The 57,671-nt window shown below is 34.1% G+C and carries 54 protein-coding genes, 3 tRNA genes, 1 rRNA gene and 4 pseudogenes (1 of these 62 running past the window's edge); 32 read left to right on the plus strand and 30 right to left on the minus strand.

The genetic code is table 11. The features are described from left to right. Positions 1-81: ribosomal RNA gene (rrf, locus tag IV513_RS03705) — 5S ribosomal RNA — on the plus strand; the annotation flags it as partial. A 484-nt stretch (positions 82-565) separates the two neighbouring features. Then, a complete protein-coding gene (gene dusB, locus IV513_RS03710; protein ID WP_209389175.1) occupies positions 566-1,558 on the plus strand; it encodes a tRNA dihydrouridine synthase DusB in 993 nt (330 codons plus the stop codon). 51 nt (positions 1,559-1,609) lie between these two features. Here the strand turns inward: dusB and deoC are convergent, their stop codons facing one another. The 5 genes from deoC to IV513_RS03735 all read right to left on the minus strand — a co-directional run bounded on the left by deoC (position 1,610) and on the right by IV513_RS03735 (position 5,905). Then, positions 1,610-2,353 carry a deoxyribose-phosphate aldolase gene (deoC, locus tag IV513_RS03715; RefSeq protein WP_209389237.1) on the minus strand — a complete coding sequence of 248 codons (744 nt, stop codon included), beginning with the start codon at positions 2,351-2,353 and terminating at the stop codon, positions 1,610-1,612. 2 nt (positions 2,354-2,355) lie between these two features. Then, positions 2,356-2,826: an Lrp/AsnC family transcriptional regulator gene (locus IV513_RS03720; protein WP_209389176.1), complete on the minus strand. Its 471-nt coding sequence runs from the start codon at positions 2,824-2,826 to the stop codon at positions 2,356-2,358. Positions 2,827-2,835: 9 nt separating this feature from the next. Continuing rightward, positions 2,836-3,780: an endonuclease gene (locus tag IV513_RS03725; protein WP_245168847.1), complete on the minus strand. Its 945-nt coding sequence runs from the start codon at positions 3,778-3,780 to the stop codon at positions 2,836-2,838. A gap of 194 nt (positions 3,781-3,974) precedes the next feature. Then, the gene (gene trmD / locus IV513_RS03730) at positions 3,975-4,646 is read right to left on the minus strand and encodes a tRNA (guanosine(37)-N1)-methyltransferase TrmD (protein ID WP_209389177.1); all 672 of its coding nucleotides are present in this window, start codon (positions 4,644-4,646) and stop codon (positions 3,975-3,977) included. Further along, entirely contained in the window at positions 4,643-5,905 is a 1,263-nt protein-coding gene (locus IV513_RS03735) for an NAD(P)/FAD-dependent oxidoreductase (protein WP_209389178.1), read from the minus strand. Before IV513_RS03735 ends, trmD begins: the two co-directional genes overlap by 4 nt. Positions 5,906-5,970: 65 nt before the next feature. On the opposite strand from IV513_RS03735, the gene IV513_RS03740 reads away from it, so the two are divergent. Next, the gene (locus IV513_RS03740; protein ID WP_209389179.1) at positions 5,971-6,834 is read left to right on the plus strand and encodes a glycoside hydrolase family 25 protein; all 864 of its coding nucleotides are present in this window, start codon (positions 5,971-5,973) and stop codon (positions 6,832-6,834) included. A 31-nt stretch (positions 6,835-6,865) separates the two neighbouring features. Here IV513_RS03740 and IV513_RS15775 read toward each other — a convergent pair whose 3' ends face one another. Both IV513_RS15775 and IV513_RS15780 read right to left on the minus strand, forming a co-directional pair. After that, entirely contained in the window at positions 6,866-7,243 is a 378-nt protein-coding gene (locus IV513_RS15775) for a helix-turn-helix transcriptional regulator (RefSeq protein ID WP_245168848.1), read from the minus strand. Between the two features lie 81 nt (positions 7,244-7,324). Beyond that, complete coding sequence (locus IV513_RS15780; RefSeq protein ID WP_245168849.1) at positions 7,325-7,627, minus strand: hypothetical protein; 303 nt, start codon at positions 7,625-7,627, stop codon at positions 7,325-7,327. A 232-nt stretch (positions 7,628-7,859) separates the two neighbouring features. On the opposite strand from IV513_RS15780, the gene IV513_RS03750 reads away from it, so the two are divergent. The 10 genes and pseudogenes from IV513_RS03750 to IV513_RS03790 all read left to right on the plus strand — a co-directional run bounded on the left by IV513_RS03750 (position 7,860) and on the right by IV513_RS03790 (position 14,141). Continuing rightward, on the plus strand, positions 7,860-8,360 hold the full coding sequence (locus IV513_RS03750; protein ID WP_209389180.1) for a hypothetical protein: 501 nt from the start codon (positions 7,860-7,862) through the stop codon (positions 8,358-8,360). 28 nt (positions 8,361-8,388) lie between these two features. Further along, the gene (locus IV513_RS03755) at positions 8,389-8,799 is read left to right on the plus strand and encodes a hypothetical protein (protein WP_209389181.1); all 411 of its coding nucleotides are present in this window, start codon (positions 8,389-8,391) and stop codon (positions 8,797-8,799) included. A gap of 78 nt (positions 8,800-8,877) precedes the next feature. Next, the gene (locus tag IV513_RS03760) at positions 8,878-10,110 is read left to right on the plus strand and encodes a tetratricopeptide repeat protein (protein WP_209389182.1); all 1,233 of its coding nucleotides are present in this window, start codon (positions 8,878-8,880) and stop codon (positions 10,108-10,110) included. A gap of 264 nt (positions 10,111-10,374) precedes the next feature. Continuing rightward, positions 10,375-10,428, plus strand: a pseudogene (locus IV513_RS16040) (hypothetical protein); the annotation flags it as partial. Next, positions 10,420-10,530 (plus strand): hypothetical protein, encoded by a 111-nt coding sequence (locus IV513_RS16045; protein ID WP_369074863.1) that lies wholly within the window; start codon positions 10,420-10,422, stop codon positions 10,528-10,530. The pseudogene IV513_RS16040 and the gene IV513_RS16045, both read left to right, overlap by 9 nt. A gap of 23 nt (positions 10,531-10,553) precedes the next feature. Then, positions 10,554-10,658: a hypothetical protein gene (locus IV513_RS16050; protein ID WP_369074864.1), complete on the plus strand. Its 105-nt coding sequence runs from the start codon at positions 10,554-10,556 to the stop codon at positions 10,656-10,658. Between the two features lie 77 nt (positions 10,659-10,735). Next, positions 10,736-10,789: pseudogene (locus IV513_RS16055) on the plus strand (hypothetical protein); the annotation flags it as partial. Further along, positions 10,790-11,209 carry a toxin-antitoxin system YwqK family antitoxin gene (locus IV513_RS03780; protein ID WP_369074865.1) on the plus strand — a complete coding sequence of 140 codons (420 nt, stop codon included), beginning with the start codon at positions 10,790-10,792 and terminating at the stop codon, positions 11,207-11,209. Between the two features lie 163 nt (positions 11,210-11,372). Further along, positions 11,373-12,597: pseudogene (locus IV513_RS03785) on the plus strand (IS256 family transposase). A gap of 95 nt (positions 12,598-12,692) precedes the next feature. Then, positions 12,693-14,141 (plus strand): annotated as a pseudogene (locus IV513_RS03790) (IS1182 family transposase). Positions 14,142-14,294: 153 nt separating this feature from the next. Here the strand turns inward: IV513_RS03790 and gap are convergent. The 6 genes from gap to IV513_RS03820 all read right to left on the minus strand — a co-directional run bounded on the left by gap (position 14,295) and on the right by IV513_RS03820 (position 19,615). Beyond that, the gene (gap, locus tag IV513_RS03795) at positions 14,295-15,299 is read right to left on the minus strand and encodes a type I glyceraldehyde-3-phosphate dehydrogenase (protein WP_209389183.1); all 1,005 of its coding nucleotides are present in this window, start codon (positions 15,297-15,299) and stop codon (positions 14,295-14,297) included. A 32-nt stretch (positions 15,300-15,331) separates the two neighbouring features. Beyond that, positions 15,332-16,318 carry a 6-phosphofructokinase gene (gene pfkA, locus IV513_RS03800; RefSeq protein ID WP_209389184.1) on the minus strand — a complete coding sequence of 329 codons (987 nt, stop codon included), beginning with the start codon at positions 16,316-16,318 and terminating at the stop codon, positions 15,332-15,334. A 276-nt stretch (positions 16,319-16,594) separates the two neighbouring features. After that, positions 16,595-17,422: a 4,5-DOPA dioxygenase extradiol gene (ygiD, locus tag IV513_RS03805; protein WP_209389185.1), complete on the minus strand. Its 828-nt coding sequence runs from the start codon at positions 17,420-17,422 to the stop codon at positions 16,595-16,597. A gap of 108 nt (positions 17,423-17,530) precedes the next feature. Then, positions 17,531-18,040 (minus strand): YceI family protein, encoded by a 510-nt coding sequence (locus IV513_RS03810; protein ID WP_209389186.1) that lies wholly within the window; start codon positions 18,038-18,040, stop codon positions 17,531-17,533. A 155-nt stretch (positions 18,041-18,195) separates the two neighbouring features. Further along, a tRNA-Glu gene (locus tag IV513_RS03815) sits at positions 18,196-18,267 on the minus strand. A gap of 55 nt (positions 18,268-18,322) precedes the next feature. Continuing rightward, a complete protein-coding gene (locus tag IV513_RS03820; RefSeq protein WP_209389187.1) occupies positions 18,323-19,615 on the minus strand; it encodes an N-acetylmuramoyl-L-alanine amidase in 1,293 nt (430 codons plus the stop codon). A gap of 53 nt (positions 19,616-19,668) precedes the next feature. Between IV513_RS03820 and IV513_RS03825 the strand changes: the two genes are divergently transcribed. The 3 genes from IV513_RS03825 to IV513_RS03835 all read left to right on the plus strand — a co-directional run bounded on the left by IV513_RS03825 (position 19,669) and on the right by IV513_RS03835 (position 23,300). Then, positions 19,669-22,257 carry a putative LPS assembly protein LptD gene (locus IV513_RS03825; protein WP_209389188.1) on the plus strand — a complete coding sequence of 863 codons (2,589 nt, stop codon included), beginning with the start codon at positions 19,669-19,671 and terminating at the stop codon, positions 22,255-22,257. Positions 22,258-22,466: 209 nt separating this feature from the next. Continuing rightward, entirely contained in the window at positions 22,467-22,847 is a 381-nt protein-coding gene (locus IV513_RS03830; RefSeq protein ID WP_209389189.1) for a RidA family protein, read from the plus strand. A 3-nt stretch (positions 22,848-22,850) separates the two neighbouring features. After that, positions 22,851-23,300 (plus strand): hypothetical protein, encoded by a 450-nt coding sequence (locus IV513_RS03835; protein ID WP_209389190.1) that lies wholly within the window; start codon positions 22,851-22,853, stop codon positions 23,298-23,300. A gap of 87 nt (positions 23,301-23,387) precedes the next feature. Here IV513_RS03835 and IV513_RS03840 read toward each other — a convergent pair whose 3' ends face one another. After that, a complete protein-coding gene (locus IV513_RS03840) occupies positions 23,388-23,798 on the minus strand; it encodes a type II 3-dehydroquinate dehydratase (RefSeq protein WP_209389191.1) in 411 nt (136 codons plus the stop codon). 124 nt (positions 23,799-23,922) lie between these two features. Between IV513_RS03840 and IV513_RS03845 the strand changes: the two genes are divergently transcribed. The 5 genes from IV513_RS03845 to IV513_RS03865 all read left to right on the plus strand — a co-directional run bounded on the left by IV513_RS03845 (position 23,923) and on the right by IV513_RS03865 (position 27,579). Beyond that, positions 23,923-24,285, plus strand: coding sequence for a hypothetical protein (locus IV513_RS03845; protein ID WP_209389192.1), 363 nt, complete (start codon positions 23,923-23,925; stop codon positions 24,283-24,285). A gap of 154 nt (positions 24,286-24,439) precedes the next feature. Then, a complete protein-coding gene (locus IV513_RS03850) occupies positions 24,440-24,715 on the plus strand; it encodes a YHS domain-containing protein (protein WP_209389193.1) in 276 nt (91 codons plus the stop codon). Continuing rightward, positions 24,702-25,382: an SCO family protein gene (locus tag IV513_RS03855; protein WP_209389194.1), complete on the plus strand. Its 681-nt coding sequence runs from the start codon at positions 24,702-24,704 to the stop codon at positions 25,380-25,382. The genes IV513_RS03850 and IV513_RS03855 overlap by 14 nt, the downstream gene beginning before the upstream one ends. Positions 25,383-25,464: 82 nt before the next feature. Beyond that, complete coding sequence (locus IV513_RS03860) at positions 25,465-26,139, plus strand: superoxide dismutase (RefSeq protein WP_209389195.1); 675 nt, start codon at positions 25,465-25,467, stop codon at positions 26,137-26,139. Positions 26,140-26,268: 129 nt separating this feature from the next. Then, positions 26,269-27,579 (plus strand): hypothetical protein, encoded by a 1,311-nt coding sequence (locus IV513_RS03865; RefSeq protein ID WP_209389196.1) that lies wholly within the window; start codon positions 26,269-26,271, stop codon positions 27,577-27,579. A 162-nt stretch (positions 27,580-27,741) separates the two neighbouring features. On the opposite strand, the gene IV513_RS03870 is transcribed toward IV513_RS03865, so the two are convergent. From IV513_RS03870 to ruvC, 5 genes are all read right to left on the minus strand, one after another. Continuing rightward, positions 27,742-27,813, minus strand: a tRNA-Glu gene (locus tag IV513_RS03870). Positions 27,814-27,880: 67 nt separating this feature from the next. Continuing rightward, positions 27,881-27,952: transfer RNA gene (locus tag IV513_RS03875), tRNA-Glu, on the minus strand. Positions 27,953-27,962: 10 nt separating this feature from the next. Beyond that, entirely contained in the window at positions 27,963-28,217 is a 255-nt protein-coding gene (rpsT, locus tag IV513_RS03880) for a 30S ribosomal protein S20 (RefSeq protein WP_209389197.1), read from the minus strand. Between the two features lie 77 nt (positions 28,218-28,294). After that, on the minus strand, positions 28,295-28,615 hold the full coding sequence (locus IV513_RS03885) for a hypothetical protein (protein ID WP_209389198.1): 321 nt from the start codon (positions 28,613-28,615) through the stop codon (positions 28,295-28,297). 189 nt (positions 28,616-28,804) lie between these two features. Then, positions 28,805-29,362 (minus strand): crossover junction endodeoxyribonuclease RuvC, encoded by a 558-nt coding sequence (gene ruvC / locus IV513_RS03890; RefSeq protein ID WP_209389199.1) that lies wholly within the window; start codon positions 29,360-29,362, stop codon positions 28,805-28,807. Positions 29,363-29,452: 90 nt separating this feature from the next. Between ruvC and IV513_RS03895 the strand changes: the two genes are divergently transcribed. Genes IV513_RS03895 through IV513_RS03910 form a run of 4 tightly spaced genes read left to right on the plus strand, consistent with a single transcriptional unit; the run spans position 29,453 to position 31,791 of the window. Then, positions 29,453-29,776, plus strand: a complete 324-nt coding sequence (locus IV513_RS03895) for a PadR family transcriptional regulator (RefSeq protein ID WP_209389200.1) — start codon at positions 29,453-29,455, stop codon at positions 29,774-29,776. After that, positions 29,773-30,486 (plus strand): hypothetical protein, encoded by a 714-nt coding sequence (locus IV513_RS03900; RefSeq protein WP_209389201.1) that lies wholly within the window; start codon positions 29,773-29,775, stop codon positions 30,484-30,486. The genes IV513_RS03895 and IV513_RS03900 overlap by 4 nt, the downstream gene beginning before the upstream one ends. A gap of 7 nt (positions 30,487-30,493) precedes the next feature. Then, positions 30,494-31,105: a hypothetical protein gene (locus IV513_RS03905; RefSeq protein ID WP_209389202.1), complete on the plus strand. Its 612-nt coding sequence runs from the start codon at positions 30,494-30,496 to the stop codon at positions 31,103-31,105. Next, on the plus strand, positions 31,102-31,791 hold the full coding sequence (locus IV513_RS03910) for a hypothetical protein (RefSeq protein WP_209389203.1): 690 nt from the start codon (positions 31,102-31,104) through the stop codon (positions 31,789-31,791). Before IV513_RS03905 ends, IV513_RS03910 begins: the two co-directional genes overlap by 4 nt. A 158-nt stretch (positions 31,792-31,949) precedes the next feature. On the opposite strand, the gene IV513_RS03915 is transcribed toward IV513_RS03910, so the two are convergent. The 3 genes from IV513_RS03915 to IV513_RS03925 all read right to left on the minus strand — a co-directional run bounded on the left by IV513_RS03915 (position 31,950) and on the right by IV513_RS03925 (position 36,786). Next, positions 31,950-33,035 carry a serine hydrolase gene (locus IV513_RS03915; protein WP_209389204.1) on the minus strand — a complete coding sequence of 362 codons (1,086 nt, stop codon included), beginning with the start codon at positions 33,033-33,035 and terminating at the stop codon, positions 31,950-31,952. A 105-nt stretch (positions 33,036-33,140) separates the two neighbouring features. Beyond that, entirely contained in the window at positions 33,141-33,326 is a 186-nt protein-coding gene (locus IV513_RS03920) for a hypothetical protein (RefSeq protein WP_209389205.1), read from the minus strand. A 112-nt stretch (positions 33,327-33,438) separates the two neighbouring features. Continuing rightward, positions 33,439-36,786: a methylmalonyl-CoA mutase family protein gene (locus IV513_RS03925; RefSeq protein WP_209389206.1), complete on the minus strand. Its 3,348-nt coding sequence runs from the start codon at positions 36,784-36,786 to the stop codon at positions 33,439-33,441. A gap of 202 nt (positions 36,787-36,988) precedes the next feature. On the opposite strand from IV513_RS03925, the gene IV513_RS03930 reads away from it, so the two are divergent. From IV513_RS03930 to rpsB, 7 genes are all read left to right on the plus strand, one after another. Continuing rightward, positions 36,989-37,684, plus strand: a complete 696-nt coding sequence (locus tag IV513_RS03930; protein WP_209389207.1) for a hypothetical protein — start codon at positions 36,989-36,991, stop codon at positions 37,682-37,684. Positions 37,685-37,693: 9 nt separating this feature from the next. Beyond that, positions 37,694-38,311 (plus strand): hypothetical protein, encoded by a 618-nt coding sequence (locus IV513_RS03935; protein ID WP_209389208.1) that lies wholly within the window; start codon positions 37,694-37,696, stop codon positions 38,309-38,311. Then, positions 38,311-38,970, plus strand: a complete 660-nt coding sequence (locus IV513_RS03940; RefSeq protein ID WP_209389209.1) for a YiiX/YebB-like N1pC/P60 family cysteine hydrolase — start codon at positions 38,311-38,313, stop codon at positions 38,968-38,970. The genes IV513_RS03935 and IV513_RS03940 overlap by 1 nt, the downstream gene beginning before the upstream one ends. Positions 38,971-39,220: 250 nt before the next feature. Next, the gene (locus tag IV513_RS03945) at positions 39,221-39,553 is read left to right on the plus strand and encodes a hypothetical protein (protein ID WP_209389210.1); all 333 of its coding nucleotides are present in this window, start codon (positions 39,221-39,223) and stop codon (positions 39,551-39,553) included. A 201-nt stretch (positions 39,554-39,754) separates the two neighbouring features. Continuing rightward, a complete protein-coding gene (gene rplM, locus IV513_RS03950) occupies positions 39,755-40,210 on the plus strand; it encodes a 50S ribosomal protein L13 (RefSeq protein ID WP_089744155.1) in 456 nt (151 codons plus the stop codon). 6 nt (positions 40,211-40,216) lie between these two features. After that, positions 40,217-40,603 (plus strand): 30S ribosomal protein S9, encoded by a 387-nt coding sequence (gene rpsI, locus IV513_RS03955; protein WP_209389211.1) that lies wholly within the window; start codon positions 40,217-40,219, stop codon positions 40,601-40,603. Between the two features lie 206 nt (positions 40,604-40,809). Further along, positions 40,810-41,574 carry a 30S ribosomal protein S2 gene (gene rpsB / locus IV513_RS03960; protein ID WP_209389212.1) on the plus strand — a complete coding sequence of 255 codons (765 nt, stop codon included), beginning with the start codon at positions 40,810-40,812 and terminating at the stop codon, positions 41,572-41,574. A 59-nt stretch (positions 41,575-41,633) separates the two neighbouring features. On the opposite strand, the gene IV513_RS03965 is transcribed toward rpsB, so the two are convergent. From IV513_RS03965 to IV513_RS04000, 8 genes are all read right to left on the minus strand, one after another. Continuing rightward, positions 41,634-42,335 carry a DUF6759 domain-containing protein gene (locus IV513_RS03965; protein ID WP_209389213.1) on the minus strand — a complete coding sequence of 234 codons (702 nt, stop codon included), beginning with the start codon at positions 42,333-42,335 and terminating at the stop codon, positions 41,634-41,636. A gap of 15 nt (positions 42,336-42,350) precedes the next feature. Further along, positions 42,351-43,028 carry a tRNA (guanosine(46)-N7)-methyltransferase TrmB gene (gene trmB / locus IV513_RS03970; RefSeq protein ID WP_209389214.1) on the minus strand — a complete coding sequence of 226 codons (678 nt, stop codon included), beginning with the start codon at positions 43,026-43,028 and terminating at the stop codon, positions 42,351-42,353. 73 nt (positions 43,029-43,101) lie between these two features. Next, positions 43,102-43,884: a DUF6759 domain-containing protein gene (locus IV513_RS03975; RefSeq protein WP_209389215.1), complete on the minus strand. Its 783-nt coding sequence runs from the start codon at positions 43,882-43,884 to the stop codon at positions 43,102-43,104. A 142-nt stretch (positions 43,885-44,026) separates the two neighbouring features. Continuing rightward, the gene (locus IV513_RS03980) at positions 44,027-44,815 is read right to left on the minus strand and encodes a hypothetical protein (protein WP_209389216.1); all 789 of its coding nucleotides are present in this window, start codon (positions 44,813-44,815) and stop codon (positions 44,027-44,029) included. A 106-nt stretch (positions 44,816-44,921) separates the two neighbouring features. Continuing rightward, positions 44,922-48,341 (minus strand): T9SS type B sorting domain-containing protein, encoded by a 3,420-nt coding sequence (locus IV513_RS03985; RefSeq protein WP_209389217.1) that lies wholly within the window; start codon positions 48,339-48,341, stop codon positions 44,922-44,924. A gap of 114 nt (positions 48,342-48,455) precedes the next feature. Next, positions 48,456-51,296, minus strand: a complete 2,841-nt coding sequence (locus IV513_RS03990; protein WP_209389218.1) for a gliding motility-associated C-terminal domain-containing protein — start codon at positions 51,294-51,296, stop codon at positions 48,456-48,458. A 136-nt stretch (positions 51,297-51,432) separates the two neighbouring features. Further along, the gene (locus IV513_RS03995; RefSeq protein ID WP_209389219.1) at positions 51,433-54,528 is read right to left on the minus strand and encodes a gliding motility-associated C-terminal domain-containing protein; all 3,096 of its coding nucleotides are present in this window, start codon (positions 54,526-54,528) and stop codon (positions 51,433-51,435) included. Positions 54,529-54,607: 79 nt separating this feature from the next. Beyond that, positions 54,608-57,671, minus strand: partial view of a gliding motility-associated C-terminal domain-containing protein gene (locus tag IV513_RS04000; protein WP_209389220.1) — the 3' portion only. It continues 1,094 nt past the right edge of the window; 3,064 of the gene's 4,158 nt are visible here — the last part of the coding sequence; the start codon falls outside the window, past its right edge — the gene reads right to left on this strand; the stop codon is at positions 54,608-54,610.

The following is a 57,671-nucleotide window of genomic DNA, read 5'->3' on the forward strand; positions in this document are numbered from 1 at the left end:
CTGTTCCCATTCCGAACACAGAAGTTAAGCCCTCTAGCGCCGATGGTACTGCGAAAGCGGGAGAGTAGGTCGCCGCCAGTTTTTTTCAAACCTCATACAGAAATGTATGAGGTTTTTTTATTGTATCCTGTTTTTATTAAAATCCAAATCCAATCCTAATATCAATCCAAATCCCAAAAGATGCTCTTAAACCCATTCAATAAACACTGAAAATATATTGAATTGGCAATTATATCATTAGTGGTTTTATCTTAGTTCAAAGTCAGAAAAATTACTTTTTCGTTTTAATCGGTTTAAAATGTACTTCTTTATCCTACCTTGGTAAATGGTTGTTTAAATATTTTCATCTTCAATGTTACTGTTATTATATATGCATGTATATAACCAATTTTTTATTTTAGGTTTTATTGATTTAAAAATAATTTAAATTTTGTAATGGATATTTTGACTGTTATTCTGAATTTATTTTAAAATATTATAAAATTATTTATATGGTATGTTTAATCATTTTTCACACTATAATTATCCTTTTACTTTTAAATTTTAAAATTCGTAGATTTGCACCATGATAAAAATTGGGGATATAGAGCTGCCGGAATTTCCGCTTTTATTGGCTCCTATGGAAGATGTTAGTGACCCTCCATTCAGACGCCTTTGCAAGATGCATGGTGCAGATTTAATGTATTCAGAATTTATTTCTTCAGAAGGACTAATTCGGGATGCTATTAAAAGTCGTAAAAAACTCGATATTTTTGATTATGAGCGTCCAGTTGGAATCCAAATTTTCGGAGGTGATGAAGATGCTATGGCGATGTCTGCGAGGATTGTGGAAACAGTACATCCAGATCTAGTAGATATTAATTTTGGATGTCCAGTAAAAAAAGTAGTTTGTAAAGGTGCAGGTGCGGGTGTTTTAAAAGACATTGATTTAATGGTTAAGCTTACAAAAGCTGTTGTAAGGTCTACAAGCCTTCCTGTTACGGTAAAAACCCGTTTAGGTTGGGACAGTCATACAATTAATATTGATGAAGTTGCTGAACGTTTGCAGGAGACAGGAATTAAAGCTCTCACAATCCATGCAAGAACACGTGCACAAATGTATAAAGGTGAGGCAGATTGGGAGCATATTTCAAGAATTAAACAAAATTCTAATATAGAAATTCCAATTTTTGGGAACGGTGATATTGATTCGCCTGAAAAAGCTTTGGAATATAAAAATAAATTTGCCTGTGACGGTATTATGATTGGTCGTGCTGCGATTGGTTATCCATGGATTTTTAATGAAATTAAGCATTTTTTTAAAACCGGAGAAAATCTAGATCCGCCAACTATTTCTGATAGATTATTGGCTGTCCGTCAGCATGCAGAATGGAGTGCCGAGTGGAAAGGTGAAAGATTGGGCCTTGTAGAAATGAGACAGCATTATAGTAATTATTTCCGTGGAGTGCCTCATTTCAAAGATTTCAGAAGAAAGTTTTTAGAAGTTTTTACTTTGGAGGAAATGGATGTGGTCATTCAGGAAGCTAAAGAATTTTACGCAGAATATCAAGCTCAATAATAAATATAAACCCATCAAATATTGATGGGTTTATATTTTATAACTATTTTATTAATATCCTTCCGAAATTTTATTTTGAATTAATGATATTGCAGAAGATGTTCCTATTCTTTTAACCCCCATATTAATCATTTTTTCTGCGTCTTCTGGGGTTCTTACTCCTCCGGCCGCTTTTACCGGTAGTTTTCCAGCATTATCCAGCATTATTTTAATTCCTTCAAACGTTGCTCCATTAGGTTTATCGTTTTCCGTTTTATAAAAACCTGTTGATGATTTAATAAAAATGTTTTTTAAGTCTTTTTCATCAAAATTTTCTTCTGCCCATTCTGAAATTTTTTTCGTCAGATTTGCAATTTCCTGATTGCTTAATACTGCAATTTCGATGATCCATTTTGCAATTTTTTTATTTTGAATGCATAAAAGAGTACATTTTATAAATTCATCCTTTACAAAGTTTAGATCTTGTTGCAAATAAGCTTTATAATTGATTACAAAATCGAGTTCGTCTGCACCATCTGCAATTGCTTTTTTTGCTTCTTCAATTTTTCTCTCTATAGAATCTGTACCTTCTGGAAAACCGATTACGGTTCCTACAGCAACACTAGAATTGCGTTCTTTAATATATTTTTTAATTTCAGCAACGCAGTCAGGACGAATCATAACGGCAAAAATTCCGTTATCGATAGCTTCCTGAGTAAGTTCTTTGTCTTTCTGTAAAGTTTCTGCTACAGATAATCCGGACTGTTCCGGAGTTTTTAAATAAGTGGAGTCTAAATATTCTGCAATATTCATAATTATTAAACTTTTAATTGTCGGTAAATACCTTGTTCCAAAGATATGAAAGTTTCTGTTCTTGTTACTCCTTTCATTTTTTGAAGCAATCTTAAAATTTCCATTAAATGATCGTTGTCTTTGCAAAGCACTTTCAGGAATATGGTATAATTTCCTGTGGTATAATGCGCTTCAACGACTTCATTTACTTCTTTAAGAGCTTTTACAACATCAGAATAATGGCTTGGCTGATCGAGAAACATGCCGATATAGGAAACTACTTTATAACCAATCATTCGTGGATTAAGAATAGAAATTGCATTTTCTATTACGCCTGCAAGTTCAAGTTTTTTTATTCTTTGATGAACAGCTGTGGTGGAAATCCCTATCTGTTTAGAAATATACGTTAAAGAACTTTTAGAATTATCCATAAGCATATAGATGATTTCTTTATCTAAATGATCTAATTCGTAAGTGGTGGTGCTCGTGTTTCTCATATTTGTATTTTATATTAAATTTTCTTTTAAACTCACCAGAACAGGGTAGTGATCGCTAAAACCACCAAGATATCTTGTACCTGCAAAAGTGCGAAAAGGTCTGTCTTCAGAATTTCTTTGTCGTGCTCTTATACTTTCCGGGCTGAATACATCGGCTTTATAAAACTGCCACTTTGTATCTTTATCGAAAAAATTTTCTGAGAGTATAATCTGGTCGAAGAGTAAACCTGATTTATAATGGAACGTAGAATATTTTTTATTGCTGTAAAGGTTTTGAAACGGATTTCTTAAAACCTTATTTCTACTGTTGTCAAAAAGGAAATTAACAAGGTTTTCTTCATCTGGATTTTCATTGAAATCCCCGCAGACAATAACTTTTTCATTATCTGTCTGCATTATTTTTAAAACTTTGCTTCTTATTTCATTCAGAATAAAATTGCGCTTGGGAAGATTAATATCTTTTTCTCTTTTAGAAGGAAGATGAACCACAAATACATTGATTATTTCTGATCCTAGCTTTAGTTTTGCAAAAAGTACATCTCTTGTTGTATCGTAATTTTCGGGGTTACGGTCTACTATTTCAAAGAAAAAAGTAATGGGTTCAGAGTCTAGAACTTCAATTTTAGATTTATCATATATTAAAGCAACATCTACTTTTCTTTCATCCAAAGAATTATAATGAAGAATACCGTATTGAGAGCTAAAAGGATCGAGAGTAAGGAGGTCTTCCAGAACTTTTCTTCCGGAAATCTCACAAAGTCCTATAATGCAGGGAAGAACGCCGTACTGTTCTTTCATCAAACGAAAAACATGCGCAATTTTTGAAAGTTTTATTCTGTATTTTCTTTCATCCCAATTTCTTAGTCCAGATCGAGTGGGATCTAACCTGTGAAGTGGAGGAGGATCGGGTAGGAACAAATTTTCAACATTATAGAAAGCAAAAAGCTCCATCATTGTATTTTAACTAACAAACTGAATTTTATTCGTATAAATTTATTAAAAATATTTAATTAAAAAGGTAGTTAATGATTAAATTCATATCATAAAATGTTATTTTATATTAAGAATGAATAATAAAATTAAAAAAGAGATTGAAATACAATAATTTTCAATCTCTTTTATTTTTCAATGTTATAATTTGAATGTCTTTACAATAAATCTGGTCTTTTTTCGGCGGTAATCTTTAAAGCCTGATCGTACCTCCATTCTTCAATTTTTGAGAAATTTCCGCTTAATAAAATTTTAGGAACTTCTAAACCTTTATAAGTTTCTGGTCGTGTATAAATGGGAGGAGAAAGCAAATCGTCCTGAAAACTATCTGTTAAAGCACTTTGTTCATCATTTAAAACTCCGGGAACTAATCTAATAATAGAGTCTGCTAAAACACAAGCTGCCAATTCTCCCCCAGTAAGTACAAAATCGCCAATAGAAATTTCTTTTGTAATGTGTAGTTCTCGTACTCGCTGATCTATCCCTTTATAATGACCACAAAGAAAAATGAGATTGTCTTTAATAGAAAGCGTGTTAGCAATTCTTTGGTTTAAAGTCTCACCGTCTGGAGTAAGATAAATAATTTCGTCGTAATCGCGTTGAGATTTCAGCTCAGAAATGCATTTATCTAAAGGTTCTACCATCATTACCATTCCTGCTCCGCCACCATAAGGCTCATCATCAATTTGTCTGTGTTTGTTTACAGACCAGTCTCTCAACTGATGAAAATGTACTTCTACAATTCCTTTATCTACTGCTCTTTTTAAAATAGAAGTTTTAAACGGACTCTCCATTAATTCTGGAAGTACGCTTATGATATCAATTCTCATTGCTGTGTACAGTTTTTTTTATTGGGGGCAATTATTAACCTTAATGAAGAATCTTTATTGAAATAGCTCCACATCCAATTGAAAAAAATTGCCAGTTTATTTCGAACGCTCAAAATAAGCATTAAATGAAGAAACATCCAAAAATACCAAGCAAAAAAACCTTGAAATTTGATGAAAGGCAAATCTACAACAGCTCTGTGCTTCCCGATAGTTGCTAGAGAACCTTGGTCTTTATATTCATATTCTACCCATTCATTTTTATTTTTCCGAAGAAAGTTTTTGCCTAAATTTTTTGCCTGATTGATTGCTACATTAGCCACTTGTGGATGTCCCTGTGGATATTTTGGAGTTTCCATATACGCAATATCTCCAATCGCAAAAATATTATGATAACCTTTCACTTTATTGAAACGATCTACAATATAACGGTTTCGCATAAGATTTTCCGCAGGAAAACCATCAATCACGTTACCTGTTACTCCAGCTGCCCAAATTACATTGTTAGAAGGTATTTCTTTTCCACTTCTAAGGTAAACTTTATCACCATCGTAATCGGTAACCACTTCACCACTCAAAAATTTTACGCCAAGCTCTTTTAGGTATTTTTCAGATTTTTCCTGAGCTTCGGGACTCATTACAGCCAATGGTTTTTCGGTAGAACTTACCAGAATAATTTCAAGATGATCGAAATTCATATAAGGATAATCCCTTGGTAGAATCTCTTTTTTCATTTCTGCGAAGGCACCGGCAAGTTCAACTCCGGTTGGCCCGCTTCCAACAATCACAATATTCCAATTGCCATCATCGCTTCTGCTTTTCTCGAGAATAAGCTTTTCGAAAGTGATAAGTACATGATTTCGTATGCTAATTGCTTCCTGAGTATTTTTCATACCGAAAGCTTTAGTTTCTAATTCTTTGTTACCGAAAAAATTGGTTTTACAACCTGTGGCAATAATTAATTTATCGTAAGAAAATTCTGCTCCGTCTGTAATTACTTTATTTTGTGAAGGGATAATCTCTTTTACTTCCGTAAGCCTGAATTGTGTATTTCTGGATCTCTGAAATATTTTTCTGAAAGGAAAAGAAATGTTGGAAGGCTCTATTCTTCCACAGGCAACCTGATAAAATAAAGGCTGAAACATGTGGTGGTTTACTTTATCCAGAACAATAACTTTTTTATTTTTATTGTTGAGCGATTTTGCCAGCTGAAGCCCTGCAAAGCCACCTCCAATGATAATAATCTTTTCCCTTGTTTCCATAATGAACAAATTTACTCTTTTTATTTAGTATTTTATGACACAAAAAGTTAGTTTTGCAAAACTTTATGAGTGGTAAAAAGTACACCAAAAAAACTGCCAAAAGAATACATAAAAAGAGATGGAAATATTATTTTTTCCGTAGAAGAATTCTATTGCTGATACTTATCCTTGCACTGGTGGGAACAGGCTTTTATCTAAAACAGTCTATAACTTATTACTACGCCATGTATTTTAATAAGTTTACACATAAAAAACTTCAGAATACTGAAAGTGAGTCTTTAAGAATTCAGAAAATACTTTCGGATAATCTGGATAAGACTTATGGATTCGATATTTCTCATTATCAGAATAAAGAAGATATAAAATGGGACAGTTTAAGTATAGGAAATAAAACGATTCCTTTAGAGTTTGTGGTGATGAGGGCGACAATGGGAAACCGCAGTGCCGATAAAAATTTTGATGAATTTTGGGAATCTGCAAAAAAGCATAATCTTATTCGCGGTGCTTATCATTTTTACAGAGCAGATGAAGATCCGGTTATTCAGGCAAATAATTTTCTTGAAAATGTAAAACTTGAAAGTGGTGATCTTCCTCCTGTATTGGATATTGAAAAAATGCCAAGAAAAAAATCTAACAAAAAATTAATTGAAGATTTGAAAGTTTGGTGTAAAATTGTAGAAAATACTTACGGAAAGAAGCCAATTATTTATACGTATTATCATTATTATAAAGATTTTCTGAGAGGAGAGTTTGATGGTTATCCCATTTGGCTTGCCAATTATAATGACGTGGCGGAGCCTTCCTCAGAAGACCAATGGCAGTTTTGGCAGTTTACAGAAAACGGCATTGTCTATGGAATTAATTCTAAAATAGATTTGAATATTTACAACGGAGGAATTTGGTCGCTGAAGAATCTGACGTTAAATTAAAGTTATATTAATCCCCATTCAAAACATTTTTTCATAAGCTCCGAGGGATTTTTGGGATCGTTTTTTTTAGAATATTTTTTCTGTGCGTGCGAACGGTATAGAAGGAAATATTCAGGATTTTTGAAATTTCAGATGCAGAATAACCTTTGGCAATAAAACCTAAAATTTCTGTTTCACTTTTTGAAAGTACTTCGTGAGGTATATTTTTCTGTTCCATATTGTAATGCATCTGGTGAAAATCTTTCCGGTTTCCGATTCCCGAAACTAAAACGGTATAAGCGTTTTCCATAGTAAGATGCTGAATATTAGTGTGGATATTTAAGGCCTGTAACAGCTTGCCTTCTTCATTTTTAAGAATGTGCAAATACTGATGATGAAACATTTCATAATTGCCTTTTTCCGTTTTCATCCGGAAACAGTAACTGTTTTTCAGTTGAGTCTGATACTCTCATCCAATTTCCTTGATTTTTTCTATTGTCATTTTCTCTGCTTACATTACAAATTCAAGGTCATCGGGATGGATCAGGTGTATGACTTCTTTAAGATGCGTGGGATATTTGTGAAAACCATGCATGGACAGGATATTTTCATGATGGCTACATAAAGTGCTGGCGGCAAATTTGATCCTGCAATAATAAAACTGACCCCGAGCAAATATTTCTCCGATAATGCGTTCAATGGAGGGAGCCAGCAATATACCGGCATTATTATTCTGGAAAAAATCAGGATAACTGTTCCATACTTTTGCGAGGGAATGCTGCTTTTTGGGATGAGCCGGGTATTTTTTATCCATACTTAATGTTTTCATAAAAATATAAAAAATAACGATTTCAAAAAATTACCTTTTTGCGGTATTGTAAAAGACTTTCGGTTTAAGGAATTTTGTAGAAATAAAGCTATGAGCGGCACGGGATTACTGGCTTTAGATTGACAGCATTATCTTGTAAAATAAAGAATATACAGATCGTAAACAATAAAACTGAGATTATGAAAAATTACTCATCCTTTTCGCTGTATTCCTGGGATTGGGAATTGCGGATGCACAGGCCATAAAAGCAAAAGATCCGGATGCAGTGTTCGGGAAATGGCTTTTTGTCAAAAGTGATAAACCTTTACAGGTACGCTATAAACAGGTAAAAGTGGAGAATAATATCGGCTATTTTCAGCTGCAGTTCCGCATCAACTTTGAAGACGAGATATATTGCGGTAAACCGCAGTGTCTGGGATATTTAATGAATTTCAGCTACCCGCAGGGAGACCTCAGTATGCAAACTCATAAAAATTATAAACTGATGAACAGTTTTAAAGGAGTTTACACTTTACCTGATCTGATAAGTTTTCCTATGAGCTTTTCCGATGGATCGAAATTCATCTTTGAGGACGGACAGCTGTTTGCCGTTAACAGTCCCGGCGGATCACCGCAACAGGCTTACGTGACAACAGCCTGCGTAGATAATATTTTATCCAATTACGCCCAGCATAATTGTCGTGATTTTGATGAAGCGTCAGCTATTGAGCTAAAATAATAGCCGGAAATACTTTAAACAGTTTAATATGAAAACCATATTTACTCTTTGTTTTATTACTTGGATTAGGAATAGGGAAAGCCCAAACAGCAGACGCAAAAAAACGATTAACGAAGCTATACAAAAACTGAATGGTAAAAAGTTTGGAGATTTAAGGATTGAAAAAGCCTCCTATGAAAATGATATTTTGAAATATACAGTCAATGTAAATGTGTTTAGCTTTTTCGGCAATGATGAGGAAACTTATAATGAATATTATTCTAATATAGAATGGCCGGAAATCAAAGAGGCCGGTATAACAAAAAAAGATGGAAATATTGATTATATCCACTTTTCTATTAATTCTAACGGGTATACAAAAAAAGTAGGATTTTATGTGTTGGATAAAGAAGCAAAAAGTGTAATGAAAACCATTGAAATATTAAAAAACAGTAAATAAAACTTGTGGCTCAATTTGTAAGAGAAATTCATATAAACTGTCCTGCATGTGTATCCTGAAAAAATAAACTTTATTACTATGAAAGCGATTATCATATTTTTCGGATTAGGAATTGTAAATGCACAATCTGATACGAAAATTTTAAGTCAGCCTATCAATGTTCTTACAAAACCTGGTGGCTGGTATAATATTCATTTTCCAAAACCTATTCATTTTAAAGAGAATGATCAGTTTAAGGAAGGAATGAAGCTGCTGGGATTTGATAAAAATCTGTGTTATGCCTACAAGGCAATGACTGATAACCATGATGATGACGATGATACAACAAATTATGAATATGCAGCCATAATTTTTAAAGCGGCAGGTATTGTCAATGGAGATCCTGAGAAGATAATAGGTGAAAAACTTCGCAGCTTTTGGGAAAAGAATGGGGATAAAATTGGCTGCCATGATGGGGTACATACAGTTTCTTTTTATAAATCGGGTCTGCGGAATTTCCGGAATCATTTCTTAGGAGAGGCATTGTATTTTAAACTTCCCCGGTTTAATGATGTCGGTTTTGAAGATGGAGGCCGTACGTTGCTGGATGCTGTAGCAGATGAATATCAGAAATATGATTATGATAAAGTCAATTTTTATCGAAAGGATTTAGCCTATCTATATGACCGATTGCGGGCTCAGGGAGCAAAACATCGGTTTGAACTGGAAAAAGAAAAAATCATTCCTACTGATAAAGAATTATATAAACAATTTATTCCGGCATATTATGAAGCTGCTGAAAAGGGAGATGCCTGGGCAATGTTTTCCATAGCCTATACTTATATTGTTGGAATGTATGTTCCGAAGGACTTGGCTAAAGCAAGAAAGTGGATGGACAAAGCCACTAAAGAAGCTTTAGACAAGAAAGATTACTGGGCATTAGGCTTTTTTGGCGTAACCTATGATGAAAAATTAAATGACCCGAAAACAACTTTTTCTATCTATAAAAAAATGGCTGATGGCGGAGATAATAGTGGAAGAGTCCGGACAGCCAATTTCCTGTTTTCCGGTTATGGTACTGAACGGAATGTGGATGAAGCTTTTAAATATTATATGCTTGCCAAAAATGAATCAACTGCACAGGCGATGATAGGCAGAATATTGGTAGAAAGAGGACAGAAGGAAGAAGGAGCAAAATGGCTCAGATGGACTTCTCAGACAGGAGGTATGCAGATGCCCATTGGAGACGGATATACCGTGACTGAATTTTGCAAAAAACATAATATCAAAGAAAGTGAACCGCGGATAGAGCCCAAAGATCTGGGGTTGTAGTTATTTTTCATTCCGCTAATGTTACAGTACTCAGAAGAGTATTGTTTGAAACAGCTACGAAATAGAGTATCGAAGGAAAAAAATAGACAGACCTAATTAAGCAAAACAATAACAACTAAGATTATTAAAAAATCACTTATCCTTTTCGTTATATTACTGGGACTTGGAATTGCGAACGCACAGAATAAAGAATACAAAGAATATTACGATTACGGAAAGCTCAAATAGGAAGAAAGCTATAAAAATGCGGATGGCGGGAGAGAAGGAGAAAATAAAGAATATTATGATAAGGGAGAACTAAAATATCTCATGAGTTATAAAAACAGACGGCTTGACGGTGAATCCAAAATGTATTATAAATCCGGGAAGCTGATGGGGGTTGAAAACTATAAAAATGATAAGCCGCAGATGGTGAACTGAAAAATTATTATGAAAACGGAAAGCTGGCATTCTTTGTTAGTGTAGTTGATGGAAAACCAAAAGGAGAATATACACATTATTTTGATAACGGACAGGTTGCTGTTAAAGGAAATTTCGTTAACGGATAGGTTGAAAATGAAGTTAAATATTATTCGAAAGCGGTAAACCAAAAAAAACTGAAACCTATAAAAACTGAAAATTAAACGGTTTATCAAAAGGGTTTTATGAAAATGGAAATACAGAATCTGAATTTCATTATATCAATGAAGAGAAAGATGGTGAATGTAAGTGGAATTATGAGTCAGTAAAGCCCCGCAAAATTATAAATTATAAGAATAAAGAGCTCAACGAAGAATATAAAGAATATCATGAGAACGGGCAATTAGCTATAACTAAAAATTTGGTGAATGAAAAAGGGGAAGGTATGGTTAAAGCATATCATTCTAATGGAAAACCTAAAAGAACCTGCAATTATACCAATGGGAATAGGGATGGTGAGTGTAAAGAATATTATGAAGACGGGCAGCTGAAAATGAAGATAACTTATAAAAAAGGAAAACTTGAAGATGGATCAGAATACTTTAAGGAAGACGGCTCACCAGATCCGGAGTTAAAAAAGCTCGGTGATTTTCTTGATAACAAAGCTTATGAGCAGAACAAACAAAAAGGAAAAAAATAATTCAGTCGGGTACTTAGGTTTTTGCTACTATATTTAATAAATAAAATAAGGTAGTATCTCACTAACTGTGTAAGTTAAAAAGTTATTCTGAAAAATTTTGAGTCCTTAAAGCTCAAAAAATTTTTCGGAAATAACTTTTTACTATTTTTAAACCTACATAGTTATGATCGACAAAGAAGAATTATTAAACAACAAGGATTTTTACAAATCTTTCAAAAGTTGGAGAAGATTTAACTTCATTCTTCAAAGAACTGCAAAAAAAGGCAGTAGAACACACGCTGGATGCCGAACTGGATAGCCATCTGGACAATACAAAACATGATAAAACTACCGGCGGAAATTATCGAAACGGTCACGGAACCAAGAAGATAAAGTCCTCTTTTGGAGAGTCTGAGATTAAAGTCCCTAGAGATCGAGAAGGTAGTTTTGAACCTGCTTTAGTTCCTAAAAGACACAATATTATCGATGGTTTGGAAAATATTATCATCTCGTTCTATGCTAAAGGTATGAGCGTGAGCGATATCGAAGAACAAATCCGTGAGATGTATAATTTTGATGTTTCTACTTCCACTATCTCCCGAATCACCAGTGCGGTTGCCAGTGAAGTAGTCGCCTAGCAAAACCGACCTTTGGATGATGTATATCTTATTGTGTGGATGGATGGAATCGTTTTTAAAGTTCGGGAGAACTCAAAAGTCATCAATAAAACCATTTATTTAGCAGTAGGATTAAACCGAGAAGGAAGAAAGGAAGTACTTGGAAATCGAAGATTCGACGTAGTCAATGTGGCTCGGAAAGAACGAAAGTTCCAGCTTTTGGATGAGCGTTTTAACTGATTTGAAAGCCCGTGGTGTTGAGGATATTCTCATCACAGCAACCGATAATCTGAATGGTTTCACCCAGACCATTCGTTCTGTTTTCCCTGAATCTCAAACCCAAATCTGCGTAGTTCATCAGATTAGAAACGCTTGTAAATACGTGGTTTGGAAAGACAGAAAAGAATTTTCTGCCGATATGAAGCACATTTATACAGCCCCTACAAAAGACGCTGCAAAGGCCGCCTTAGAAGATTTTGCTTCTAAATGGGAAAGTAAATATTTATATGCCATTCAGTCCTGGAGAAATAATTGGGACGAATTAACTGTTTTTTTGAATTCCCTCTTGAAATCCGAAAAATCATTTACACTACCAATTTAATTGAAAATCTCAACGGGAAAATAAGAAAATACACCAAGAATAAGATGTCTTTTCCTACTGATGATGCAGTCTTGAAATCAGTGTATCTCGCTATAAAAGAATCGATCAAAAAATGGACAATGCCAATCCAAAATTGGGGAATTGTTTTAAACCAATTTATGCTTATTTTTGAAAAAAGGCTCAGATTATAAAATCCAAGCCTCAACTTTTTAACTTACATACTTTATGAGATAGTGTCTAAAATAAACAAAAAAGAGGCTGTCTCAAAAGCGAGATAGCCTTTTTTATGCAAAAAAGGAAAGCCTCGGCTTTCCTAATAGTTGCAAATTTCGTAATTTGCTGTGTGCTAACTAAGTCAAAAGTAGTCTTTAAAGATTACAATCCCAAAGAAAATTTGCTTTTTCCTCCGAATTTATCGGAGTTGATTGATGAAAAGCATCCTGTGAAAATAGTTTCAAACATCATCGATGGTTTGGATATTAAAAACTTAATCAAAAGCTATAAACCGGGAGGAACTTCATCTTACCACCCGAAAATGCTTTTGAAAGTATTGATTTATGGTTATTTGAGTAACATTTATTCAAGCCGGAAAATGGAACAGGCATTGAAAGAAAACATCCATTTTATGTGGCTTTCGGCGATGAGCCGTCCTGATCATAATACGTTGAACAGGTTTCGTAGCGAGCGATTAAAAGGTGAAGTAAAAGCCATCTTTACACAAATTGTTTTGCTTTTGGAGAAGGAAGGTTTGGTAAGCCTGGAAACCACTTTTGTAGATGGGACCAAGATAGAGGCCAACGCCAACCGCTATACTTTTGTTTGGGGAAGAGCCATCAAGAAGCATCAGGTAAGAATTGCAGAGCAACTGGAAGAACTTTGGAATTATGCAGAAAGTGTGGCAAAAGAAGAGCTTCAAAACACTGAAAACATCGATTTTAAGGAGATTGATTCCGAAAAAGTAGCACAAACCATAGACAAGATCAACGAGGTGTTGAAGGATAAAAAAACACCTTCAAAAGTTCGCCAGAAACTGAATTATGCCAAGAAAAACTGGGCAAACAATTTGGATAAATATAAAAAGCAACAGGCGATTTTACAAGCCAGAAACTCTTATTCCAAAACCGATACAGATGCTACTTTTATGCGGATGAAACCGAAGGTTCGCGAATTCCATTGAAAAAACAATAAATATGTAATAATGAGCAATGAGGATCATATGCGAAACGGACAGCTCAAAGCGGCCTATAATCTACAGATTTCTACGAATAAACAATTTATTTTACATTATTCCATCCATCCCAATCCTACGGATACCAAAACATTGGAGTCTCATTTAAAAGGTTTTGAAGACCGCTATCATAAAGTTCCGAAAGAGCTCGTTGCCGATGCCGGTTATGGTTCAGAAGAAAACTATAACCTACTGAAAAACAAGAAAATAAAACCTTATATTAAATACAATTACTTCAGAAAAGATCAAAAATCGGGACAAATAACCACTTCTCAAAACAATCCCAAACTGGCAAAAATCAGAGAAAAGGCTTTTAAACTTCTCAATACCAAGAAAGGCATTAAACTCCGAAAACAGCGATGTCACGATGTTGAACCTGTTTTTGCAGAGCTCAAACACAACAAAAACTTTAAACGCTTTATGCTTCGAGGAAAAACCAAGGTCGAGGTAGAAATCGGCATCCTAGCCATTGCCCATAATCTCAAAAAAATGGCAAAAGCAGCCTGAAATAGACTGTTTTTTGACTTTTTTAGCTTTGTTTTTCAAAGTTTTTATAAAAACAAAACCCTAAAAATGTTTTTTTTCAACTCAGCACAAAAAAGAGGCTGCCCTTTTGAGACAGCCTCTTTATATTACTCATTGCTTATCGCACATTACCGATTACAAAGAAGCTGCATGAATTAACATATCAACTAATTTGTTAGAGTATCCCATTTCATTGTCATACCAAGAAACAAGTTTTACAAAGTTTGGAGAAAGCATGATACCTGCATCTTTATCGAAGATAGAAGTTCTCTTATCTCCTACGAAATCCTGAGAAACTACAGCATCTTCAGTATATCCAAGAATACCTTTCAATTCACCTTCAGAAGCAGCTTTAATTACAGCACAGATTTCTTCATAAGAAGCACCTTTTTCAAGTCTTACTGTTAAATCTACTACAGAAACGTCAACAGTTGGTACTCTGAAAGACATACCTGTTAATTTTCCGTTCAAAGAAGGGATTACTTTTCCTACTGCTTTTGCAGCACCTGTAGAAGAAGGGATAATATTGTTTAAAGCAGCTCTACCACCTCTCCAGTCTTTCATTGAAGGACCATCAACCGTTTTTTGAGTTGCAGTTGTAGCGTGTACAGTCGTCATTAAACCTTCTACGATTCCGAAGTTATCGTGGATTACTTTAGCCAAAGGAGCTAAACAGTTTGTAGTACAAGAAGCATTAGAAAGAATTTTTACATCATCTGTAAGGTCTTTATGGTTTACACCCATTACAAACATTGGTGTATCGTCTTTAGACGGAGCAGAAAGAATAACTTTTTTAGCACCTGCAGTAAGGTGTTTTGCAGAACTTTCTTTATCTAGGAACAAACCTGTAGATTCTACTACGTAATCTGCACCGATTTCGTTCCATTTTAGGTTAGCCGGGTCTTTCTCAGCAGTTACTCTGATTTTTTTTCCGTTTACCACAAGATCATTACCTTCTACAGAAACTTCTCCTGGGAAAACTCCGTGTACAGAATCATATTTAAGCATATAAGCCATGTATTCTGCATTGATAAGATCGTTGATACCTACAACTTCGATGTTGCTTCTTTCTGTCATTGCTCTGAAAACAAGACGACCGATTCTACCAAACCCGTTAATACCTACTTTAATTGTTGACATAGTGTTTTACTTTTTTTAAAATTATATAATATTTAGATTGCTAAAATTTCTGAAATCAACAAAAGATCTTTGTCGATTTCGTTGTGCTTTTTAATGGCTTCTTCAATAGGCGTGTATACTAGACTGTTAGATCGCATTCCTGCCATTACATTGGTTTGTCCTTCCATAAGTCCTACAACAGCCCCGAATCCCAGTCTGCTTGCTAAAACTCTGTCTGCACAGCTAGGAGATCCTCCTCTTTGGATGTGTCCCAAAATAGCGACACGAATATCGTAATCCGGAAATTCTTTCTTGGTTTTTTCGGCAAGTTCATAGATGTTTGCGAGTCTTTCGCCTTCTGCTACCACTACAATGCTGGAAGCTTTACCTGTTTTTTCAGCTTTTCTGAAATTGGCAAAAAGCTCGTCCATACTGTCTTTTTTCTCAGGAATCAAAATGTCGAGAGCACCGGTTGCCAAACCACTGTTTAATGCAATAAATCCTGCATCGCGTCCCATTACCTCTACAAAGAAAACTCTGTTGTGAGAAGTAGCCGTATCACGAATTTTATCGATTGCATCCATTGCAGTATTGAGTGCTGTATCGTAGCCAATCGTGTTATCTGTTCCGAAAATATCATTATCAATAGTTCCGGGCACACCAATTACTCGTATTCCGAATTCTTCGTTGAAGATTTTTGCCCCTGTAAAAGTTCCGTCTCCACCAATGCATACCAAAGCTTCAATACCATATTTCTGGCAATTGTCGAAGGCTTGTTGTCTACCTTCTTTGGTTTTAAATTCCATTGAACGGGCAGATTTTAGAATTGTACCACCCTGATTGATTATGTTTTTTACTGAGCGAGGTCCCATTTTAAGAAAATCATCATGAATAAGACCATTGTAGCCTTCTCTCACTCCGTAACATTCAATATTATAATAATTGGCAGTTCTTACAACTGCTCTTAGAGCTGCGTTCATTCCGGGAGAGTCGCCCCCTGAGGTAAGAACAGCAATTTTTTTTACAACGCTTTCTTTCATCTAGTAAAAAATTTCAAACACAAATTTACAAAAACAAGTTCAGATAACAGCAGATTGTTAGAATTAATCTCCAATCATATCATTCAGAACTGAAAGAATTTTAAAAGTTTTTGTTGAAAGTTCTACTAAATAATCCTAATGCCTTATGTTGCAGTTGTGATGCTGTAAGTTTTAGATATGTTAGAATTCTAGTTCTTAAATAAGCAAAATAAAAGTGGGTATTAAAACTGCCTTACCATAAAAACAGTACAATTTTAGGGTAATTACAAGTAAAATTTATCCAATTTTTACACTTGTCATGCTTAATGATCCTCCAATAAGGTGATTGTTGAAAAGTTTGATGTCTTCGTTGTTGCTTTTCAAACCTAAAGTATAGATTAATGGCAAAAAGTGGTCTGGAGTAGGAACAGCGTATTGTAAGAATGTTCCTTGGTTTTGATAATTAATCAGATTTTGGAAATTGCCGTCCATAATCCAGGAATTTGTTTTTTCATACGCTTCTACAGCCCAATCCCAGCCGAAATCTACAGTATTTATGTTTTTCCAGTCGATCTTTCTCAGATTATGAACAATATTGCCGCTGCCAATAATTAAAATGCCTTTTTCCCGAAGTTTATCAAGTTTTTTAGCTAAATCAAAATGATACTGTGGTGGTTGGGTGTAATCTATGCTCATTTGGATGACAGGAATATCTGCATCGGGATATAAATGCTTTAAAACAGACCAAGCTCCATGATCTAATCCCCAATTGTAATCTTCTTCTGCCAACAAAGGTTTTATAAGTTCGATTGTTTCATGTGCCAGTTCTGGACTTCCTGGTGCAGGATATTGAACATCAAACAAAGCTTTTGGAAAACCTCCAAAATCGTGTATGGTTTTAGGGTTTTGCATGGAAGTTACCAAAGTCCCTTGTGTAAACCAATGAGCTGAAATACATAATATTGCTTTAGGAGTTGGGATTTCTTTTGCAATATCTCTGAATCCTTGTACAAACTGATTTTCTTCTATAGCATTCATAGGAGAGCCGTGTCCAAGAAAAAGAACGGGCATTTTTTCGGTATTTTTATACAAAGAAGCGATGTTGCTTAAATCTGTTAAATTCATTTACAGGTAGATTTAAAAAGGTTCAGATTCTTTAAAAAAATCTGAACCTTCCGATTAAAAAAAACATTTTTATGAAAAACGCTGTTTTAAGTTTGTGATGATAGTAAATTATGCTTTTACAAATTGTAAATCTCCAGCAATTTTTACATCTTCGCCTACCATTACTCCTCCAGCTTCAAGAGCGGCATTCCAGTTCAGTCCGAAATCTTTTCTGTTGATTTTTCCTTCAAAAGAAAAACCGGCTTTTGTGTTCCCCCAAGGATCTACGTTAATTCCGCCAAAATCAACATCCAGTGTAATTGGCTTTGTAATACCATTTAAGGTAATATTCCCAGTTACAGAGTTATTTAAAGAATCTGCTTCAAAAGTGATTTTCGGATTGGCTTCTGCATTAAAAAAATCGGCAGATTTTAAGTGGTTATCTCGGTCTGTATTATTAGTGAAGATTGAATCTACATCTATAGTAGCGGTTGTTTTAGCATTAGTAAAATTGTCATCTTCAGATTCGATTTCAGCATTGAATTTTGTGAAACTTCCTTTGATGTTTGAAATCATCATGTGTTTTACTTTAAAAGTAATTTCACTGTGAGCTGGGTCTAAATTCCATTTTGTTGCCATTTGTAGTAATTTTTTTGTTGTTATTGTATGGTACAAATTTAGGGCAAGTTTAATACCTAAATCATTGATTTAGGATAAGAAAATGATACTTTAAGAAAAATTAATCATGTTAAATAGAAAAAAGCACTACAAGAGTGCTTTTTATGTTGTATCGGTAGCCTATAGGAGAATCGAACTCCTGTTGCAAGGATGAAAACCTTGAGTCCTGACCACTAGACGAATAGGCCAAATTTTGAGTTTGCAAAAGTATAAATAAACTTTCAAACTTCAAAATTTCAACCTTTATTTAAAATTCTTTTGGATAACAGTATTTTTTATGCCCTTGTCTTCCAGCTCTTTCTGTAGTTTAATGGCATCTTCTAAAGTATAAACTTTTCCGTAAGTATAATAAAATATACCGTTGTTTTTGTTTCTGTCTACATCTTTAAGAGTCTGCAAAATAGGAGAATTGCTGCTTAGTTTATCTTTACCGGCATATACTTCAATATTATAATATCCTGTAACGAGTTTTTGGTTAGGCATAAATCCAACGGCATAAGCGTTTTTAAAACCAGCATCTTTAGCTGTCTTTATATTGATATCTTTTACGGATGCCATATTGGTTACTCCATAATAATATTTATAAATTCCGTTTTCTTTTATCGGAAGGATGTAGTTAAGACCACGAAGTTCAGGATCTGTTAAATTGTACTTGCTCGGAACAGTCATTAAAAGAATTCTGAAATCATTTTTCAGAGGCATTTCAACAGGTTTTGGAGCTTCCTGTTTTTTTATGATTTCTTGTATGCCCGCTCTTTTGTCTTTAGCTTTTTTGTAATCGATAATAGCCTTATAAATATTTTCTGCAACTTCGTCCTGTCCTTTTTCGGAATTAAGATAAGTAGCATCTTCATAATTATTCACAAAACCGGTTTCAATAAGAATAGAAGGCATCGCACTTCTTCTTAAAATGTGTAAATTTTCCTGCTTTACTCCTCTTGAGAATCTTCCGCTTTTCTCAAAATTGGCTTCAACAAAACTCCCCACAATAAGGCTGTTTTCAAGATATTTGCTTTGCTGAAGTTTTAGGGCGATTAAAGATTCGGGAGAAGAAGGATCATAAGACGCAAAGGTTTCTTTATCTTTTTCGTCTAAGTAAATTACATTATTTTCCTGTTTTGCTACTTCCAGATTTTCTCTGTTCTGAGCCGGTCCCTGTACAAAAGTTTCGGTTCCTCTTGCGGTTGCAGATCTGCTTGGAGAAGAATTTACGTGTACGGAGATAAATAAATCTGCTCTGCTGCGGTTAGCGGTGTTTGTTCTGTCTGTTAAAGATGGATATTCATCAATTTTTCTGGTGTAAATTACTTTAAAGTCCTTATTTTTTTCCAGCATTGCTCCTAGTTTGAGCACAACTCCCAAGGTGATGTTTTTTTCCTGTACCACACCTATGTCTGGATAATTTCTGTAAGCACCATGATCACTTCCCCCATGTCCTGCATCTAAAACTACGATAAATTTTTTTTGACAGAAAATGAATGTGGAAGCGAATGTAAGAAGAAATGCTAAAAATATTTTAAAATTTAGTTTGTACATCTTTCAGTTTTAAAAATTATAGTAATTTTGAGCCAAATTATACTTAAGCAAAATTGGACAAAACCGTCTTCAAAAATATATTACAAATTTTAATTATCCTAATTTTTAACAGTTTTTTAGCACAGGAAAGTCCTAAAAAAATGATTAAACCTGCGATAATTAATGATACCATCGTCAAAAAAGATACCGTTATTTCTGCAAAAGAATCTCTGGAAGATGTTTTGGATACTAAAGCAGACGACATCCGAAGAGATGTTCCTAAACGCATGATTTATCTCAACAAAAATGCGCAGGTAAAATATCAGGATTTACAGATAGATGCAGATTACATTTCTATTGATGAGGAAAGAAATGTTTTTTTTGCACGAGGGAAGTTAGATTCTTTAGGTAAATATAAAGAGTTGGTAAAGGTAAAGCAAGGAGGTAAAGATTATGAAACCGACAGTTTTTCTTATAATACAAAAACCAAACAAGCCATAGCATACAATGCAAGAACGGAGGAAAACGAAGGATTAATTGTTGCTGAAAAAACAAAAAAATATAATGATTCGGTTTTTGTCATGAGACATGCCGAATTTACTACCGATACATATTATATAGAAAAGAAAGATACCAGACCAGATTATCATCTTCTGGCTTCTTATATTAAAATGCAGAAAGGAAAGAATAGTTCTTCTTTAATTACGGGACCTGTGCAAATGTTTATAGAAGATGTACCTACACCTTTTGTTATGCCGTTTGCAATCTTACCTTTTTCCAGTAAGCGATCTGCTGGGATTTTAATCCCGAGTTTTGGGGAAAGGGAAGATGTAGGATTTTTTCTCAATGGATTAGGGTATTATCAACCCATCGGAGAACATTTCGATCTTAAAATTCTGACGGATATTTACACAAAAGGAAGCTGGAATATTCGACCTGAAATGAATTATCTTAAGAAATACAGGTACTCCGGTAATTTCTCTGCCGATATTGGTACTACCGTGAGAGGAATTAAAGGGCTAAACAATTATAGTAAAACAGGAACTTACAGAATTGCATGGAGGCATACACAAGATGCAAAGGCTAATCCTTTTCTTAATTTTTCTGCATCGGTAGATGTTACCAGCCAGACGTTTTATAACAATACGGTTAATAACGCCTATGTAATGAATCAAAGTTTTTTGAGAACGCAGCAGAATTCTACACTTACTCTTACCAAAAGATTCCTAACACTTCCGATAACGATAACAGGAACAGCTTCTTATTCTCAAAATTTTGCAACGAATCTTTCAGATTTAAGATTGCCTCAGATGAATGTGGCGATCAATCAGTTTTATCTTTTTAAATCCAGAACAGGAACCAGAAGTGGATTACTCGAAAATATTACCGTTAATACAGGTCTTAATCTCACCAACTTTGTAAGCACAAACGAAGGGGATTTATTTACCAAAGCAATGTGGGATAAAATGCAGACGGGGCTCAAGAATAATATTGCTTTAGGAACCAATGCTACTTTTGCAAAATATTTTACATTCAGTCTAGGAACTACTATTGATAACGCTCTTACGACTAAAACTCTTACTAAATTCTATGATCCTGTACAAAATGTACAAGTAGAACAAATTAATAAAAAACTCGCAGGATATACTATTTTTTCGTCTACGGCAAGTGTACAGACCCAGCTTTACGGGCAGGCAAATTTTAAAAAAGGGAGTGCAATAGAAGCTATCCGACATATGATGACCCCAAGTATAGGTTTTACTTATTCTCCTGATTTTGGAGGTCAGAAATTTGGTTACTTCAGAAACTTTTATGATGCCAACGGTGCACTTACCCCATATTCTATTTTTGATAAAGGTATTGTAGGAACACCCACTACGGGGATGGTTGGAGCATTGTCTTATAGTATCGGTAATAATATAGAGATGAAAGTGCGTTCTAAAAGCGACTCCACAGGAATTAAAAAAATCAAAATTTTTGAATCTCTGAATGTAAGCGGAAATTATAATTTTGCAGCAAAATCTCATCCGTGGTCGGTTATTTCGGTGAGTGGGCAGTCGTCTTTCTTTAATAATAAACTCAGTGTTAATACAAGTTTAGCGATTGAACCCTACAAAATCTTATTTGCTCCGGGTTCTGATGTAGGTATTAGAACTGAAGATTTTGGAAGTTTTAGTGTTCAGGCTTTTCAGGTTGGGCTTACTTATCCCTTAAGCAGCGAGCTTTTTGGAGAAAAAAAGGATCTCTCCAAAATATACTCGCAAAAAGGAGAGATTAGGAACGAAAATTATTATTTTGATGATGATAATTATGCACATTTTGATCAGGCTTGGACTCTCAATGTAAATGCCAATTATCAATATTCTAAAACATTATCCAGAACACCAACAAGAATGGCATCTATCGGTCTCGATGGAAGTATTAAGCTTACTCCTTATTGGAACATCAACGGAAGTACCCATTATGATATGGTTACCAAAGAACTTGCTTACACAAGGATTGGGTTTGCGAGAGACCAAAGAAGTTTTACGATTAATTTCAACTGGGTACCCTTTGGACAATACAAACTTTACGATTTCTTTATAGGGATTAAAGCCAATATATTAAGCGATGCATTGAAATATAAAGACAGAAGTTTTACTCAGCCTAATGCACCTTTCTAAAATCATGTATATTTTAGAATTTAAATTTTATATTTGCACCCGAAATAAATTCTAAGGAATATTTATTGCTATCCAATCTTTGCTGTAAATATTTCATTGGTCATGAAATTATATAATTAATAATTATTATTTTTTGATCGATATTTGAAAAAAATAAAAATGTGATTGGATTATAGCGAACTGTTTCAAGTAATATCTATATAAAAAAAATGAAAACTATTATCAATACAGAAAATGCTCCTGCTGCAATAGGACCTTATTCTCAAGCAAATTTAGCCAAGGGAGTTTTGTATATTTCAGGGCAGATTCCTGTAGATCCTGCTACCGGAAAGCTCGTTGAAGGCATAGAAAAAGAAACTCATCAGGTAATGAAAAATCTTGAAGCAATTCTTACAAAAGCCGGAATGACTTTCAAAAATGTTGTAAAAGCAACGATATTTCTTAAAAATATGGATGATTTTACAGTAATGAATGACATTTATGCTTCGTACTTGGACGCTGAAAGTTTCCCTGCAAGAGAAACAGTACAGGTGTCTTGTCTTCCGAAAAATGTGGATATAGAAATTTCAATGATTGCTCACCAGGATTAAAAAATGAGTTTTTTAAGAAATACAATTGCGGTTTTGGTTGGTCTTGCTATTGCAGGTCTTATCATAACTCTTGGTATAAGAGCGGTTCCGCAATGGATTACTTTTGAAGCTTTTGCTCCTTTTAAGCATTGGGAAAGCTTTTTGGAAAGCATGAAAAATAATAATGCTTTTTTCTGGTTTCTGTTATTTATTTCCGGCTTGGGGACTACTGTTGGAGGAGTGGTAACAGCAATTATTGTAAAGTATGCCAAGGTTGCCTATGCTATACTTATAGGTTTTATCATGCTTTTTGTGGCGATGCTGGATGTTATTATTTTCCCTTATCACCCTACATTCTACAAAATTTCAATATTTCTAGTCTTTTTTCCTTTTGCATGGATGGGTGGGAAAATCGTTGAGGTAATTTATGAAAGAAAGAAAAAAAGGCAAATAGCCCATAAAATAAATGAGTAATTCTAGTTACTTTAAATAACAAAAAACAGTCTTTCAGGACTGTTTTTTTTATATGATGTTATTAAAGAAATTTAAATTGATATTTTTTTAAGAAGTAAGATTAAATAAAGCTATTCTGTAACCTTTCATCCCAAAACCAGACAAAATCCCATCTGTATTGGCAGCCGTAACAGATTTCTGACGGAATTCTTCACGTTTGTAAATGTTACTGATATGAACTTCTGTTTTGGGCTTCTGAATATTTTTCAGACAGTCAGCAATAGCATAAGAATAATGAGTAAAAGCACCAGGATTAATGATTAATGCATCAAAATCGTTTTCCTGCATACGGTTAATAAGCTCTCCTTCTATATTAGACTGAAAATAATCAATTTCGTGATTAGAAAATTCAATTTTCAGATTTTTTAAATAATCTTCCATAGAAACGCTGCCATAGATATCGGGTTCTCTAGTTCCTAAAAGATTAAGATTGGGACCGTTAACAATTAGAATTTTCATTTGAGGAAAGAATTTTGATTATTTTTTTATTGATAAAGATGTTTCTGCAAATATAATGACATTCATCATTACAGCCTCAAAATACGGAAATTGAATAGTATATTTGTGCTAAAGATTTTTATTGTTGAAGTTTTTCCTGTCTTTTTTCATAGTTTTTACCATCGCAATTCGTCCGGTTTTGCCATTGATTAATTATGTGGTGAATTACGATTATATTGTCAAAAATCTTTGCGAAAACCGAACTGTCGAAAATTCTTATTGTAAAGGTAAATGTTACGTTGCAAAGGAGTTTTCTAAAACAGAAAAACAGAACAATAATAATCAGAATATTAAGATTGCAGGTTTAGACGCTTTTGTTTCCAGCGATATTTTTACTTGTTCTAATGTGCAGTATTTTGAGCTTTCTGTAAAAAATCTGTTTTCATCGGGAAATAGGTTTTACGATTCCGAATATTTTTCAAGAATATTTCATCCTCCTTTAGGGTAGGTATTTGCATCTCTTTTTCAGCCTTTTAACTTATTTTAATAATCACTAAACGATTTTCTGTGTAGAATTTTCGGTGTGCATTATTTTAGTATTAAATTTGGTTGATAAACATTTTTTAAATCAAAACAATTCGTAATTTTCAAATCTAAATAAAATGAAATCAAAAATTTTATTCACGGCATTATTGTCGCTATCATTGTTTGCTTGTGCGCAAGAAACTCCAAAAGTAAAACAGAAAAAAAATAATAAATCTGCCAAAACAGAAACTAAAACCGTAAAATTTGCCAATGCAGAAGATCCTATCTGCCACATGAAAACCGAAAGTACAATGAAAGATACCGCAGTGTACAAAAATAAGACCTACGGTTTCTGCAGTAGCTATTGCAAAGATGAATTCAAGAAAAATCCGGAAAAATATGTCCAAAAATAATCAACCGGGCAATAGTAAAAGAAAAATAATTATTCCTATTGTTATTATTGCTTTGCTTTTTGTAGGCATTGGTCTTGGGATGAGCTATTTTAAAAAGAGTCTTTACACTGTGATGAAAGTTCCCGATTTTCAACTTACAGATCAGAACAATAAGCAGATAAGCAATAAAGATATGCTTGGTAAAGTGTATTTGGTAGAGTTCTTCTTCAGTAAATGCCCAACAATCTGCCCCGTAATGAATACCAATATGCGGGCAGTTGAAGATGAAATTAATAATAAAGACTTTGGGATAATTTCCATTAGTATTGATCCTGAAAATGATACTCCTAAAACATTAAGTGAACATGCTAAAAGAATTGGTGTAAAATCTCCAAATTGGCATTTTCTTACCGGTAATAGAGATTATATTGGTAATTTGGCTGATGAGTTTGATATTTATGTTGGAGATAAAGAAAATGAAGGTGAAAAACTCAATCACAGTGGGATGATTGCTTTGGTAGACCAACAGGGAAACATCCGCTGCAGATACAATAAAAATAATATGCCGATTCTTTATTATTCTGGACTGAACTATGAAGATTCCGAAGGAAATAATCCGAAACTCAATGGAAAATATCATCCTGACAGAGAAATTTTAATTGAAGATATTAAGAAATTATTGGAATGATTTTGGATAATCAATTCAATGTTACATTTTGTTATGTAATTATCTGATTGTCAATTTAATTATAAAACTATAAAATAAAAATATGAAAGTTTTTAAAATCGCTGCCCTTGCTGCAGTTATGACCGCTCAGTTTGCTTTCTCACAATTTAAGCAGACTCCGTTACCTTATGCTTACGATGCTTTGGAAGGAAATATTGATGCCAAAACAATGGAGATTCATTATTCTAAACATGCTGCAGCTTATGTTAATAATCTTAATAAAGCCATTGCGGGAACTCCGCAGGAAAAGCAGACTATATTTCAAATCCTTTCCAACGTGTCAAAATTAAGTCCTGCGGTAAGAAATAACGCTGGAGGACATTATAACCACGAACTTTTCTGGACTGTTCTTACTCCGCAAAAAAATACACAGCCATCTGCAAAGCTTTCTAAAGCAATTAATGATGCATTTGGTAGTATGGAAGCTTTTAAAGAGAAAATGAGCAAAGCCGGAGCAGACCGTTTTGGATCTGGATGGGCATGGCTTTCTGTAGATAAAAAAGGAAAGTTATTTGTTTCTTCAACGCCTAATCAAGATAATCCTTTAATGGATGTGGTGGAGGAAAAAGGAACTCCTATCTTCGGAATTGATGTTTGGGAACACGCATATTACCTAAAATATCAAAATAAAAGAGCAGACTATCTTACTGCCATTTGGAACGTTACCAACTGGAATGAAATCAGTAAGAGATATGATGAGGCTCTAAGTAAGAAGTAGTACTCTGAAAAATAAAATACAGCATACATTCAGATTTGATGGTTTTAAACTATTAAGTATTGATTTGTATGCTGTATTTTTTTATATCTTTTGTAAATATTTCTATTATATCATTAATTCAAAATAAAGATGAATCGCATATTTAAAATAAAGTCTATCCAAATTTTTTCAGCAATATTATTGTTTTCTTTTGCGTTTGTAAAAAGCCAGAATTCTGTTGTTTTAGATGTTTCTAAAACATATAAGGAAGAGAGTATTGCCGGTTTTTTGCATTTGAATAATATTGAAACATTAGATAATGATATTAAAGCTCTGAAACCGAAGTTCTGGAGATTTGGTAATTATATGTTTAAATCTCAAGAAAGAAAGGATATTATTTCGGGGCTAATTTCCAGAAAAATACAGCCAATTCTTATCATGAGCGATTTATGTATCTACAAAACCCTGAATGAAAATTCTACAGACGGAAATAGAATTTTACCGTATAGCGATCCCAAAAGCTATGAAGCTTTTGTAAGAAAAATGTACGCCGAGAACGGAAATACTGTTATTTATGATATTTGGAATGAACCCGATACTGGTTTTTGGTCAGGAACTAAAGAACAGTTTTTTTTAGCTTTTAAAAAAGCTCATGATATCATAAGAAGTATGCCTGGTGGTAAAGATGCTGTAATTATGGGACCTAGTTGCTCTAGATTTTACAAAGAATTTATTGAAGATTTTTTAACTTTTTGTGAGAAAAACAATGTTGTTGTAGATATTTTAGCTTGGCATGAAGGCGGAGTTATTTCTGATATTAAAGAAATGAAGGCGAATATAAATTTTGCAAAAGAAGTTTGGCTCAATAAATTTAAAAAGCTGAAAATAAAAGAAATCTATATTCCTGAAATTATTGGTGAAAGTGTTCAGTTCAGTCCATTAGCTGTTCTTTCTTTTCTCAATACTTTTGAGGAAGGTGGAGTTAGTGGAGCATGCAAAACTTGTCATGATAACCCGGCGGAAATTGGCGGTAACAGTTGCTTTAATAATTCTATGGACGGTCTGCTTATGCCGAACGGAAAACCAAGGTCGGTTTGGTTTGCATACAAGTTATATGCAGAAAGTCTGGATGATAGATTTAAATTAATTACCAAAAATGAGAACTTTTCTGTAATTGGTTATTATCTAAACAAAAATAAGTCTGTAAATATACTCATTGGAAATACTTCAGGATCGAATAAAGATCTTAATTTAAGTTTAAAAAATATCGATGTTAAAAAATATTTTTCAGGAAAAAGAAAACTACATTATAATCTATACTTCGTTGAAGACACTAAAGAAAAAGAATTGAAATCTCCCCAACTTAAACAGTCTGAATTTGTTTCCGTTAAGAATGGTGTGATTAATATTAATCTGAAAAATATTGAGAGTAACGGTATTCTGGTATTAGAGTTGAAATAAAGATTATGCAGAAATTATATAATTACAACATCTTTTTTGAAGCATTTTTCTTATATTTAAAATAACCAAATTGTTAGAGTTTAACTCATAAATAAAATGCTCTAATCTCAAATCATAATTAAATAAAAAAGGATTGTTATTAAAAATAACAATCCTTTTTTGTAGCCCGTAGGGGAATCGAACCCCTCTTACCAGAATGAAAATCTGAGGTCCTAACCGATAGACGAACGGGCCCTCTATCTTCCATAATCAAAATTATGTGTTAGATTTTGTTTTTATAAGTATCAACTCTTAAAATTAGTAGCCCGTAGGGGAATCGAACCCCTCTTACCAGAATGAAAATCTGAGGTCCTAACCGATAGACGAACGGGCCTACTATATAATTACGCTAAATTATTAACGTGTTTAGTTAATTTGCTTTTTAAGTTAGCTGCTTTATTCTTGTGAATAATGTTTTTCTTTGCTAACTTATCCAATAAAGAGATAACTTTTGGCAATTGCTCAGATGCAGCTGCTTTGTTTTCTTCATTTCTCAAGACTTTCATTGCAGTTCTTGCAGTCTTGTGATAGTATCTGTTACGAACTTTTCTAACTTCGTTTTGTCTTATTCTCTTAAGTGCTGATTTATGATTTGCCATATCGTTCAAATGTGAGTGCAAATTTATAAACTTATTTGTTACCCACCAAATTTATTTTTAACTTTTTTTAATTTTCTTTAAATTTCTTCCGAAAGGTACTTTTTAAGCTTATCTAACGCCTGTTGTACTTTAATATTTTCGGTTTCTTTATCTATTTTTTTGATGATATTATCCAGCATAATCATCGCATTGTTCCATTCTCCGGTAGAGTTGGAAAATGTGAGACCATCTATGGTAACTTCAAAAACGCTTCTCTCACCATTCCTATAAAGTCTGAAACTAATTCTTTCATCGCTGCCTGTGATTCCTTCCGTACTAGTTTTTAAATCATAACTTTTTGGGTTTGAGCGAATTTTATTAAAAAGCAGCTTGGCTTCCTGAATTTTCAAATCCGGCATGATATAAATTTTTAGCCTGAAAAGGAGTCTGAGATAATTTTAAATTGGTTTTTAAAAAATTTAAAAGAACATCGTAATCTCTCCTTTAATGAGTTGCAAATGTAATACTTTTACGAAATCAAACAAAAAAATATTGTATACAGAGTGAAAATCGTTCAAAAACTTTAAAATTTGGGTGTTCATGTACATTTATTTTAATCTATCCGGGTTTTGTTTCAGAAAACTTTCCCAACCCGAATACGATTTGGTATCCGATAAACTTCCGGAGTTGAAGTGATGACAAACCGCTACCGCCAATCCATCCGATGCATCCAGATATTTGGTTGGAAATTCTTTTAGATTTAAAAGGTTTTGAAGCATCCCTGCTACTTGTTCTTTGCTGGCATTTCCGTTGCCGGTAATTGCCATTTTTATCTTTTTGGGAGAATATTCGGTGATGGGAATGTTTCTGTGTAAACTTGCCGCCATCGCAACTCCCTGAGCTCTTCCCAGCTTAAGCATAGATTGTACATTTTTGCCGTAAAATGGTGCTTCCAAAGCTACTTCGTCGGGGTGGAATTCGTCAATCAGGGCTAAAGTTTTATCAAAAATATATTTCAGCTTAGTTTCGTGATTGGGATATTTCTTTAAAATCAATTCGTGGATGGAAATCATTTCCATTTTTCCTTTTATTACCGAAATCAATCCGAATCCCATTACAGCAGTTCCGGGATCTATGCCTAAAATTATTTTTTCTGTTGAAACCATTAATGCAAAGATACTGCTTTGAAATTTTTTCTCTGAATTTTCGAATACATAAGAAAATTATGCATAGATTTGTAAGGTATTGTTTGAAGAATGAAAAAGAACAGTCTTTATAAAGGAACGCTCCAGAATATTATTTTAAAACTACTTTCAAAAGAAGTTAAAATGTATGGCTATCAAATTACGCAGCGTGCAAAAGAATTAACGGAAGGTGAGCTGGAAATGACTGAAGGAGCATTATATCCACTATTACATAAACTGGAAGCAGACGGAATTATTACTTCTGAAGTGCAGGAAATAAACGGAAGAAGCAGAAAATATTACTTGCTTACCGAGAAAGGGAAAAAGCAGCAGGCAACTCAGGAAGACGAAATGAGATCTTATTTGTTTAATCTGAAAACCATTTTCGATATATGATTTCTTCTGAACAAAAATTGCAGATTGAGCAGTATTTAATATCTAAAAACCTTTCTTTAGATATTTTGCTGGAAATAAAAGATCACATCATTTTGCAGGTGGAAGATTGTATGTGCAGTAATACAGTTAATTTTGATGAAGCTTTTTCAAAAGTTAAAGAAATTTGGGAGAATAATCTAACTCCAACAACATACTGGTTTTTTTATGGCAGACAAAAAATGCCTAAAATCGCAAAAACTATTATTAAGAATAAATTTCAGCCAATTATTATACAATCTTTACTTATTGGATCGTTGTTTTTTGTATTGAGCCTTGTAATGGTTTTCTTTGCGGATAGTCTGGAAACGTACAGGATTTATTATATAGCAATCAATTCTTTATTATTATCCATTCCGATAATTCTTTTTTGTCTGAATTTTAAATACATCAACTACTTTAAAAAGAGTTTTGTTTATAAAGGAAGAATTAATTATTCGTTTTATCAGCAGAATCTCATTTTAATGGTAGTTTGCTCAATGGGACAAATTCAAAGTCTGATTAAAGGGGGAGATTTATTATATCAATTTTTTATTTCAGGAAAAGATGTTTCAGTTTTTGTGCTCATTGCAATTTCTTTATATAGATTCAGCCTTATTGTTTTATTTGTTTTCGGAATTATAAATTTTTTAGAACATAAAAGAACATTAAAGCAATTGCAGATTTTAAACTAATATAAGTATGGAAAAAAATGAAATTCTCGAAGTACAGAATTATCTTAAAAAAAGAATTGTAAGTCGTATTATATTAATTGAAGTGTATGATCATTTTATCATGCAAATTTCAGATTTGATGAAGAATGGGATTGGTTTTCAACAAGCATTTACTCAGGTGAAAATAAAGTGGGAACATGAGCTTGAAATGGTTCCGTTAAGTTTATTTTCATTTAAAAAAATATCCAGAATAGAAAAGAAATCTTTGGGCAGCAAATATCGTAAAATTACTACTAACTCTATTTTAATAACCTTATTGGCTGCGATTTTAAACTATATAAATCCTGATTTTCTTGTGGTGATGGTAATGATTTTGGCAGGTTTATGCTTTTTGGTATTGCTCTATAATTTTTTGTTCAAAAAAATGAGTATAAAAGAGTATATGCAGCTTTCTTATCACCCTTTAATTGTAAGAAATATGCTTTTGGGGGTTTTGGTATTTTCAATCGTGTATTTTGTGAGTAAAAATAGATTTTTCTGGGAAGTTTCTTATAATCAGATTTTTCTGGTTTTTGCGGTGTGCGTACAAGTACAACTGCTTTTTATGAGGACACAAAAATTAAATATTGCAATCGTATGACTATAGAAGAAAAAACTGAAGTAAGAAATTATCTAATTGCTAAAAAACTTCCTGTGGATTTGCTTATGGAGGTTGAAGATCATTTTGTAAGTCAAATTAATCATCTTCAATCTGAAAAAAATCTTTCATTTAATGATGCATTCAATGCTGCTATTATTTCCTGGCATGATGATTTAAAATTGAAGTGGGATGGAAATTTTTCGTTGGAAGATACTTCAGACTTTATTAAAAAATCGGCAAATAATAAAATTTATCCGGTTTTTAAACAGGCAGTTTGGGTAGCATTTGCAACTTCGGGTTTTATTTGGATGGCTTCTGTTATAATTCCATTTTATATATTTCATGTCTTGTTTTGCTTATTTATAATATCACTTGTGACGATACCGATACTTATTTTTTGGCAAAATAGAAAACTATATAAAGATTTGGGACGTTTTCAGACGTTGCCTATTTCGCCTTATCAATCTTTAGGAAGGTTATTCTTTTTTCCGGTTTCTTTTTTATGGACTTTCAGTTTGGGCTTAGAAATAGACAGTGGATTTATGAGTTCGTTATCTTCAAAAGATATCGCTGCTAAAATTATACTCTTTCTATTTATTTACTTTGAAGTAATTGTAATTGTGTTTCAGCAGAAATACATTAAAACAATGAAGAATGTTTATCCTTATATTCAGGAGAATTTTTAGAAATAAAAAAATATGAGAAATTTTTAAATGGCTAAAAACGTACTTTAGATTTAATTATTGAGATTTAAGATTATTTTATTTTTTTCAGAAAATTCAAGCTGAAAAAACATAAAAGAGGTTTGATTTAATTCGTCCTTTTTTGAAATCAATTTTTAAGTTTACGGTGCAGTTTCTAAAATATCAGCAATTTCTTTAATCTTTTTATGAACTGAAAAAGAGGCAGATTTGCCTTTTTCCTCATCAGCAAGATTGGATAGAATAATAATAGAAGTTTTCGTTTTGGGATAATAAATATTGAGTGATGGCGCGCCTTTTACATATCCACTGTGGAAGTAGGAGAGTGGTAAATGATTATTCGTCATAATGCCCAATCCATAACCCATTGTTCCGAAAATAGGATGCTTTCTTTCTGTACTTTTTTGCATGAATTTTTTTAAGGTTTCTGCATCGATAATTTTCCCGCTATACAAAGCATTATTCCAAATATGTAAATCATCAATAGTAGATAAGACGCCGCCTGCGGGAATTCCGATTTCCTTATTGGCTAATCTTTTGGGCATGCCATTCACTATTTTCTGAGTTTTATGATTTCTAATGTAAGTGTGAGCGAAATTTTTTCCGTTGAAGGAAGTTCCTGTAAAAGAATTTTTCATTCCGGTTTTTTCGAATAATCTTAGCATATTTTCATCGAAAGATTTTCCGGAAACAGTTTCTATTATCTTACCTAATGCATTGTAACCGTCATTAGAATAGTGGAATCCTGAGCCATTTTGAAAAACAAGCTTTTCTCCAAAATTATTTAATCCTGAACTGTGGTTTAAAAGCTGGCAGATAGAAATGTTTTCATATTCTTTGGTCTTGAAATCTTTAAGATATTTCGAAACTTTATCATCTAGTGTGATTTTTCCTTGCTCTACTTGTAGTAATATCAAAACTGCGGTAAACTGTTTGCTGATTGATGCAATGGAAAATATGGTGGAATTGTTGATTTTATTTTTAGTTTCAAAATCTGAATAGCCTGTATTTTTGCGGTATAATTCTATGCTGTCCTTAAAAATTCCTATACTTCCATTGAAGTGGTATTTATTAACAACAGAATCTATTTGCGACGAATATATTTTTTGCTGATAAGCATTAACTGCAGAATCGGCGATGTTTTTTTTATTATAAATTCCGGAATTTTCGACCTTTTGACAAGAAAATAAAAATATAAATAAAGAAACCAAGGCAAGGGAGAATTTCATAAGGTGTTTTTACTTTCTCTAAAATAAGAAAAAGTTTATAATTCAGAAATTCAGGGTAATTCAAAGTTGTTTTGTAATCAAAAAACCAGATTATTTTTATCAGGTTTACTTACCTGGTTTACCGTAATTATTATTCCAGTCAATTTCAATTTTTGTTGCGTCCTGCTTTTTCTGTAATGCTTCAGCGTTTTTAGTCATTTCGCTTTTTTCAGAAGTATTTGCTGTAGTACCACAAGAATTTAGAAAACAAATAAAATAGAGTGAGATTGTAATTGTAATTAGCTTTTTCATAGATCATTTTTAACGGATACTAATATACAAAAAACCTCAAAGGAAATTCTCTGAGGTCTATTTACAATTATGTAAAACATTTAGTAGTCAATAATTGGCTACGGCCCTGCCGTTACATATTTCTTCTATATTTACCGCCCACTTCAAAAAGCGCATTGGTAATCTGCCCAAGTGAACAATATTTTACAGCATCCATCATTACTTCGAATAGGTTTTGCTGATTAATCGCGGCGTATTGTAAGGTTTTAAGTGCTTCAGCCGATTTATCTTCGTTTGATTTTTGGAAATTATGAAGCATCTCAATCTGGAATTGCTTTTCCTCCTCAGTCGAGCGGATCACTTCCCCCGGAAGTACCGTTGGCGAGCCATCTTTTCCTAAAAAGGTATTCACACCGATAATTGGATATTCTCCGGTGTGTTTCAGCCATTCGTAATGCATCGATTCTTCCTGGATTTTAGAACGCTGATACATCGTTTCCATCGCGCCCAAAACACCGCCTCTTTCGGTAATTCTGTCGAACTCTGCATAAACGGCTTCTTCCACCAAATCGGTTAATTCTTCTATAATAAATGAACCTTGCAACGGATTTTCGTTTTTCGCTAAGCCTAATTCTTTATTGATAATTAACTGAATCGCCATCGCTCGTCGCACAGATTGTTCGGTCGGTGTCGTAATAGCTTCGTCATAAGCATTCGTGTGCAAAGAATTACAGTTGTCGTAGATGGCGTACAAAGCCTGAAGCGTTGTTCTGATATCGTTAAAATCAATTTCCTGAGCGTGAAGCGAACGTCCAGAGGTCTGGATATGGTATTTCAACATTTGGCTTCTTTCATCGGCACCGTATTTCAGTTTCATGGCTTTTGCCCAGATTCTTCTCGCCACACGACCAATAACCGAATATTCTGGGTCGATACCGTTGGAGAAGAAGAAAGAAAGGTTTGGTGCAAAATCATTGATATCCATCCCTCTTGACAGATAATATTCGACATACGTGAAACCATTTGCCAAAGTAAATGCCAACTGAGAAACCGGATTGGCGCCCGCTTCTGCAATATGATACCCCGAAATAGAAACGGAGTAGAAATTTCTTACCTTTTCTTTGATGAAATATTCTTGAACGTCACCCATCAATCTCAAAGCGAATTCAGTCGAGAAAATACAGGTGTTTTGTGCTTGATCTTCTTTTAAAATATCAGCCTGAACTGTTCCGCGGACGGTTGCGATGGTTTTAGCCTTAATTTCTGCATAAGCATTGGCAGGGATCACTTCATCACCCGTTATACCCAATAATTTTAAACCTAATCCGTTATTAGAAGGTGGCAGTTCTCCGTTATATTTTGGTCTTTCTAAACCTTTGTCGTCAAATTTTGCTTTTAAAACAGCTTCGACTTTAGCTTCTAAATGATGTTCAGCAATGTATTTTTCAACATTCTGGTCGATGGCAGCATTCATAAAAAACGCCAACAGCATCGGAGCCGGTCCATTAATCGTCATCGATACCGACGTCAATGCATTTACCAAATCAAAACCTGAATATAGTTTTTTAGCATCATCCAGCGTGGCAATCGAAACGCCCGCATTCCCGATTTTACCATAAATATCCGGTGGTAAAGCCGGGTCTTGTCCGTATAACGTCACACTATCAAATGCTGTTGATAAACGTTTTGCCGGCATTTCTGCAGAAACGTAGTGGAATCTTCTGTTGGTTCTTTCCGGTCCACCTTCCCCAGCGAACATTCTCGTTGGGTCTTCTCCAGTTCTTTTGAAAGGATAAATCCCTGCAGTGTAAGGGAAGCTCCCCGGGAGATTTTCCTGACCTTTCCATTGGATAAGATCGCCCCAATCATTGTATTTTGGTAATGCAATTTTCGGAATTCTAAGATGAGATAAAGATTCTGTTGAGGTCTCCACCTTAATTTCTTTTCCTCTTACGAAGTAGGAATAAAACTCTTCGTGGAACGCCTTTTTCGTATCATCCCAAGTTTTTAGGAAGTCAATGTTTTCTTGTTGAAGTTCTTTCTCGGCTTTTTGATATTCGGCGTCTAAAGTTTCGTTGGAAATGATTTTTTTAACCCCATCAATATGATACATTTTTCGGGCTAATTCCGCTTGTTTTTCAACGTTTTCGTCATACTGTCTGTTGTTTTCAACAATTTCAGAAAGGTAACGGACTCTTTTGGGAGGGATAATCGTTACTTCATCGGTAATTTCTTGTTCAACAAATGTTTTTAAATCCAAATCAGCAAATTTATCATTCACTTTAGACACCAATCTGTTGTATAATTCAGTGGTGCCGTGATCGTTGAACTGCGATGCTTTGGTCGCATAGACTGGCATTTCGTCCAATGGCTGCTCCCATAATAAATGATTTCTTTGGAACTGTTTTCTCACCGCTTGTAGTGCATCCAAAGCGCCCCGTTTATCAGATTTGTTTAGTGCCACCAAATCGGCGTAATCTAACATGTCGATTTTCTCTAACTGTGTAGATGCACCATATTCAGGCGTCATCACGTACATAGAAACATCCGCAAAGTCTGAAACTTCTGAGCCAGATTGTCCGATACCCGAAGTTTCTAAAATGATAACATCAGGATGTGCCAATTTCAAAACATTTAAAGCAGAATGGATGAAGGGCGAAACAGAAACGTTGTTCTCTCTCGTCGCCATAGAGCGCATGTAAACTCTTGGGTCATTGATGGCGTTCATACGGATTCTGTCTCCCAAAAGTGCGCCTCCGGTTTTCTTTTTAGAAGGGTCGATAGAAATAATAGCAATCTTTTTTTCCGGATTTGAGCGGATAAAACGCCTTACCAATTCATCTGTTAAAGAAGATTTTCCCGCGCCGCCAGTGCCTGTGATACCAATAATTGGGATGTTAAGGTCTTTTGATTTTTCGTTGATAGCAGCTACCAAATCTGGTTTTTCTTCGGAGAAGTTTTCTACCGCAGAGATGATTTTGGCAATACTTGTCGGGTTTTCAAAACTGATGCTGTCCAGATCTTTTGCTTCTACATCTTTGCCTGTGGCAAAGTCCGAGCGGTTTACCAGATCATCAATCATCCCTTGTAATCCGAGTTCGCGACCATCGTCGGGAGAATAAATTCTGTCGATGCCGTAATCCATCAGATCTTTAATCTCTTCTGGCAAGATCACGCCGCCACCGCCGCCAAAAATCTTGATTTGTGGCGAGTTTTTTTCTCTCAGAAGATCGTAGATGTATTTAAAATATTCGTTGTGACCACCTTGGTAAGATGTAAGGGCAATGGCATTGGCATCTTCCTGAATGGCGGTATTCACCACTTCTTCTGCAGATTTGTCGTGACCGAGGTGGATAACTTCGCATCCGGTGCCCTGGATGACACGGCGCATGATATTAATCGCAGCATCGTGCCCATCGAACAACGAGGCGGCTGTAACAATTCTTACTTTATTTTTTGGGGTGTATTTTTGGGTTTCCATAAAAGATTTAGAAAATTTCTTAATTTCCAAATATAATAATAAAATAACAACCTTTATTTTGTTTTTAGTTGTTTGATTTGTATCTCTTATCTTTAGAAATTCTTGGACTAGAAAAATCATTATTGTAAAATATATGATAAATATCATGTTGATTTTTTTTCTTTGTTTATTTTTTTTTCTTTTTTTTGTGAAAAAATAACCTATGAAAAAAATATTTTATTTCACTTCTTCAGTAGCCATGTCTTTTTTTCTTACTGGATGTCAAAATTCAATACTTGAAGCAAATTCTGAAGAGGTTAGTAATGTGAAAAGTGTTGATTCTTTTAAAGCTTATGGTCGCAGTACGACAGGTTTGACTGGTTCAGCTGTTATGTTGTCGGATTATTTAGCTCAAAGTGGTATTAAGTCAAATACAGAGATTACACAGGGTATGATTGACAACGCGATGTCTGAGGTTGAATTAGAGGGCGAGGGTGTTGTAAGTGTAAGTTTTGTTTCTGAAGTTTTGTCAGGTATTCACTTTGCAAATGAGAATGGTACTGAGGCGTTGTATAGACAAATAGGCTTTTCAGATTTTGTAATAGAGCAATTGTTGAGGACGGAAAAGTTTGAGGATATTTCTTCTTGTACTAATGATACAAGATATAGTTCTTTGTCGGAAAAAGAAAAAAAATTTCTTGATAATGTGATTATAGCTAATACTGATTTGCTTGCTTATCTCAAAGATAATCCTGTTGTGACATTACAAAGTAGGAATTTTGACAATAATACATTGTATTCAGCGATTACCTTTGGTAATGTTGGAATGGCAATAGGTTTTGCGTTTATGCCGGCTGGTCCTTTAGTGGGTTATGTTGTAGGATTTGCGGTAGGGCTTGTTGCTGATATTTTTAAATAACAGAATTTTATGAATGAGAATTTAAAAAAAACAATTGTTTCCTTGTTAGTTTTGATAATTAATATTTTGTATTCGCAAGATGCTAATCAGTCAAGGGTGAATAGTACTTTGAATGCGAAGTTTGGAGTAGGTTATTCGGATTTTTCGATAAATAATATTGGGAGATTTAATATGAATTCTATATCAGGAATTGTTTCTTACAATAAAAGTTTAGGCTCTTTTATATCTTTGGAAACTGGTGTTGGATTTATTAATAATTCCGGTAATTTATTAAATCAGACTCATGTTAATAATGTGAATTTGGTTTTGCCAGTAAGTCTTAAAGTAAATGTAATTGGAAAAAGTGCAAATACGTTTTACTCAGGTGTTGGTATAATGCCAACCTATAAAATTAGCTCAAAAATCGATAATGATGTTGATTTTGATGCGAGTTATTCAAATTTAATAAATGATAAAGGAGGGAATTTTTTAATAGGCGTTAAATTGGGAACCGAAATAGCTGTTTCGGATAAAGCTAATATGTCAATAGAGTTTTCATATTATGCAGATACTTTTCAATATGGTTATTCCAATAAACAAAAGTTAAATAACTATGCTGCTATATCTGTTGGCTTAGTTAGGTTTTGATGTGGAAATATTTAATAATACTGATTTTATTTTCTTGCTGTTCTTCAAAAGAACAAATTAGTACAGATATCATAAATAATGTCAATCCAGAAAAGAATTTTTTGTATATTATTTATAGGAAAACTGATACTAAAAATGGTATAGTTGCTCAGTCTTATAATCAATATGGGTCAACGATGTCTCATGTGAGTATTGGTGTTGTGTCTAACCACAATGAATTTAATGTTTTTCATTTATTGAAGAAAAAGGGAAGGAATATTAAAAACGATTTCTGGATCTCAGATTTAAAAGGTTTCTTTGATGATGAAGATGAAAATATTACAGGAGCTGAGATTTGGAAAAGTAATTTTCAATTATCTAGTCAACAATTATCAAAGATAAAGTTTACAGTTGATAGTCTTAACTCTTCTCCTATAAAGTTTGATTTTTCATTTGATTTTGAAAATCATGATAAAATGTACTGTTCAGAATTCGTTTATTTCGTGCTGAATAAAATAGATTTTTATAAATATGATAAAGTTAGTCTTTGTAGTAAAGAAATTAGTGGAATTCATAAATCTTTATTAGGAACTTCTGTTTTGTATTATTTACCTGTTGATTTTTTGTATGTTGACCAACGCTTTGTGAAAATTTATTCGAAAGAATTTAAAGAAAGATAATTATAAAAAGAAACTGTTGAAAAACAGTTTCTTTTTTTTAGAGGCTTGTTTAAAAATATAATTTATTTTTTCCGTTAAGGAATTAAGACCTTTTTGCTTAAAAAACTTTAAAAAAGCATTTTATTGATTTCTTAATTAAGAAATTTATGAAAAAGGCTATAAAAAATGTTAAATAAAATTTAAACAGGCTCTTAATGTGTGATGTTTTTGCTAGTTGATGCTTTTTTAATTTTGTAATAAAATTTTTTATATGAAAAAATCATTCGTCTATTTTACATTGGGTACGGTCATCAGTTTTTTAATTAATTATTTATTTGTAGACGGGGAGCATGTTGGGCTGGAAGTATATTATGCTATTGCATTCGGTCTTGCGTGGGGAATGGCTTATTTTTTAGATAATCCAAAATTTTCTTTACTTCAAAAAATGGGTTCTTCATTTGGTGTAATGGCGCTTTTGGTGGTGATAGGAGCGCTGATATTCAATCTTGAAAAGGCAATACCATCCATTTTAAAGTTTTCTACTGTTTTTGTTGCTTATTATTTAATTGCAAGCTTCAGGGCAAGTAAATCTTTGCGCAACTAAATTTTTTGAGCTTTTCAACTGTAATACAACAGCTTTTAAGAAATTAAAGGCTTCATTTTTAATCAATTTGATTCTAGATAATATCCTTATTATCATTATTTTCAATACTTTAATTGAAAATATATTTTCAGAATAGAAAAATATTTGTACCTTTGCACACCCTTTTAGGGGAAAATTATGTTTAATCTTTAACTAAAACGTGTGAATACATTAAGTTACAAAACTGTTTCAGCGAACAAAGCTACTGCTAATAAAGAATGGGTTGTGGTAGACGCTGAAGGACAACCGTTAGGAAGACTTGCTTCTAAGGTTGCAAAGATTTTGAGAGGTAAGCACAAAGCAAACTTTACACCTCACGTAGATTGTGGTGATAATGTTATTGTTTTGAATGCTGGGAAAGTAACCCTTTCCGGAAACAAGTGGAACGATAAGACTTATATCTGGCATACAGGGTATCCTGGTGGTCAAAAGTCTATGACAGCTGCAGAACTTCAGAAAAAAGATTCTTTAAAAGTATTGGAAAAATCTGTAAAAGGTATGCTTCCAAAAAACAGATTAGGATCTGCATTGTTGAAGAACCTTTATTTATATGAAGGAACTGAACACAAGCACGAAGCTCAACAGCCAAAAACAATTAATGTTAACGAAATTAAATAATTAATTATGTCTATAGTTCACAAAATTGGTAGAAGAAAAACTTCTGTAGCAAGAGTTTATGTAAAACCAGGTGCTGGTAACATTACGGTAAACGGTAAAGATGCTAAAGAATATTTCTCTACAGACGTTATGGTTTACAAATTGAACCAGCCGTTCATCCTTTCTGAAACTGTTGGTCAGTACGATGTTACTGTAAACGTTTTCGGAGGTGGAAATACAGGTCAGGCTGAAGCTATCAGATTAGGGATTTCTAGAGCTCTTTGCGAAATTAATGCTGAATTTAGATTGGTTTTAAAACCAGCTGGTTTACTTACAAGAGACGCAAGAATGGTGGAAAGAAAGAAACCAGGTCAGAAAAAAGCGAGAAAGAAATTCCAATTCTCAAAACGTTAAGACTTTCTGTTGGCGAATGGCTTTATGCTATTGGCTACAGATTTTTTCAAATCATTTATTAAAGTTAATCTGGCAAGAAGCCTATTGCTATAAGCAAAAAGCCCAACGCCTATTGCCCGTTACGTTTAGCATCCAAACTCTACTCCCATCTAAAGTAAAGTTGATTGCCGAAAAGCGGAAAGTAAACTAACAAAAAACAAGAAAACATGGCAAAAGCAAATGTAAAAGACCTTTTAGAGGCTGGCGTACACTTCGGTCACATGACTAGAAAGTGGAATCCAAATATGGCTCCATACATTTTCATGGAGAAAAACGGTATTCACATCATAGATTTACATAAAACAGCAGTGAAATTGGACGAGGCTTGTCAAGCTTTGGAAAAAATCACTTCTTCTGGTAAAAAAGTTCTTTTCGTAGCGACTAAAAAGCAAGCGAAAGAAGTTGTAGCAAAACACGCTTCAGAACTTAATATGCCTTACATCACAGAAAGATGGCCAGGTGGAATGCTAACTAACTTCGTGACTATCAGAAAAGCGGTTAAAAAAATGAACGCTATCGATAAAATGAAGAAAGATGGTACTTTCGAAACTTTATCTAAAAAAGAGAGATTACAAGTGGATCGTCAAAGAGCTAAACTTGAGAAAAACTTAGGATCTATCGCAGACATGGTTCGTCTTCCTTCAGCTATTTTTGTAGTTGACATTATGAGAGAGCACATCGCAGTAACTGAAGCTAAAAAATTGGGTATCCCAGTTTTCGGTATCGTTGATACTAACTCTGATCCTAGAAAAGTGGATTTCGTAATCCCAGGAAATGATGATGCTTCTAAATCTATTGATATGTTGTTGAGCGTTGTTTCAGACTCTATCAAAGAAGGTCAGTCTCAAAGAAAAGCTGATAAAGAAAAATCTAAAGAAGAAGGAGAAGTAGTTTCTGCTGATAAAGATGCAGATTTCGATTCTGCTGAATAATTAAGATTTTAATCTTTAAAATAAGTAAAACCGCTGAAATTCAGCGGTTTTTTTATGGATTAAGCTCTTCTTTTAGATTTGTATGTATTCCTTTTTTTAACTGTGCTTTTTAAATTTGGCGATTTTTCTAATCTGTCTATATTTTCATTATATCCAGGGTTGTTCAAAACCATAATAAAGCTTTTATTGATTTCTTTTTTGTTTTGATACATTACATCGCAAAGACTTCCCGATAAACTGTAATTATCTTTATTTACGACAATAGAATTCTCTCCTTTAGAAGGAACGGGTAAATTATAAAATTTTTTTCCCGAAATTTCTAAGACCAAATTACAGTCAGAATTATTTTTAATAAGAAGAATAACTTCATTACTGTTAATGTCTTTATTAAATAATGTATTCAGAAGTTTTACTGTTTTTTCTTGATGCTCCTCTGGAGTTTCCGCCATCAGTTTTCGGAAAAGTTCATCTCTTGCCTCTGTGTTTTTTTTCGTAGAAGCTAAGTCTGGCAGATTAAAAAAAAGCGGTCTTGCTTCCATAGGCTTAGCATCTTTTCTTCCCTTTGTCCATTCTGCATTTTTAATAGCAATAAGATGTTGCTTCAGAATTCTGCGTTTAGGATCTTCAGGATGTGTCTGAGACAAATATTTTTCTATTTCCTGAATGTTATTGCTTTTCAAAATCTCTTCATTAGCCGAGTTGGAGGCACATGAAGAAATAAAAAGACCGAATACAATAGCCAATAACCAATTTTTTCTCATTAAAGTAATATTTCTTTAATTTATTTTGAATTTTATGTAAGTGATGGTTTTGCCTTTAGACGAGAAAAGCTCTTCATAATGTGTTTTTATATCACGTAAATGTGGCGTTTCTGGATCGTACTCCAATGCACCATAAATGTCGTGGTGAGCACTTATGATTTCGTAACCAGCACCCTGTAAATATCCTAATGTGTAGCCGTGGAGAAATTCTGAATCTGTTTTTAGATGGATAATGCCTCCCGGTTTTAAGAATTTTTTGTAACGCTCCAGAAAATCGGGGTGGGTGAGTCTGTGTTTGGTTCTTTTATATTTAATTTGCGGATCGGGAAAAGTAATCCAGATTTCATCTACTTCATTTTCAGCAAAATAATAATCTACCAATTCTATTTGAGAACGTAAAAAAGCTACATTTTTCATGTTATTTTCTACAGCTTCTTTGGCTCCAAACCAGAATCTTGCCCCTTTAATATCAATTCCGATAAAATTCTTATCAGTAAATGTTTTAGCGAGTCCTACAGAATATTCGCCTTTTCCGCAACCTAATTCGAGAACGATGGGTTGGTTATTTTTAAAGAAATGATCTCTCCATTTTCCTTTCAATTCAAAACCATTAAGAACTTCATCTCTGGTTGGTTGAATGACATTAGGTAATATCTTGTTTTCTGCGAATCTTCTTAGTTTATTTTTGCCCATGAATTATAAATGAAATGCTGCAAAATTACGAAAATTATGCAGCATAAAAATTTTTAATTTGATGGTGAACCGATTATTTTGAAGAGCTTCCTAAAGCAACCATTAAAGGTTTTTGGATGGTTTTTTGTGATGCATACTGGGCGCCACAAACGATACTCGAAAGAAGGTAATCTCCTTTTTGTACAACTATAGAATTATCCGACTGAGCAGGAACAGGAAGTCTGTATTTTGTGTTTCCAACCCCGTCTATTCTAACGATAATATTACAATCCGATTTATTCTGGATAAGTATAATGCATTCTTTAGAATTAGGATCGTTATCAAAGAGTGAATTAAGAATTTTTACGGTCTTATCTTTATGTTCAGCAGGGTTTTCTGCCATTAGCATATTAAATTCTGCTGCTTCGGTGTCAGGAATTGCGATGGTTGTATTTTTTGCAGATTCCGAGTTTTCAATATATACATTCTTTGGAGAACTTTTAGTATAAACAATCGCTGCCTGACCCACTTGTAGCTGCTTTTGATATTTTAATATCTGTTTTTGCTTAATTTTAGCATTATATTCTTCGAAAGATATTTTAGTAGAATTTCCTCTCTTCAGTCTTGCGAGATTTTCCTGCATTTCTCTTACTTTTCTATCGCCGGGAGCAGCATCTGCGATGTACTCTTTCATTAAACTCATTACTCTGGGTTTAAGAACAGATCTGCGAGGATCATCCGGATGTGCATCTCTCAGAAAGGCATTAATCTCGTATATGCTTTTACTCTTAAGAATATCTCTGTAGTCTTTATTTTGCTTTTGGGCAGAGTAGAGTACAGAGAATAATGTTATAAAAATTAAAACTAATTTTTTCATTGATATTTAAAATTGATTACTGAAATCATTCATAAAATTCTCAAAAAAACTCAAAATTTTTTATAAAAATAGAGAAATTCAAAAAAAGGAACATCAGTATATAGATTAAAACTTATTTATATTTTGAACTGTAAATGATTTTTTAATTGATTACTTCCTGTAAATGAGAATTTTTTAATCTTTTTTGATAAATAGGAAGATATTTTTCAATAGGGAGTTTTACTGCCTCGAAATTGCCTGTCTGCACAAAAACTTCAATATTTTCTGAGGTGTAAACAAACTGTAAAAAATTATCAATAAGATTTTCAGGGATTTTGAAGCGGGTAAAATAATCTTTACCCAAGTAATTTTTTATTTGAGTAACAGAATTAGACATTCTTTCGTACGCAACGAGTCTCTGTTTCTTCTTTCTTTCCCCAGATAATGCATCAAAAATACTTTCTATACTAAGTGAAAGACCACCATCTCTGAAACTGGCTATAGGAAGTTCTTGCGGAGTTCCGTCTCCTTTGGGTTCGGGAAGTCCGATTGCTTTTTTTATAGCCAGTGATTTATCATCCTTACGGATTGAATTTACATCGTATCTTAAATTTCCTGTAGGTCTGAATCTGTTGATAACCACTTCCTGAATATCCTGATAAGCAATTTTTAGTTCTATCAGATTATTGGAGTTCAGCATTTGAGGGGTTAGTTTTATATCTTTTCTTTCCGTAATAATTGAAGTAAAACGTATGACATCTCCAGGTTCTGCTGCTAATTTAAAATCTCCGTTATAAGTCGTAAGCACTGTTTTAAGCTTATTGAGATTGGTAACATATACCTGATTAAGATATAGCATCGAATTATCTCTCAGGAATACTTCACCGGAAAAAACCTGTGCATTTATTTTACCCAAGAAAATAAAAAAACAAATAATTAAAATTTTATTCATATCTCATGCAAAAATACATAAGAATACAGAAGCGATCACTGATATTTACCCGAATAAGGGTTAAAATTTTATTAAACTTTAAAATGAAATGTTAATGACCTAATAATTATTTGTCCCACAGATTGTTATTCCTATGTTTTACCAACAGCCAGCTGGAATATTTTACTGTAGTTATATTCCCTAACTCTGTCCAGCTGATGAAATACCAATATGTGGCGGTAGGCACTGGTCTACCTTTCATATTTCCGTCCCATGTAAAATTATTGTTGGGCGTACCACGGAAAACTTCGGCACCATAACGATCAAAAATTCTAAATTCAAGATTTTTTTTGTTCATCAACGAAGAGTAATTAATTACATCATTTCTGCCGTCACCATTTGGGGTAATAGTATTGATGAGGTCGATGATGACAAAATCTTCTTTTACGATGTTGCATTTTAAAGAGTCTCTCACGTATACTGTGTAAGTTCCTCGTGTTACATTTGTAAATACGTTAGAATTTTGCCAGATAAAGCCATCTAGCGAGTATTCGTAGGAGGGGTTTCCGCCACTTACTCCTACGGTTACTGTAGTTCCGTTAATTTCGATGGAAGTTATTACTGGTAAAACCGAATCTGATACATTTACAAATTGTTTATAAACACATCCATCAAACGTCAGTTCTACCCAATAATTCCCCGTAGAAACATTAGAGATAGATTTTGTTGTAGCCCCTGTACTCCATAAGTAAGAAGAGAAGCCCGATCCTGCATCTAATGTAGTTAGAGTTTTTGGGCATATAACTTTATCTTTTAATATTTCAGATTTTTTTGGAGTTTTAAGGGTGATTCTTAAAGTGGCAAATTCAGCACATAATCCTGGTTTTGTAAATCGGATATAATAAGTTTTTGTACCTGTGAGCGTAACTGCTCCGTTAATGGGTGATACATTGTTCTGAGCATCGGCTAAACTTGCATGGTAACTCGCCGAAACCTGTGGATCTGTGGTAAACTGACTGATGAACTGTGATAAGTTTACCTGTTTGGTTCCGTCAAGATCATCATCACAATAATTTTGTACAAGCAATGTTGTAAGGAGTGGAACTTTGCCTCCAATACTGAAAGAAACCCACTGAACAACAGCTCCACATCCATCGGGAGATTCTACTCTTACATATATGGTTGTATTGGTAGAGTAGCTCCAGTTATTCGGTAATGTATTGTTGGTATTATTCATTGCATCCGAAAGACTGGCATAATACTTTACATTGGTGAAATACGTGGAATTAGTTAGAATAATTGGGGTAATATCCGATAAAACAACATTTACAATGCCATCAAAATTTTCATCACATAAAGCATTATTGTGATTGGGTAATATATTGATTGTTGGATAGTGATTAAGGGTAATTAGTGCAATGTTTTTACAGCCTGCAGGATTTTTAACAACAACATATACAATTGTTCCTGCCGGTGCCGAATAAGATGTAGGAGCAGAAATTAAACCAGCAACATTTTCGGTCTGTGCTGCAGTTAAACTTGTATAATAAGTTTTGGTTACAGGATTATTGTTAGTAATATTGGCTGTTGTAAGATTGAAAGTTCCTAAGCCATTTACACTACATGAAGTCATTGTAGCATTGGTAACAGTTACCGGTTGAATATTAATCGTTACTGTTACAGATTCGCAGTCTGGGAATATAGTGTCGTTTCCACAAAATGTATATGTGAAAGTGTCTGTTCCCGCTACTGTAGGGTTTGTTGAGGTATAAGTAATAACACCGGTTGTTGTATTTATTGTTGCTGTTCCCAAATTTGGGGCTGTCGTAATTGCTACTGTTGAAGCAACTGGAGTCTGTGTAGAAACAGAAAATGTCGGAGTGATGTTTTTAACATCACAAACATCAAGAGTTTGATTGGTAATTTTCAGACAGTTTAAAACTTTAAAAGGTTCTGTAATTAGAGGAGCACAGCTTCCCATGGTAACCGAACAGGTATAATAACCAGATTGGGTAGGTGTATAAGTGGGTAATGTAGCTCCTGGAATTATACCTCCATTGCGATACCATTGGTAGTTTTCGTAGATAATAGGATCCACCGTAAGAACAATTCCTGGAACACAGTCGCCTCCAGACTTTATAATCACTGGTTGAGTAGGGAATCCTGCAAAAAAACCACCATATCCCACTGCATCACTACCTGCATTAATTCCTGCAGTAATGGCTTTTGTTGATGTTATTCTTATGGTTCCTACCGTATTAGGTATTCCGTAGGTTACCCAATTGTTTGTTCCTGTCATATCAAAAGGTCCGGTTCCTGCAGGAGGAGGAGCTCCGTTTACATTCACTACTGCACCTCTTTCTGTGATAAGGTTGAGTTTTGTAGGAATATTGAGTATTCCCGATGGATTGGCATTGGTATGAACAAAATTTTCATTTATTAATCCTAGCTCATCAATCTGCTTAGGAAGATAACAATTCAAACTAGGGATGAAGTTAAAGCCTCCTGTGGCAACTTCGGTTCCGGTATTGGATGCTCCTGCAAGCATTTGATATACATAGGCTTTCTTATTGGTTACGATATACATATTGTAATGTCCGTTGCCTTGTGCAATGTACTTAGTATCTGGAATAACGAAATATTGTCCAGTATTGATTGTTGTAATAGGTAAAGTCTCGTTATTTACATAGATGGCTGTATTGTCTTCGGTTGCAATAACCAAAGCTCCTTCCATATTGCTTCCGATATTTCCATTTCCTTTTACTAAAGCGAATGTACTTCCAAGTTGATTGACAGGTACAGACTGATCCATCAGAATATCTGAGCTTAAAGGCTGGTTTCCAGCGTATTGTCCATTAAAATTACCATTGGTGACATTTACAGGTTTTGTAGCAACTATTTTTGCCCCGATAAAACCATCAAAATTTCCAGTAATATCACCAATACCATCTAATATATAAGATTGTCCTTTATTTAAGTTAAAAGTTAATGTTGGGTTGGTTGCCCCAGTAAATCCGTTAGAAAATTGTACTGTGGGTTTGTATCCTGAAATGGTGACCGTTGTATTATCTTCGGTAGCAAGAATACTGGTCATAAAATTCAGAATATTATTGCTAACGGTAATAGGAGCTGAAGCTACGTGGAATGTTAATCCTTTGGATGCGGTTCCTTTAGAGGTGATAATTTCGGCATGATTGAATACCGAAAATCTCAAGTTTGCATAAAAGGGAAAGTCTGCCTGAAGATAAAGTCCTTTTGTAGTTGGGGTAAATAAATCTGTCTGCTGTGTGGTAATAATATATTCTCTTAGAACATCAAACTTTTGAGGATTGTTCCTGTTGATTGTTACTGTACCAATCAACATATTATTGTTATAAATTTTTACAGGAAATGGAGTTGCCCTGTTCGTTGAAAGATATAGTTTTTGATAAGGATTTGGGTTTCCCGTTCTGTCTACCATCGGAGCAAACCAATGTTCTCTGTCTAACTGTGCAAGAGAGGTATAGAATATATAGAAAATAAGAAAAAAAGATAAAATTTTCTTCATATTGGATCTGACTTTATCACAAATTTAACAATAAAAAGCATAATTATTTATAAAATAATAAAAAAAACCGCGATAAAAGTCGCGGTTTATGTTTTAAAATTTTATTGAAAAGAACTATTCCCTGTTTTTAACAAGAATCCAACCTGAAAATTTAACTGGAGTTTTGGTTCTGTTGTTTTCATTCCAGCTGATACTATACCAATAGTTTCCTGTAGAAATCTTTTTTCTGTCGTTGGTGGTACCGTCCCATTGATATCCGTTTTCTTTATTTCCTCTGTGGATTCTGTTTCCATATCTGTCAAAAATATCGAATACCAAATTAGGTTTATTGGCTAATGCAGAGTAATCTAATATATCATTTATACCATCAGAGTTAGGAGTAATAACATTGATGATATTAGGAACTGTGATGCTCACTTCAGTCGGTACACAATTATAAGTATCTCTCACATAAACTTTAATATCTCCTCTAGGTAATTCTGAAAACTTATTAGAAATTTGCCAGTGAATATTGTCAATTGAATATTCATAAGGTGCATTGCCACCTACAACATCAATGGTTATGTTGTTCGTAGATATTTCTATATTGGAGATTACAGGTTGTTCAGAAGCATATACTTTTACTTCCTGTTTAGCTACGCAGTCTCCGGTTTTTAATTTTACCCAATATGTTCCCACACCAACATTGGTAATGGTTTGTGTAGTTGCTCCGGTGCTCCATTCATATCCGCTAAATCCGGAACCGGCATCCAATGTAGTTTTATTTTCTATACATATTACTTTATCTTGAAGTACAGTAGAAAAGGTTGGAGGAAAAACTACAAGTGTAATCTGAGCAACACGATAACATCCGTTCGCATTAGCTACTCTTACATAGACAACACCATTAGGAGCTATATAATTTGCCGCATTGGTAATTTCGTTGGTTTGATTATTGGCATCTGTTAAAGACGGATAATACGTTTTGGTTACCCCGGTTTGCAAAGTTACATTGGCATTGGGAAGATTAAATAATCCTGTCGCAATGTTATTTTCTAAAAAGCAGGTACGAAGAGTTGCGTCATTTACTGTAGGACTTTCAGCAACAGTTAAATTCAAAGTTACTTGTTCGCAGTCTACAAATTCAGGAGCATTCCCACAAAATTTGTAAACAATCTTGTCTGTACCGGAAAAACCATAAGTTGGAGTATAAGAAATAACACCGGTAGTCGTATTTACCAATACCGATCCATTTGCTGGAGGAGTTATGATTTGTACAGTACCAGGAACGAAATTTTGAGTAGAAGTTGAAAATTGTGGTACAATATTAAGATAGCCCTCGCAAACAGTTTTTGATTTTGAAGTTTCTTCAAGACAAGAAAAAACTTTATATACCGGAGTAGTAACTGGAACACAAGATCCAACAGTAATTTTTACGGTATAATTTCCTGTTTGTGTAGGAGTGAAAGAATTGTTTGTTGCTCCCGCAATCGGAATGTCGTTTCTGAACCATTGATAGGTATCATAACTGTCATCAACTTCCAAAATCAATCCCGGAATACAGTTACCTGTTTGTTTAGCAATTAAAGGGATGGAAGAGAATCCTGAAAAATATCCTCCGTATCCGGCTGTGCTGAATCCTCCGTTAATTCCTGCAGTTACCGCTTTGTTAGAAACTACGGTAATGTTACCTGTAACTCCGGATAAGCTATAAGTTACCCAATTAGGATTTCCTGTAAGTTGAAAAGGACCTTGAGCAGCAGTTGGCGTATTTCCGTTTACTGTAACAGTTGCACCTGTTTCTGTAAGGATGTTAAGTTTTATAACTGTATCACTAGGAGAAGTATTTTCTCCGAAGTTTCCGGCAGGCATTTCGTTGATTTTTCCAATTTCATCAATTTTTCTGGGCAGAAAGCAGTTTAATGGTGGTATATAGTTGAAACCACAAGAGTAATTATTGTTATTTACAGAAACAAACTGATATAAATAAACATTTTTATTGGTGCTGATGAGCATATTGCTGTGTCCAGATCCTTGTGTTATATAATTACTTCCTGAAATTCTGTACCACTCGCCTTGAGCTAATGTAGCAGCTGGTGTTGCCGATCCATTGATGAAAACTTGGGTTCCGCTTTCTGTTGCAATAATTAAACCTCCTTCGAGATCATTGGCAGTATTAGATCTTGTTCTTACCATTGCAAATGTATTTCCAAGTCTTTCTACTGGTACTGATTGGTCTAAAATAGAATCTGAACCTCCACTGGAAGCAGCTGTCCCAAAATTCCCATTCATGTTTCCATTGGTTAACGTTATCGGTTTATCCGAAACTATTCTTGCTCCGGTAAATTTATCCATATTTGCAGCAATAGCACCAGAACCGGCAAAAATAAAAGATTGTCCTTTATTTAAAGTAAAAGTATGGGTATTTGTTGTCGGAGTAGCTCCGAAGAAAGAAATATTTGCTGTGTTGCCCCAAGTTACTGTAACTGTAGTATTGTCTTCAGTAGCTAGAACTCCTGCTGTGAAATTATTGGTTGTACTATTGTATGGAGATGGGGTAGTAGCTACGAAAAACTCTTTTCCGATCCCGGCTTTACCTTTGCTAGTCACAATTTCTGCGTGAGTGGTGTTACTGGCTAATCGTAATGTACAATAAAATGGTTTTTCACCTTTTATATATAAACCTTTATTGATAACAGAAAAAGCTTCACTGGTACTGGCTGTACTAATAAATGCCTGTTGTACTGTAAATGTTTGTGGTGATCCTTTGCTTATTGTTACAGTTCCTCTTGCAATGTTATTACTGTATATGGTAACATCAAAAGGTTGTACGGAATCTGTTGAAAGGTAAAGCATACGACCGATATGCGACGTAGTTTCGTAAAATGGTGCAATCCAATGATCGGTGTCCCGCTGAGCGAAAACTAGATTACCGTAAAAAATAAAGAATAAAAAAAATAGTAGACTTTTTTTCATAATATAAAATTGGGATAATTACAAAAATAATAGAAAAATTTGTATTAAATCTGTTTTTCAATAAATAAATTCATTATTAATAAAAAATACCACAATTTTTACATTGTGGTATTTTTGTTTTCATTATCATTTAAAATTATTCTCTGTTTTTAACTAAAATCCATCCGGAATATTTAATTGGGGTTTTAGCCGCATTTGGCTCATTCCAATTAATGTGGTACCAATAAGTTCCCGTAAGAATTTTTTTATCTTGGTGAGTTCCGTCCCATTTATAGTTGTTAAACTTATCACCTTTAAAGACCATATTTCCATATCTGTCATACACTACAAAGGTAAGATTTTCTTTATATGCTAATTCTTTATAGTCAATATAATCATTTACTTTGTCACCATTTGGAGTAATAACATTTACCAAGTTTGGTACTGTAAGTTCTACTGAAATAGGGGCACAGTTAAAAGAATCTTTTACGAAAAACTTATGTTGCCCTCTAGATAGATTGGTAAATACATTTGAATCTTGCCAGTTGGTTCCATCCAAAGAATATTTATATGGAGCTGTTCCTCCGTTTACAAGTACAGTTGCCGAGTTATTTGATATTTCAATATTGGTGATTACCGGATCCTCTGCTTTTTTCACGCTTACCAATTGTGTCACATAACATCCGTTACTTTGTAAGGTAACCCAATATTCTCCGACTCCTACACCGGGTAATGTTTGTGTAGTTGCACCAGTACTCCATAAATACGACTGATATCCAGGTCCTGCATCTAAAGTAGTTCTGTCATTAATACAGATATATTTATTTTTCAATACTGTAGATCTGTTTGGTGGAGTTACATTTAAACTGATTTTTGCAATTGCATAACAGTTGTTAGAATTAAATACTCTTACATATACTGTGCTATTTGCAGAAATATACAAAGTTGAATTTAAAGTAATTTCATTGGTTCCGTTGCTTGCATCAGTAAATGTTGGGTAATATTTTTTAGTTACCGGAGTCTCGGAAGTTACATTCGCTGAAGTTAGATCAAAAGCTCCTTTTGTTTCATTATTTGGAATATAGCAAACCGTTAAACTAGCATCTTTAACTACTGGTGTTGGGTAAAAATCTAAGGTGATTTTTGCAATACCAGCACAACCTTCATTGGTTGTAACAAACACATATACAAAACCAGCAGCTGAAAAATAATTTGAAGGGTTCGTAATTTGGTTTGTACCAGCATTTAAATCTGCTAAAGTAGGATAGTACTTTTTGGTAGTAGGTACTGTATTGTCTGTAACATTTGCAGAAGTCAGATCGAAAAATCCGTTTCCAGAATATTTACAAGCATATACTGTTCTGTCTGTTAATACAAATGGTACTAGCATTAAATTTAAAGTTACTTCTTCGCAATCTACAAACTCTGGAGCTGTTCCACAGAATTTATAAACGATTACATCTTGTGTACCAGGAGTATTCCCTGTATTAGGCATATAAGTTATAACACCGGTACTTGGATTAATTGTTGCCGTACCTTTTGTGGGTTGTGTTATAATTGTAACACTTCCTGGAGATAACGTTTGAGTAGAATTTGTAAATGTTGGAGTAATTGTTTTAGCTCCACAGATGTATATCGTTTTATTAGTTTGTTGTAAACATTTAAATACTTTATATACAGGTGTAGTTACTGGAGGACATGTACCCATTGTTACTTTTACAGTATAGTTACCTGCCACCGTAGGAGTATAAGTATTTGAAGTGGCTCCAGGAATAGCAGTGCTTTCTAAATACCACTGATACGTGTCGTAGCTGTCATCAACTTCTAAAATAATTCCTGGAATACAGTCTCCTGTTTGCTTTGCAATAATAGGAATTGAGGAGAATCCCGCAAAATAACCGCCATATCCAGAAGTTGAATATCCTCCATTGATTCCTGCGGTTACAGCTTTTGTAGACTGAATTGTTAAGTTACCTGTAACTCCTTCTATTCCGTATGTTACCCAGTTGGTATTACCTGTAAGCTGAAAAGGCCCTTGTGCTGCAGTTGGTGCAACTCCATTTACGGTAACATTTGCACCTGCTTCAGTTAAAATATTTAGTTTAATAACTACGCCAGACGGAACAGTACTCGTACTTCCTGTACCCAAAGGCATTTCGTTAATAAGTGGTATTTCATCAATTTTCTTAGGTAAGAAACAGCTTAAAGGTGGTATGTAGTTAAACCCACATGTTGCATTACTATTTAGAACAGATACCAATTGGTATACATACGCATTTTTTGAAGTAGAAACCAACATGTTATAATGATTGGAAGACGCACCTCCTTGCTGTATATAGCTAGCTCCTGTTACTCTAAACCATTCACCTTCATTTTTTGTAGCAGCAGGAATATTAGACCCATTCAAGAAAATTTGTGTGTTATCTTCTGTAGCTACAATAATAGCACCTTCTAAATCGTCATTGGTAGATCTTGTTCTTACCATTGCAAAAGTGCTTCCTAATCTTTCGACAGGAACAGACTGATCCAAAACAGCATCTGAACCTGAAGGATTGTTTCCAAAATTACCATTAACGTTTCCATTGGTAAGGGTTATAGGTTTATTAGATACAATTTTAGCACCTGTAAATGGTGATGTACCATCACCACTACCTGCAAATATAAATGACTGTCCTTTATTAAGTGTGAATGTTTTAGTGTTACTTGGCGGAACACCTCCACCATAGAAACTGATACTTCCAGTCCATGTAACAGTAACTACTGTATTGTTTTCTGTTGCCAATACACCCGCTGTGAAATTGTAAAGACTATCAGTAGAGCCATCATAAGGAGTTCCGGCTACATAAAACTTATTACCAATACCTGCTTTACCTTTACTTGTTAATATTTCTGCGTGAGTGGTACTGCTTACCATTCTTAATGTACAGTAAAATGGCTTTGCACCATTAAGATACATTCCTTTGTTAATAACATTAAAGGCTTCCGAATTGGAATTGGTAGATACCGTTCCTGCTGGTACCGGAAAAACAACAGGATTATTCTTGCTTATCGTAACCACTCCATTAGGTAAAGGAGTATTATTACTATAAATTGTTACCTGAAATGGTGTTACAGAGTCTGTAGATAAATACAAAGCCTGAGTGTACGATGTCGAGTAATAATATGGCGCTATCCAATGCTCTGTATCTCTTTGGGCAAAGAGAGAAGAGAAAGATAGAAATATTAATACTAAACTCAGTAGAAATCTTTTCATAAGTTAAAGAATTAGGATTTCTACAAAATTAATATAAATATTAATATATTCTTAATAAATCATAAAAAAAAATAAAAAATTATTCTCTATTCTTAATTAAAAGCCATCCAGAATACGAAACTGGTAATTTAGTATCTGGTTCTATCCATTTCAAGATATACCAGTAGGTTCCTGTAGGTAAATTTCTACCTCCAATTCTTCCGTCCCAGACGTAATCTTTCCCCACAGATTTGTATACCGCTGCACCGTATCTGTCTACCACTTCAATACTTACCTGCTCTTTTATTTTTAAATCAGAATAGTCTAAATAATCATTTTTTCCGTCATGATTTGGCGTAATGGTATTAATTAAATTGATAATCAAGAACTCTTTTGTTACAGGTTCGCAACCATCTTTTCCAATTACATAAACTTTATACGTACCTCTCACCAAACCGGTAAAAACATTGGAACTTTGATAATCCATTCCGTTTAAAGAATATTGATACGGAGCTGTTCCGCCAGTTACATTAATTGTAGCAGTGTTTCCTGTAACTGTAATACTGTTGATAGATGGGAGAGGAGCGGGAGCTACTGTAACTGTCTGTCTGTAAACGCATCCGTTAAATCCTAAATCCACAAAATAAATACCTTCTCCTGCGGTAATAGATTGGGTAGTGGCGCCTGTACTCCAAGAATATGAAGTAAACCCTGTTCCTGCATCTAATAAAGTCTTTTCATTTGCACAGACAATTTTATTTTTAAGAACTTCAGATTTTTTTGGAGGTTTTAAATTAATGATTAGTTTACCAATATTTACACATGCAGTACTGCTTGTAAATCTTAAATAAAATGTTGTTGTTCCGGAAATATTCTGTGCTGGTGAAATCGTATTAGTTCCAGATTGAGCATCTGCCAATGTACTGTAAAATGTTACTGTTACAGAAGGGTCTGTAGTATAAAAGATTTTATAATCATTAAGACTGATATTTTGTGTACCATCCAAATCACTATCACATATATCATAAGAACCACTATTAGGAATTAGGTTTAAGCGGCTGCCAATTTTAAAGTTAATCTGTCCTAAAGCAGGGGTACAGTTGGTATTATTTCCTTCCACTCTTACATATACTGTCGTATTACTTGTGTAAGTCCAGTTATTGGGTAATGTGTTATTGTTTCCTGTATTTGCGTCAGCTTGGTTCAGGTAATATTTTACTATAAAACTTCCCGAATTTGTAACGATTTGAGGCGTAATGTTCGAAAAATTCACATCTACTATTCCATCAAAATTATCATCACAAAGGTTTGCGTTAAAATTTGAGGTATTGATATTAGGTAATGGATTTACTGTTAAATTAATCTGTGCGGTTTTTGTACATCCAAAAGTTGAGGTAACCTGAGCGTAAACCGTTCCGCCTGTAGAGTTATAGTTTGAAGACGTTGTAATAGGTGTTGTAAGTGCAGCATCTGAAAAGTATGATACCATTGCACCCGGAGTTGAAGTAACGACTGCTGTAGTTAGATTGAAAGTTGCTGTTCCGGTACTGATGGAACAAGCTGATAATGTCGCATTAGAAGTTGATAGTTGATCTAATGATACCGTTAGCTTGGCAATGTTAGAACAAACGCCCGATTTTTGAAAACGAACATAAAAAACTTGCGAAGGAGCTATGGTCTGAGTTGCAGCAATGGTATTTACAGCATTTTGAGCATCAGCATAAGTACTGTAAAAGCTAAGTGTTACCGCTGGATCTGTGGTGAAATTATTTTTGAAAGTATTCAAATTTACCACTTCTGTTCCGTCCCAATTGGTGTCACATACCAATATAGAATAGTCTGATGTAGATAAAGATATTTTCGATCCTATAGAAAAGTTAATCTGTCCAAAAGCTGGAGGGCAATTGGTGTTAACTCCATCTACTCTTACAAAAACAGATGTGTTGGTAGTATAAGTCCAGTTATTGGGCAGTGTGTTGTTATTTCCTGCATTTGCATCTGTCTGATTCAGGTAATATCTTACTATAAAATTTCCCGAATTGGTAACTATTTGTGGCGTAACCGTGGAAAAAATCACATCTATTATTCCATCTAAATTATCGTCGCATAGATTAGCATTGAAATTTGTAGTGTTGATGTTAGGCGAAGGATTTACCGTTAAATTAATCTGTGCTGTTTTTGTACATCCAAAAGATGAAGTCACATTTGCGTAAATAGTTCCTGAAGGACCGTTATAATTTGCGGGGTTGGTAATCTGCCCGGTTAAATTTGGGTTAGTGTAATAACTGAATGTAGATCCGGTGCTGGATGTAGTATTGGCACTCGTTAAATCAAAAGTTCCGTTTCCGTAAGAATTGGTACAAGAAACCAAACTTGCGTTATTGGTTTGAAGAATATTGGTGTTAATGATGATTTTAAAATATTCAAAATCAAAAGGATTACCGTTTCCTTGAATATAATAAATAAATGTATCTGTCGTGTTGGCTGTAAGATTATTATTGGGAGTATAAGTAATTTGCCCGTTTATAGGATTAACAGTTGCAGTACCCGATGTTGGCTGAAGAATAATTCCAGTAAGCGACGGAACGATAGTTTGTGTTGAATTTGTAAAAGCAGGAGTAATGGTTTTAGTATTACACGATCCAATATTGTAGGTAGTAGTAGTTATTGGTGGGCAAAGTGTATAAGCGTACACTGAAGTTAGTTTGGTCTCACAGTTAAGTTTGGTGACTTGGCAAGTATAATTTCCAGCACCGTGAAGTTCCGGGTTAATAGAATAAGAAGTTGCTCCCGGAATAGGATTTCCATTCAGAAACCACTGATAAGAATCGTAAGAATTATCTACCTGTAATAGAATTCCTGCATAACAGTCGCCTGTTTTGGATATTGCTGGAACCGAAGAAAACCCTGCAAAATATCCTCCATAACCTACAGCTCCACTTCCTGCTGCAATACCTGCCGTAACAGATTTGGTAGAATTTACAGAAATAGTTCCTGAAACATTCGGTACCGAATAAGTTACCCAATTGGGATTTCCGGTTACAGGATACGGTCCGTTGTTGGCGGCTATTGGTGCTCCGTTTAAAGTTACCGTGGCTCCGGATTGGGTGATAATATTGAGTTTGGTGTTGAAAGATTGTCCTCCAATTTTATTGATAAATCCT

It is taken from the genome of Chryseobacterium sp. RR2-3-20, from assembly GCF_017808115.1.
In the GTDB taxonomy this organism is placed as follows: domain Bacteria; phylum Bacteroidota; class Bacteroidia; order Flavobacteriales; family Weeksellaceae; genus Chryseobacterium; species Chryseobacterium oryzae.

Coding starts and splice junctions, on each gene's coding strand:
- dusB (WP_209389175.1), top strand. CDS start 566: ATGATAAAAATTGGGGATATAGAGCTGCCGGAATTTCCGCTTTTATTG.
- IV513_RS03720 (WP_209389176.1), bottom strand. CDS start 2,826: ATGAGAAACACGAGCACCACCACTTACGAATTAGATCATTTAGATAAA.
- IV513_RS03725 (WP_245168847.1), bottom strand. CDS start 3,780: ATGATGGAGCTTTTTGCTTTCTATAATGTTGAAAATTTGTTCCTACCC.
- trmD (WP_209389177.1), bottom strand. CDS start 4,646: ATGAGAATTGATATCATAAGCGTACTTCCAGAATTAATGGAGAGTCCG.
- IV513_RS03735 (WP_209389178.1), bottom strand. CDS start 5,905: ATGGAAACAAGGGAAAAGATTATTATCATTGGAGGTGGCTTTGCAGGG.
- IV513_RS03740 (WP_209389179.1), top strand. CDS start 5,971: ATGAGTGGTAAAAAGTACACCAAAAAAACTGCCAAAAGAATACATAAA.
- IV513_RS15775 (WP_245168848.1), bottom strand. CDS start 7,243: ATGAAAACGGAAAAAGGCAATTATGAAATGTTTCATCATCAGTATTTG.
- IV513_RS15780 (WP_245168849.1), bottom strand. CDS start 7,627: ATGGATAAAAAATACCCGGCTCATCCCAAAAAGCAGCATTCCCTCGCA.
- IV513_RS03755 (WP_209389181.1), top strand. CDS start 8,389: ATGAAAACCATATTTACTCTTTGTTTTATTACTTGGATTAGGAATAGG.
- IV513_RS03760 (WP_209389182.1), top strand. CDS start 8,878: ATGAAAGCGATTATCATATTTTTCGGATTAGGAATTGTAAATGCACAA.
- IV513_RS16045 (WP_369074863.1), top strand. CDS start 10,420: ATGAGTTATAAAAACAGACGGCTTGACGGTGAATCCAAAATGTATTAT.
- gap (WP_209389183.1), bottom strand. CDS start 15,299: ATGTCAACAATTAAAGTAGGTATTAACGGGTTTGGTAGAATCGGTCGT.
- pfkA (WP_209389184.1), bottom strand. CDS start 16,318: ATGAAAGAAAGCGTTGTAAAAAAAATTGCTGTTCTTACCTCAGGGGGC.
- ygiD (WP_209389185.1), bottom strand. CDS start 17,422: ATGAATTTAACAGATTTAAGCAACATCGCTTCTTTGTATAAAAATACC.
- IV513_RS03810 (WP_209389186.1), bottom strand. CDS start 18,040: ATGGCAACAAAATGGAATTTAGACCCAGCTCACAGTGAAATTACTTTT.
- IV513_RS03820 (WP_209389187.1), bottom strand. CDS start 19,615: ATGTACAAACTAAATTTTAAAATATTTTTAGCATTTCTTCTTACATTC.
- IV513_RS03830 (WP_209389189.1), top strand. CDS start 22,467: ATGAAAACTATTATCAATACAGAAAATGCTCCTGCTGCAATAGGACCT.
- IV513_RS03835 (WP_209389190.1), top strand. CDS start 22,851: ATGAGTTTTTTAAGAAATACAATTGCGGTTTTGGTTGGTCTTGCTATT.
- IV513_RS03840 (WP_209389191.1), bottom strand. CDS start 23,798: ATGAAAATTCTAATTGTTAACGGTCCCAATCTTAATCTTTTAGGAACT.
- IV513_RS03850 (WP_209389193.1), top strand. CDS start 24,440: ATGAAATCAAAAATTTTATTCACGGCATTATTGTCGCTATCATTGTTT.
- IV513_RS03855 (WP_209389194.1), top strand. CDS start 24,702: ATGTCCAAAAATAATCAACCGGGCAATAGTAAAAGAAAAATAATTATT.
- IV513_RS03860 (WP_209389195.1), top strand. CDS start 25,465: ATGAAAGTTTTTAAAATCGCTGCCCTTGCTGCAGTTATGACCGCTCAG.
- IV513_RS03865 (WP_209389196.1), top strand. CDS start 26,269: ATGAATCGCATATTTAAAATAAAGTCTATCCAAATTTTTTCAGCAATA.
- rpsT (WP_209389197.1), bottom strand. CDS start 28,217: ATGGCAAATCATAAATCAGCACTTAAGAGAATAAGACAAAACGAAGTT.
- IV513_RS03885 (WP_209389198.1), bottom strand. CDS start 28,615: ATGCCGGATTTGAAAATTCAGGAAGCCAAGCTGCTTTTTAATAAAATT.
- ruvC (WP_209389199.1), bottom strand. CDS start 29,362: ATGGTTTCAACAGAAAAAATAATTTTAGGCATAGATCCCGGAACTGCT.
- IV513_RS03895 (WP_209389200.1), top strand. CDS start 29,453: ATGAAAAAGAACAGTCTTTATAAAGGAACGCTCCAGAATATTATTTTA.
- IV513_RS03900 (WP_209389201.1), top strand. CDS start 29,773: ATGATTTCTTCTGAACAAAAATTGCAGATTGAGCAGTATTTAATATCT.
- IV513_RS03905 (WP_209389202.1), top strand. CDS start 30,494: ATGGAAAAAAATGAAATTCTCGAAGTACAGAATTATCTTAAAAAAAGA.
- IV513_RS03910 (WP_209389203.1), top strand. CDS start 31,102: ATGACTATAGAAGAAAAAACTGAAGTAAGAAATTATCTAATTGCTAAA.
- IV513_RS03915 (WP_209389204.1), bottom strand. CDS start 33,035: ATGAAATTCTCCCTTGCCTTGGTTTCTTTATTTATATTTTTATTTTCT.
- IV513_RS03920 (WP_209389205.1), bottom strand. CDS start 33,326: ATGAAAAAGCTAATTACAATTACAATCTCACTCTATTTTATTTGTTTT.
- IV513_RS03925 (WP_209389206.1), bottom strand. CDS start 36,786: ATGGAAACCCAAAAATACACCCCAAAAAATAAAGTAAGAATTGTTACA.
- IV513_RS03930 (WP_209389207.1), top strand. CDS start 36,989: ATGAAAAAAATATTTTATTTCACTTCTTCAGTAGCCATGTCTTTTTTT.
- IV513_RS03935 (WP_209389208.1), top strand. CDS start 37,694: ATGAATGAGAATTTAAAAAAAACAATTGTTTCCTTGTTAGTTTTGATA.
- IV513_RS03940 (WP_209389209.1), top strand. CDS start 38,311: ATGTGGAAATATTTAATAATACTGATTTTATTTTCTTGCTGTTCTTCA.
- IV513_RS03945 (WP_209389210.1), top strand. CDS start 39,221: ATGAAAAAATCATTCGTCTATTTTACATTGGGTACGGTCATCAGTTTT.
- rpsI (WP_209389211.1), top strand. CDS start 40,217: ATGTCTATAGTTCACAAAATTGGTAGAAGAAAAACTTCTGTAGCAAGA.
- rpsB (WP_209389212.1), top strand. CDS start 40,810: ATGGCAAAAGCAAATGTAAAAGACCTTTTAGAGGCTGGCGTACACTTC.
- IV513_RS03965 (WP_209389213.1), bottom strand. CDS start 42,335: ATGAGAAAAAATTGGTTATTGGCTATTGTATTCGGTCTTTTTATTTCT.
- trmB (WP_209389214.1), bottom strand. CDS start 43,028: ATGGGCAAAAATAAACTAAGAAGATTCGCAGAAAACAAGATATTACCT.
- IV513_RS03975 (WP_209389215.1), bottom strand. CDS start 43,884: ATGAAAAAATTAGTTTTAATTTTTATAACATTATTCTCTGTACTCTAC.
- IV513_RS03980 (WP_209389216.1), bottom strand. CDS start 44,815: ATGAATAAAATTTTAATTATTTGTTTTTTTATTTTCTTGGGTAAAATA.
- IV513_RS03985 (WP_209389217.1), bottom strand. CDS start 48,341: ATGAAGAAAATTTTATCTTTTTTTCTTATTTTCTATATATTCTATACC.
- IV513_RS03990 (WP_209389218.1), bottom strand. CDS start 51,296: ATGAAAAAAAGTCTACTATTTTTTTTATTCTTTATTTTTTACGGTAAT.
- IV513_RS03995 (WP_209389219.1), bottom strand. CDS start 54,528: ATGAAAAGATTTCTACTGAGTTTAGTATTAATATTTCTATCTTTCTCT.